The organism is Flavobacterium aestuarii, assembly GCF_040049115.1.
Lineage (GTDB): Bacteria > Bacteroidota > Bacteroidia > Flavobacteriales > Flavobacteriaceae > Flavobacterium > Flavobacterium aestuarii.
This window is the reverse complement of the sequence record NZ_JBDLZZ010000002.1, coordinates 1-57,671: the sequence shown is the minus strand read 5'-3', so window position 1 is coordinate 57,671 and position 57,671 is coordinate 1. Positions and strand designations below refer to the sequence as shown.

Here is a 57,671-nt window from a genome sequence, read left to right as displayed (position 1 = left end):
GCATTGTTCGTAGTAGATATCAAAGCTGAACACATCGCAATAAAAGAAGCTCAAAAATTAAACATTCCAGTTTTCGCAATGGTTGATACCAATTCTGACCCACGTGAGGTAGATTATGTTATCCCTGCAAATGATGATGCTTCAAAATCTATTGAGAAAATCTTATCATTAGTAACTGCTTCTATCGTTGATGGTCTTGCAAACAGAACATCTGACAAAGAAGCTGATACTGCTGAGGTTGCCGCTGAAGCAGAAACTCCAGCAGCAGAAGCTCAAGAAGCTCCAGCAACTGAAGAATAAATCAAAATAATTACGAATTATGAATTTAGAATTATGTAAATATTGCGTAATTCATAATTTGTAATTCGTAATTTCTTTTAAAAGAATTTTTAATCTTTAAAATAAAAAAAATATGGCAACAATTACTGCTGCAGACGTTAATAAATTAAGACAAATTACAGGTGCCGGAATGATGGACTGTAAAAAAGCTTTAGTTGAAGCTGATGGAGATTTCGATAAAGCGATACAAAACCTTAGAGAAAAAGGACAAAAAGTTGCAGCTAACCGTTCTGACCGTGAGTCTTCTGAAGGAGCTGCTGTTTCCTTTATTAATGCCGACAAAACTAAAGGAGCTATCCTGACTTTAAACTGTGAGACAGATTTCGTAGGCAAGAACGAAGCTTTCGTAACTCTAGCTAAAGAATTAGTTGAAAAAGCAATCAACTTCTCTTCTAAAGAAGATTTTTTAGCTTCCGATTTTAACGGACTTACTGTTGCTGAAAAATTAATCGAGCAAACTGGTGTTATCGGTGAAAAAATCGAAATCGGCGGTTTTGAAATTTTAGAAGGTGCTTTCGTTGGATCTTATGTTCACGTTAACAAAATTGCTGCATTAACTGCAATTTCTGCGCCAATTGCTAATGGTGATGTTTTAACTAAAGACATCTCTATGCAAGTTGCTTCTATGGGAGCTGACACATTATCTTACAAAGATTTTGATCCTGCTTTCGTTGCATCTGAACTTGCTGCTCGTATTGCTATAATCGAAAAAGAAAATGAAGAGGCAAAACGTTTAGGAAAAACTTTAAAAAATGTTCCTAAATACATTTCTTTCTCTCAATTAACTGAAGAAGTAATCAAACAAGCTGAAGAAGATGCTAAAGCTGAATTAAAAGCTGAAGGCAAACCAGAACAAATCTGGGACAAAATTATTCCTGGAAAAATTCAGCGTTTTATCTCTGATAATACTACTTTGGATCAAGAAAAAGCTTTATTAGACCAAAACTTCATCAAAGATGACAGTAAAAAGGTAGGCGATTATGTTAAAGGATTCAATGTTGAAATTACTGGTTTCAAAAGAGTTACCTTAGGATAATATAACCTATTGGTTTAAACAAACGAAATTTTAATTAAAGGATTTCATAGTTTACATATAGAATCCCATCTTGTTCTTCAAGATGGGATTTTTTATTTCTTTTTTAGAACAAAAAAACTAATTAGAAAAGTCAGCAAAGAGAATCAACATAAGGTTTTCAACACATTACAGAATCACTTTTTACAAATCAATAAAATTCTCTATCAAAAAAAATAATCGGCCTTACTCAAATACTATTGGCAACATTAACATTCTATTAAAAAAAAACAGCAGTAAACCAACTAAGGTCACTGCTGTTTTAAAATTATATCTTTACTATTTACGTAATCAGTTTTTTATTAAATCATTCAAAGAATGAACACGGATCAACTTAATCATTTACTTCTACAGGAACCATAGCTGCATTTTTTACTTCTTCCTTCTCAACCATTTTTGAAAGCCTAAAAACAAGCAATGTACCAACAACTCCCAGAACAGTCATAAAAATCCAATTAGATTCGTAACCTGAATTCTGAATAATTTCCATACCTGTTTTAGCACTTAATATATGAGCAAAACTATAACTCATTGTAAAAGCCGCCATATATTTCCCTTCCTGTCTATGCGATCTATCCATAGCAAATGAATTAGCAAACGGGAACGTAAGCATCACTCCGCAAGTCATAAAGAACATCATAGGAACTAAAACAGCTTCAAACGGCATCAATAACAATAAGAAACTAGTCGCCATCAGCAATAACCCTAAAGAAATAACTTTATGATTATTAATTTTATTTCTGCTTACATAATTCACTATAGGAAGCTCAAAAAGCAAAATCAGAAGACCATTTAAACTTAACAGCAGGCCACTATCAAATTCAGTCATATTAAACCTCTCTTTATGATACAAAGGCAAAGTAGTAAATATTTGGAAGAAAAGCATTCCTGTGATCAAACAAATAGCCAAATGCAGCATAAAAGGCTTATCTTTCATTACAGAAACTTTAACTTTAGGTTTGTCGTGGTGTTTATGCAGCTTAACAGGTATCTTTTTCTCTTGCACAAAAACCATGAAAACTATTATCGCCAATATACAAGTCAAACCATCAACATAAAATATATATTCATATCCCAATTGCATAATAATCAAACCACCTAATACTGGTCCGAAAAGAAAACCTAAATTAATAGCTGCACGTGTAAGAGAATAAGCACGGGCTCTGTCTTCTTTTTCAGTAAATGTCTTCAAGCAGACTAGCATTGCAGGCCTAAACATGTCAGCAATACTGGTCAGAATCAGAATACCAACGCAAAGCTCTTCGAAAGTAGTCGCATAATGCAATAGTATAAAAACTACACCACTGGCAAACAAACTAAATACCATGACTTTATAAAAGCCGATTTTATCCGATAGTTTACCACTTAACCAAGTTCCAATAATAGAACCCATCCCAAAGAAAACCATTACCCAGCCAATCTGGCTATACGTAAACTCCAGATTTTCTTTCATGTATTTTGACAGAAAGGGAATAACCATCGTCCCAGCTCTGTTAATAAATGTTATTAATGTTAGAATCCAAATCTCTTTTGGAAAACCTTTAAAATTGTCTAAGTATTTTTTTATCATAATAATATTTTTTTTGGGGCAAAAAATTTGTTCATCGAGGCAAAAATAGATTTTTTTTTGAATCAACCAACAAGTAAACCGTTAAAAAACAAAACATTTTCTAAACATTGGCAAAACAATTTAAAAACAATTAGAAAAATTTTACAAAAATATTTTTTTTAAAAAAAAACGCAAAATTAGTGGATTATTCAATTTTTAATATAGATTTGCATTTCTAAGAAACCCCAAAAAAATTACAATATGAAAGAAAAAATCTACTATCTAATAGTTTGCCTTGTGCTTTCCTATTCAACACAAGCGCAGCTCTACGGCGGAATAGAAATAGGAAGTAAAGGAATAAAAATGACAGTTCTTGATGTAGAGAACCTAAAAAGAAACACTTATGATGTTAAGGAGTTTTGGACAGAAAATGTTGGTATCGCAGCAGGTATTGGAATAGAAGGAGCTCTATTAGCCGAGGATATCGAAAAAGCAGGTGCTGTAGTTTACAACAATTACAAAAAAATGCTTAACGAATATAAAATTGAAGACAAAAATATTTTTATTGTTGCTTCATCTGGGGTTGGTCTAGCTAATAACACTAATGATTTAGTGGTAAAAATCAAAACTCTTACTAATAAAAAAATTGAAATCATCTCATCTTCTCTTGAAGCAAAATTACTTTTAAGAGGCTGTATTCCACCTAAAAACTACCTAAGCTCAGTAATTATAGATATTGGAGGAGGAAATACAAAAGGAGGATATGCAAAAGACATTAATGGTGCTTCAGTATTTTTTCCTATCTCTTGTGATTTAGGTACAGTTACATTGACAGAAATCATTAACAAAAAATGTAAGCAAAAAACTGTTTTTGAATTCAATGAAAATCTTTTTGACTATCTGCCTACCATCAGAGAAAGTTTCAAAAAAATGTACACTAGCCGTGCCGAATCGCAAGACAAAAACAACGTTTATATCTCTGGTGGAGCTGCTTGGGCATTTTACACTTTGTTAACGGGATTAAAAGCGGAAGAAAATTTCACGCAGATTCAATACGATGATATTTTATCAATTAGAACAATTGCAGAAAACAACTATCAAAGATTTGTAACTAATGCTGAAACAAATGCTGAAATGCAAAAAGTATTGAAAACTTATCAGCAAAGATATTTAATTGCAGCATTCAACCTTCTGGAAACATCACTTGAAGTTATTCCTAACATACAGAACAAAAAGATTTTCTTTGCAAAACAAGGTCAAATTGCCTGGTTAGTAAGTTATGTATTTGATAGTGCAAAAGGTGTTAAACAAATATACTAACATAAACTTATTCTAATTTTTTTTTATAAATTTTAGAAAAATAATATAAGGCTGTCCTAAAAAGGCAGCCTTATCTATTTAGACCAAGTCTTAAAAACATTTTTTAAAAAAGCATATTATTAGATTCAAAAAATAGATTATTTTTGAATAATTGTTCCAGTATCGCCAAAAAATAAATCATGAAAAATTTAAAAATAACAGTTACTATCTTATTGCTTGCAACGCTTTTTAGCTGTGGCAAAAATGAAAAAAATGAAGAGGCTCCAATTATAAATGACAAACAGCAGCAAGTTGAACCAAAGTCAACAGCTGCCAGTGACAGCATCACTCCGCAAGAAAAAAATACAGCATTACAGAGTCCTAATGACAGCATAGAAGCCATAAAAGAATCTATTTTAGGAAATCAAAATTACAAGAGGAAAGAAGAAGAGCCTTTAGCTACGGAAAACACAACCGAACCTGCAACTGCTCCTGCTAAAACTGCACCAGCAAAAACAGCAAAACGCTCTTTTGTTTACATCAAAAAAATATTGAACGAATGTGAAACGGGTGTAACAATGACGCAGGAAGATTTAGAAAGCAAGTTCAAAATTCCTAAAGAAGCTATGAAATTAGTCAAAAGCGTTACAAAAGTTGCTCCCAATGAACTGGATATAAAATGGAAATCAACTTGGCTGGTAGAAAAAATATCCGATGCAAAATTCAAAGACGGAAGACTAAAAGTCCGATTCGAAGATAATAAGATGTACACTTCAGGAGGTGCAATCTCTATAAAATACGAAAAGAAAATGTACTCTGATTTAGTCTTAATAGGCCGTGCTGCTTATATCCCAACAGTAAAAGGATATTATTGGCAAATAGGAAAAGACAAGGATAAATAAAATGGAGCTTCAAAGATGTGGCTGGTGCTTATCCAGCGATTTATATAAAAAATATCACGACGAAGAATGGGGAGTTCCTGTTTATGAAGATACCAAATTATTCGAATTCCTCCTTTTGGAAACTTTCCAAGCCGGATTAAGCTGGATTACCATACTCAACAAAAGAGAAAATTTCCGCAAAGCCTTTGATAATTTCGATTATAAAAAAATAGCTAATTATTCCGAAGCTAAAATTCAGGATTTACTGCAAGACACAGGCATAATCCGCAATCAGTTAAAAGTTCGTTCAGCTGTTTCAAACGCCATTGCCTTTATTAAAGTTCAAGAGGAATTCGGAAGCTTCTCCAAATACATTTGGGGTTTTGTCGATGGAAAGTCCATTATAAACAACCGAAAAAACTTAAGCGAAGTTCAAGCGACTACTCCCCTTTCCGACACCATCAGCAAAGATTTAAAAAAGCGCGGATTCAAGTTCGTAGGTTCCACCGTAGTGTATGCTCACATGCAGGCAACAGGCATGGTCAATGACCACGTAGCCGACTGTTGGAAGAGAAACTAACTCAAAACAACCGTTTTAACCCATAAAACACAAGTTACAACTGTAACAACTTTAATCAATTAATTGATTAAAGTTTCAAACTTTTTTCTCTACATTTGCTTTCACACTTTAGGGGTGTCTGCAAAAAAGCAGGCTGAGACTTTACCCTCGAACCTGATCTAGTTCATATTAGCGTAGGAAAAAGTAAGATGACTTCCATGTACCATTGCGTACACCCGTAGCCATTCCTAAAGTATAATTATGTACTAAATTCAAAAGGAATGGAACTCAAAATCAACAATCAAATCAAACAATTTGCACTTGACAGTCTCACTGTACAGGCACTTCTTGACTTGGAAATTCCCGAAAAACAAAACGGAATTGCCCTAGCCATCAACAACACCGTAATTCCAAAATCCGATTGGAATTCACACCTCATACAAGAAACCGACGATATCCTAATCATTTCAGCCACACAAGGCGGATGATTGGGGCGTGACATTAAGTTAAGGATTTCTTATTAAAATTTGTCTAAATATAATTCTCGCAGAGACGCTAAGACGCAAAGGAATCCGATTTTAACTTTGCGCCTCTGCGTCTTTGCGAGAGTGAAATAAAGCTTAACTTAATGACATTGGCTTCCATCCCTCACGCGGTTTCTGCAATACAAGAACTTTTCATTTTCAAGACAAGAAATAACGATCACAAAAAAAATTATTCAACAATGTCCACTCCAATTTCGGCTTCAAATTCGACAAAGTCTTCCTCCCCTTTGGGGAGGGTTGGGGTGGGGAAAAACACTAAGCTATGAACAACGAAGAAAAAATATCCCGACAACCTTTTCCAAATTCTACCAAAGTCTATATCGACGGAGAAATCCACCCAATCAAAGTAGCGATGCGTGAAATTTCACTTTCGGATACTAAAATTTCCAACGGTAGAATCGAAAAAAATCCACCTGTAACCGTTTACGATACTTCCGGACCATATACCGATCCAAACATCAACATTGATGTTCGTAAAGGATTGCCACGAATCCGCGAACAATGGATTCTAGACCGTAACGATGTAGAAGAACTAACTGAGATTACTTCAGAATACGGTAAATCACGTTTAAACGACGAAAAATTAAATCATTTACGTTTTGAGTATTTGCACAAACCAATGCGTGCCAAAAAAGGAGCCAACGTTTCCCAATTGTATTACGCCAAACAAGGAATCATCACTCCCGAAATGGAATACATCGCCATTCGTGAAAACCAACGCATCGAGCAATTAAATGAACAAACCAAAGCCATGCAATGCCAACACGCAGGTCATAGTTTTGGAGCTAATACTCCAAAATCGAAAATCACTGCCGAATTTGTTCGTAGTGAGGTAGCCAGAGGTCGTGCCATTATTCCAAACAACATCAACCACCCTGAAAGCGAACCAATGATTGTTGGGCGCAATTTCTTGGTAAAAATAAATGCCAACATCGGAAACAGTGCGGTTACTTCCAGCATTGAAGAAGAAGTTGAAAAAGCGGTTTGGGCTTGCCGTTGGGGAGCTGACACCATTATGGACTTATCAACCGGAAAAAACATTCACGAAACCAGAGAATGGATTATCCGTAACTCTCCAGTGCCAATCGGAACAGTGCCAATTTACCAAGCCTTGGAAAAAGTAAACGGAATCGCCGAAGATCTGACTTGGGAAATTTTCCGTGACACCTTAATCGAACAAGCCGAACAAGGGGTGTCGTATTTCACGATTCACGCCGGAGTTTTATTACGTTACATCCATTTAACAGCTAATCGTGTTACCGGAATCGTTTCTCGTGGAGGTTCGATTATGGCAAAATGGTGTTTGTTTCACCATAAAGAAAACTTCTTATACACCCATTTCGAAGAAATTTGCGAAATCATGAAACAATACGACGTAGCCTTTTCACTTGGAGATGGTTTGCGTCCAGGTTCTATCGCTGATGCCAATGACGCCGCACAATTCGCCGAATTGGAAACTCTTGGGGAATTAACCAAAATCGCTTGGAAACACGATGTACAGACATTTATCGAAGGTCCAGGTCACGTTCCAATGCACATGATCAAGGAAAACATGGACAAACAATTGGAACATTGCGATGAAGCTCCATTCTATACTTTAGGTCCATTAACTACAGATATTGCACCAGGTTACGACCATATTACTTCGGCTATTGGTGCCGCAATGATTGGCTGGTATGGCTGTGCAATGCTTTGTTATGTAACACCAAAGGAACACCTTGGTTTACCAAACAAAAAAGATGTAAAAGACGGTGTTATCACTTATAAAATTGCCGCTCACGCCGCCGATTTGGCCAAAGGTCATCCGGGAGCGCAATACCGTGACAATGCATTGAGTAAAGCACGTTTTGAATTCCGTTGGGAAGACCAATTCAATTTAGCGTTGGATCCGGATACTGCTCGTGAATTCCACGACGAGACTTTGCCTGCTGATGGCGCCAAAGTGGCTCACTTCTGCTCAATGTGCGGACCAAAATTCTGCTCAATGAAAATCTCACAGGAAATCCGTGATGTTGCCGAAGCTGAGAAAGGAATGGCAGCCAAATCGGAAGAGTTTATTGAACAAGGAAAAGAAATCTATATTTAGAATTAAGAATTTAGTATTAAGTATTAAGACTATCAGCACATCTTAATACTTAATACTCCCATCTTGATACACCGCATAATGATTGTAATAACAAATCCAATTCCGATAGCCAATGAAATCAGCACTATTCATTCTCTTTTTGAGAACGGATTGGAGTTGCTTCATGTTCGGAAGCCAAATTTTTCGGAAGAAGATATGATAACTTTCATAACGGAAATAAAATCGGATTTGAGAAAACGATTGGTTTTGCACAATCATCATCAATTGGCTTCAGTATTTGGCATCAATCGAATTCACTTTAGCGAAAGCGAAAGAAAAAAGATAGACAGATCAGCTTTGGAAACCTGCAGAACAAAAGGATTTCATTTATCAGCCTCGGTCCATTCGATAGAGGATTTCAATGCTTTGGAAAACGTTTTTGAATATGCTTTTTTGAGTCCTGTTTTTCCAAGTATTTCGAAGACAAATTATTCTTCAAAAACTGATTTATTCGAAGCCGTTAAAAACAGAACTAACTACGCCACAAAACTCATCGCTTTGGGCGGAATAGAATCCAAAAACATCAAACAAACATTAGAAAATGAGTTTGATGATGCAGTCCTATTAGGAGCCATTTGGAATCAGAATAATCCAATCGGAAATTTTAAATCATGTCAGAAAATCGTCCATTCGTTTTAACCATTGCAGGATTCGATCCATCAGGCGGTGCAGGAGTTTTGGCAGACATCAAAACCTTTGAGCAGCACAAAGTGTATGGTTTTGCAATCAATATAGGAAACACCATTCAGACCGAAAATGCTTTTTATGAAATACAATGGACAGACTTGTCTTTTGTTTTGAATTCATTGGACAAACTTTTCGGGAGCTACACTATTGAGGCAGTTAAAATAGGAATTGTGCCTTCATTGGAGTATTTGAAAGAAATTGTTTTTGCCATCAAAAGACTTTCGCCAAAAACAAAAATTGTCTGGGATACCGTTTTAAAATCCTCTACTAATTTTGATTTTACAACTATTGGGAATCGTCAGGATTTGAATGAAATTCTAAATCAGGTTGATTTAATTACACCAAATTACGATGAGATTAAAATCATTTTCCCAAACTTCTCGCCTCTCTCCTGTTTCATCAATTCATTGTCTCCCATAGGAAGAGAGTCAAATGAAGACATCATCTGCTCGGTTTTATTAAAGGGAGGGCACAATCCAAATGAAATGGGCGTTGACTACCTCTACACTGACAATGAAGTTCGTCAGCTTTTACCCAAAACTATTGAATGTTATGAAAAACATGGATCGGGCTGTGTATTATCTTCAGCAATAACCGCCAGCATTGCATTGGAACAAAACTTAGAAACAGCATGTCAAAATGCCAAAATATATACCGAAAACTATTTATTATCAACCCCAGCTAAACTAGGATTTCATTATGTATAACAAACTGCAATATATCTCTCAAGGAGACACCGTCGAAGAACAATTGTACAATATTCATCAGGCACTGGACAACGGATGCGATTGGATTCAAATGCGATTTAAAAATCAGAAGCCCAAAAAAGCTTTTGCCTTGGCCGAATCTGTAAAATTTTTATGCGAAGAATACCTCGCTAATTTCATCATCAACGACGATGTTCATCTGGCCAAACAATTCAATGCTGACGGCATACATTTGGGACTTTCCGATATGGGAGTTGAAGAAGCCAGAGCCATATTGGGCAAAACCAAAATTATTGGTGCCACGGCAAACACTTTTGAAGACATTGTAAAACAAGTAAATAATGATTGTGACTATATTGGTCTGGGACCATTTCAATTTACCAAAACCAAAAGTAATTTGAGTCCGATACTCGGTCTTGAAGGTTACCGCTCCATCATTGACAAAATGAAAGATACAGGAATTGAAATACCGATTTATGCCATTGGAGGCATTACACTTGAAAATGTGGAAGAACTAGTACAGACTGGAATTCACGGTATCGCTATTTCGGGCATTATCACCAAAAGCGATCAAAAAAGCAAACTCATTACAGAACTTAACGAAAAATTATATGGCAACGTCATTATTTAAAATAGGAGATAAAACATTGCAATCCAGACTGTTTTTGGGAACCGGAAAATTTGGTTCCAATCAGCAAATGGAAGAAGCCATTTTGGCATCAGAAAGCGAATTGGTTACTGTGGCTTTGAAACGTATCGATTTAGAAACCGAAACAGATGCAATTCTTGCACATCTACAGCATCCGCAGATTAATTTACTGCCGAATACTTCTGGTGCTAGAAATGCCAAAGAAGCCATTTTTGCGGCTCAATTGGCGAGAGAAGCATTAGAGACCAATTGGCTGAAACTCGAAATTCATCCTGATCCAAAATACCTGATGCCCGACCCAATCGAAACCCTTAAAGCGACTGAAGAATTGGCAAAATTGGGATTCATCGTTCTGCCCTACATTCACGCCGATCCGGTTTTATGCAAACGCTTGGAAGATGCCGGAACATCAGCTGTAATGCCTTTGGGTTCGCCAATTGGAAGCAACAAAGGATTAAAAACCATCGATTTTTTAGAAATTATTATCGAACAAAGTAATGTTCCTGTAATCATTGATGCTGGAATTGGCGCTCCATCTGATGCTGCTAAAGCAATGGAAATGGGTGCGGATGCAGTTTTGGTAAATACTGCGATTGCGGTTGCAGGAAATCCAAAACTAATGGCAGAAGCTTTTAAGGAAGCGGTTATTGCAGGAAGAAAAGCTTTTGAAGCAAAACTGGGGCAACAATATAAACATGCGATAGCTTCGAGTCCTTTGACGGCTTTTTTATATGAGTGATTTTTTTATTGGCACGCAAATTTTGCAGATTTACGCAGATAAAAATTAAAAAATCTACGTGTCTATCTTTAATTATTTTAAATTTAATATTTTGTAATAAAAAATTTACTTTTATTTGATTCAAATTTTAAATCTATACAAAATGACTGAAAATGATTTATCGTTCAAAATAAGAGGGGCTATTTTCAAAGTATATAACACACTAGGTCCAGGTCTATTTGAATCTGTCTATGAAAGTGCTTTATATTATGAACTGACAAAGATTGATTTAAAAGTAGAAAGACAAGTTGAAATTACAATTCCATATGATGAAATCATATTAGATGTTGGGTTCAAAATTGATTTATTAGTAGAAGACAAAGTAATTATTGAATTAAAATCTGTCGAAAATTTAGCATCAATTCATTATAAACAAACGGTAAACTATTTAAAACTAACAAATAAAAAACTAGGAATATTAGTCAATTTCAACACAGTTAACATTTTAAACGACATTAAAAGAATTGCAAATAAGATTTAACTGAATAAAGATAAAATTAATCGATAGGCACATATAGAAATCAATAAAAAAATCTGCGTAAATCTGCAAAATCTGCGTGCAAAAAAACCATGATCTATTTAGCGAATAAACGACACAAAAATGAACACATTCAAATCGGTTTTTGAACAGTATAATTGGGATACCATTCAAACCAAAATATACCAAACCACTGCCAAACAAGTGGAACAGGCCATTGCAAAAAGCAGAAGAAATCTAGACGACTTCTTAGCTTTGATTTCGCCTGCGGCAACAACTTATTTGGAACAAATGGCACAGGAATGCCATGAATTGACCAAAAAACGTTTTGGAAAAACCATCCAGATGTATGCGCCTTTGTATTTGAGCAATGAATGCCAAAACATCTGCACCTATTGCGGTTTCAGCTTAGACAATAAAATCAAACGCAAAACATTAACCGATTCGGAGATAAAACTGGAAGTGGAAGCACTGAAATCAACGGGTTTTGACCACGTATTATTGGTTACCGGCGAAGCCAATTACACTGTAAATATCAATTATTTTCTCAATGCAATTGATCAGATAAAAGAACAGTTCTCCACCATTTCAGTCGAAGTACAGCCTCTTTCGGCCGAAGAATATCAAAAACTGCACGAAGCTGGAGTATATTCGGTTTTGATCTATCAGGAAACCTACCATCAGGAAGTCTATAAAAAATACCATACCAAAGGCAAAAAATCCAATTTTGACTTTCGTTTGGACACACCCGACCGAATCGGGAAAGCCGGCATTCATAAAATAGGCTTAGGTGTTTTATTGGGGCTGGAAGATTGGCGGACGGATAGTTTTTTCAATGCCCTGCATTTAGATTATCTGCAGAAAACCTATTGGCAGACCAAATATTCGGTTTCGTTTCCGCGACTGCGTCCTGCTGAAGGCATCATCGAACCCAATTTTATTATGACAGATAAAGATTTGACCCAGTTAATCTGTGCTTACCGCTTGTGGAATGAAGATTTGGAGATATCAATTTCGACACGAGAAAACGAAATTTTCAGAAACAATATTATTCCGCTTGGCACAACAAGTATGAGTGCAGGATCAAAAACCAATCCGGGTGGCTATGTCGTTGATCCGCAGTCATTGGAACAGTTTGAAATTAGTGATGAGCGCTCAGCTCAAGAAATTGCCCAAATAATCAGTAATAAAGGATACGAACCGGTTTGGAAAGACTGGGACAGAACTTTTAGATTTCAGAATGCAGATTCTAGATTTTAGATTTCTGATTTGACGCAAAAAATCTACAATTCTATTTATTATCAAATAAAATCGAACAATAACAGGCAAATGAAGCAAAAATTTCTTCAATCTAAAATCGTTAATCAGAAATCTAAAACCCTATGAGTGTCGTTCAAGAATATTTAAGATACAACCGCCAGATGATGCTGCCTGAAATAGGTGACGAAGGTCAGGAAAAACTCAAAAATGCCAAGGTTTTGGTCATTGGTGCCGGCGGTTTGGGCTGTCCCATTCTGCAATATCTTGTACCTGCAGGAGTAGGAACCATCGGTATTGTTGATTTTGACAAAATCGAAATCCATAACCTGCACCGACAAATTTTATATACCGAAAATCAAGTGGGACTAAACAAAGCCAAAACGGCAAAAGAAACACTGGAAGTTATAAATCCATTGGTTACTATTATATCTTTTGAAGAAAAACTAACTGCTGAAAATGCTGCTCAAATTATTCAGAATTTTGATGTAGTTGTAGATGGTTGCGATAATTTTGCTACTCGCTATTTAGTAAATGATACCTGCGTTACTTTAGGAAAAACATTGGTTTACGGAAGCATTTTAGGTTTTGAGGGACAATTCGCCGTTTTTAACCATAAAGGCAGCAAAAATCTTCGGGATTTATTTCCAGAACCGCCCAATCCGAAAGACGTACCCAACTGCAGTTTGAATGGTGTATTAGGCACATTACCCGGAATCATTGGAACTATGATGGCTCACGAAACTTTGAAACTGATAATGGATCTGCCTGCATTAAAAAATGAATTGGTATTGTTCAGTACTTTGAATTGGGGTTTTAGGAAACTTAAGTTTTAGTTTTCAGTCACAGTAAGAGTGATTCTCATCAAGATAAACTTTAATTTTCCCTCGCAAAGATGCCAAGACGCAAAGCCTGTAATCTATTTCTTCGCGTCTTAGCGCCTTTGCGAGATTTATTTATTCAGTATCTCCATAAAATCTTCCCGCTCAATTTCCCTGCAGCCCAAACTCTCGAGATGTTCATTGTAAACCTGGCAATCCAACAGACTGTAATTGTCTTTTTTAAGTTGATTTACCAAAGCGATAAACGCCACTTTGGACGCATTGGAAACCAGCGAAAACATACTTTCTCCACAGAAAACATGTCCCAAATCGATTCCGTACAATCCACCCACTAGCTGATTGTCTTGCCAGACTTCGACAGATTTTGCCAATCCTAATTCATTGAGTCTGCAATAGGCTTCGATCATTTCATTAGTAATCCAGGTTCCTGTCTGTCCATCGCGTTTTACTTGCTGGCAGTTGGAAATAACCTCCCTGAAATTCTGATTAAAAGTCACCTTGAAGATATTTCGATTGAGAACATTTCGCATGCTTTTGGAGACAATCAAATCATCCAGAAACAATACCATCCGGGGATTGGGCGACCACCAAATAATAGGCTCGCCTTCATTGAACCAAGGAAAAATCCCGCTTTGATAAGCCAACTGCAAACGCTCAGGAGACAAATCACCCCCAATGGCGAGAATCCCATCATGATTGGCGTGGGACACTGGCGGAAAAAATAAATCGGACGATAGGTAATACATTTCAATTTCAAAAATCAATGGCACTGGCAATTTCAAAAAATAAAAAAGAATTTAAAAAATAAGATTTATTGCTAAACTCATTTTCTAAATTCTTTATTCTGATCTCTTTGCTCTATTTTTAGAATGGCAAATCGTCTGCTTCTTCTTCGTTTAAGTTAACAGCTGGCGCAAAAGCTTGAGCGGCTGGCATTGGAGGTGCTTGCTGCGCTGGTGCTTCGGCAGCTAATCTTTCAATTCTCCAGCCTTGAATACTATTAAAATATCTTGTTTCTCCTTGTGGATTAACCCATTCTCTTCCTCTTAAATTAATAGAAACTTTTACGGCTTCCCCAATATTATAATTGCTTAGCAAATCGCACTTGTCTTGAGTAAATTCAATCAAAATATGCTGTGGATATTGCTCATCTGTAGTAACAACCAATTCTCTTTTTTTGAACGACGCACTAACTTGCTGTTCTGGATTTACAACTTTAATTTTTCCTATTACTTCCATCTTCTTTTTATTTAATTATTGTTACTTTGATTTTATTTTTTTGGCTAAAAGCACTTTCCAAGCTGCAACTACATCATTCCTTAAAAGATATTTTTTGGCTTCCAAGTGCTGTTTTTCAAGGTCATCAGAGCTTAAAACTGCTTTTATAGCAAAATTTTGCTTTACAAATATACTAACTTCTTCAGTAGCAGGCAAGGCTTCAATATTACCGAGCATTCCTAAATCATTTCCGTCAAAAACGGGGCTGTTTTTTACAAAATCGGGGATTGCATCTACTCCAACACCCAAGGTCGTGAGAGGTTTGGGCACTTCAAACAGTCCTTGATTGGAACGGGAATACCAATTAGCTCCCAATCGGGAAACCAGATCAATTTTATGCTGATCGATTGTTCCGTCCTCATTAAGAACCGTTTCGCTGATATGAATACGAAGCACCTCGCAAAGGACTAAGTTTCCTGCTCCGCCCTCCGAGCCTAAGGGAATTATCTGTGTCACTTTGCATTCAAACTGAACTGGCGATTCTTTTACCCGAAAAGGTTTTACTGCCTCAGATGGAACTGGGGTAAACCCCGCTTTTATAAACTCATCAACACCTTCGGCATATTCTGTACTAGCAAGAGAAGTCTGCTGTACCATGTCATAATTCACTACGTTGATTACAACTTCACCATTTGATTCGGCATTGATTAAAGTATGCTTAATTGTGTTGTCCCGGACACGTCTTGCCGGCGAAAAAATAAGTATTGGAGGATTAGCGCTAAATACATTGAAAAAACTGAAAGGCGATAAATTTGGAATTCCGCTTGCTCCAATTGTACTAGCAAAAGCAATAGGCCTTGGCCCTACAGAGCTTTGCAAATATCCTTGCAATTTTACAGTATCAATGCTTTTGGGGTCAATGCTTATCATAATTTTTTATTTAGACAAAAATAACAAAATAGCAACAGGATTATAGATTATTCTGTAATTAATGCTGAGACAATTGCCTTATCATATCAATTTTAAAAAAAATCATTACACAAATCAACATAAAAACTCTCAAAAAATCATTTTTGCCAACACAATCCCAGATGTAATATTTCGTTATATTTATACCACAAATTTACTTTTATGAATTTTTCTGAAAACAGAAATCCAATCCGCTGGATTATTATTTTTATTTCTTTTTTGATAATTACAATTATCCTGTGGAATACTTATACTTTTTTTCAAATTTTTAAACATGAGGAAAGAATAAAAATGAATCTTTGGGCAACTGCCGAAAAAACATTAATCAATGCCCAAGCCAATACCGAAGTCGATTTGCCTTTGCAGATTTTCAATAACAACACCACCATTCCAACAATACTGACCGAAAATAATGTTATAATCAATTCAGTTAATGTTGACGAAGATATTTTAAAAGATAAAGAAAAAGCTCTGGCATATCTTGAAAAACTGAAAAACGAAAATGAACCCATTCAGATTGTTTATGCTCCAGGAAAATTTCAGCAATTATATTATGGGGATTCCTCTCTGATAGGCAAACTAAAATATTATCCAATAGCTTTATGCTTAATTATTGTACTCTGTGGCATCCTGATTTATAACTTTTACCTTAATCACAAAGTAGCTACTCAAAATAAATTATGGGCAGGAATGGCCAAAGAAACAGCTCATCAGATAGGAACTCCGCTTTCCTCACTGATAGGCTGGCTGGAGATTCTGAAACTCGATAATATTGATGAATCTGTAACAACTGAAATTGAAAAAGACATTGAGCGTTTACAGACCATTACAGATCGTTTTTCGAAAATTGGCTCCGAACCAAAATTGGAGTTAAAAGATGTTGTCGAAGAAACCAAGCAATCTTACAATTACTTAATTTCCCGATTTTCTAACCAAATCGAATTTACATTCAAAGGTCCTGCAAAGCCTGTAAACATCATGCTTAATCCAACTTTGCATAGCTGGACCATCGAAAATCTGGTTAAAAATGCGATTGATGCCATGAAAGGAAGAGGAAAATTATCGCTGGTAATCGAGGAAGATAATAAACATATAAAAATAAACGTAACCGATACAGGCAGCGGTATTCCAAAAAAGGAGTTTCAGCTTATTTTTGAAACAGGTTTTACTACCAAAAAAAGAGGCTGGGGATTAGGACTGTCTTTAACCCGCAGAATTGTGGAAGAATATCACAAAGGCACCGTGAAAGTGCTCCACTCCGAAATAGGCAAAGGGACTACCATGCAAGTTGTATTTTTAAAAAACAACTCTTAAGATTCATTTTCGAATACCTAATTTAAAGGAACACCATGCCATGTTACTTTAGTGAACATTCCTTTTCGGGCTGATTTACTTTTACCCAAATAATCATTCACAAATTTTTCCTGTTCTTCTATCTTTTTTAAAATATCGATTATTGATTTTTTTAATGATTTTACATACACCAGATTATTATCATCAAACTTCCCAATTTTATAAATCCGATTTTGGCAATCTAAGATTTTTTGCTTCGGTGTTTCTATCATTTCCTTAATTGCTTCATCAGGCAAAAGCGGTTTGAATTTATTGTTTCTGTACATTATAAAATCATTAAACTGTGCTACCGCCTGATTATAATCTTCACTGATAACCTGCATTTTTGCCATTGCATCATTATTTTGCAGGGCTTCCACTTCACTCTTTTTAAATTGAACCATTTCCTGAATCAATTTGTTTTTGACGCCGTTATTCTGAATTCGGATTAAAGCAGTTCTTGCCTTATCAGCTTCTGACATTCGATCATATTCTTCAATTTGGTCTGCGAAATTAAATTTCGGCCTGGTCTTATTTATTTCAGTTTTTCCATCTATAAATTCCTGATTTGTCACGGTATAGTTCAGAAACTGCCATAAATAATCGAAGGGCATATGTGTTGTAATAAATTGGCTTGGAGCCACCTTATAATGGAGGTTATTTATTCTTTTAAAGAATTTCATATTCTGGACATAACCCGCGCCCCAAGTAGGATCAAAAAGCCACCATACATTGTCAATTTTTGCAGCACACCAAGCGTGCGAGAGTATGTCTACATTGCCGTTTTGTTTTGTATAACCTTGTATAATATAAGTTTTTATACCAGCTTTTCTGGCAATATCATTAAAGACTTCGGCATAATGAATACAAACACCTTTCTTTGTTAATAACGTGTTTTTAATTTTATCGGGAGGAATTTCCTTGAAGTCAACAGAGGCAATATTCTCAATATCATAACTGATATTGGATGCTGTCCAATAAAAAACGGCTCGGATTTTGTCCGTTTCCGATTTAAAATTTTCATTGATATAACCAGCAATTCCATCAGTAGATGTACTTAAATCTGCCGGAATTTTATCCATTTTGGCATCTATCAGAGCGTAAGGGCTTTTGGCTTGGCCTGAACAAATACATGTAAAGATTAAAAACAAAAATATACGTCTCATTGTCATTATTTTTTAAGCATAAAAAAACACAAACCTTTTAAAATTATACTTAAAAGATTTGTGTTTTCAGCTTTTATATTTATTACAAATTTGCTTGAATACTAATCGCTAAAGCCTCAAACTCTTCTTTTGTCATAGTTACTTTATGCCTGAAAGTCATCTCACCCATTTCATTTAATGGTATCAAATGAACATGTGCATGTGGTACCTCCAGACCTATAACAGCCATTCCTACTCGTAAACATGGTACAGTTTTCTCTAATGCAACTGCAACTTTTTTTGAAAAAGCCATCAAGCCAAGATAAAGTTCATCTTCAATATCAAAAAACTTGTCTATTTCCAGCTTCGGAATACAAAGTGTATGTCCTTTAGCATTTGGATTTACATCCAAAAAAGCCAAAAATTTTTCGTCCTCGGCAACTTTGTAGCAAGGTATTTCGCCGTTTACTATTTTAGTGAATATAGAACTCATCGTTTATTTCCTTAGTTATTATTTCTTCAATCAATTAAACAGATAAACAGTCAACCGGCTTAACGTTTAAAAAACTACTCTCTTGAAATTTCCAGAATTTCAAACTTCAAAACACCATTAGGTACGGTAATTTCGGCAACTTCGCCTACTTTTTTGCCAAGAAGCCCTCTCCCGATAGGAGATGTTACTGAAATTTTTCCGGTTTTCAAATCAGCTTCGCTTTCTGCTACCAATGTGTATTTCATTTCCATACCATTGGTTTGGTTTTTTATTTTTACATTAGATAGTACTAAAACCTTTGACAAATCTAGATTAGACTCGTCAATCAGTCTTGCATTGGCGTGAATTTCTTCCAATTTTGCGATTCTCATTTCAAGCATTCCTTGTGCTTCTTTAGCTGCATCATATTCTGCATTTTCAGACAAATCTCCTTTATCCCTTGCATCGGCTATATCTTGAGATGCCTTTGGACGCATCACACTTTTTAAATAATCTAATTCTTCTCTTAATTTTTTTAATCCTTCCGCTGTGTAATACGATATTGCGCTCATAATTTCATCATTTATATAAAATAGAAAAAATCCCATCAGGACGGGATTTCTTTCCACAAAGATAGTATATTTTTATTTTTAGATTACAATAATTTGTTAATCATAACAGATTCAAAGTTAAATAAATTAAATTTGTTTCACTAATTCTTTGGACTTAATTTTAAATAATGAAAAAATACATTCTATTACTTATTACATCTCTATTTTTCATCGGATGCAGTGACAATGAAAACTCCAATAAAAACCCTTATATCCCTAATTACACTTTCTCAGTAGACCTCAACCTGAATTTACCGCTTTATTTAAATCTTAAAAGCCCTGGCAATGGTATTTATTATTCGGACGCAGGCGTAAGAGGCATAATCGTTTTTAATACAGGTTCGGGTTACAACGCTTTTGATGCTGCCTGTCCTAATCAGGAGCTCAGCAGCTGTTCTACTATGACCCTCAAAGGAATTAATGCGCTTTGTGCGTGTGACAGCAAAGAATATAATCTATTTACAGGGCAGGGAACTACAGCCGTAACTTACCCAATGAAACAATACCGCGTCCAGGTAATAAACGAAACACAAATTCGTATTTATAACTAAAACTACTGGCGTGCCACCATAAAATAAAGGGAGCAAATCATCGCACTGGTGATTCGCTCCCTTTTAATGTTGGGCTTGAAAATTCCTGAAGATTATTAAATTTTCCTGTTTAAAACTTCAAAGTTAATCCTGCCAGGAAATTAGCCCCTGCCTGCGGAAAATAATAAACATAACCTCCTCCATAATCAGCTCCATTAGAAACATAATCAACATTAAATATATTATTAGCCAAAACATTAATTCCTATAGATTTGAAAACTGAATTCATTTTTATTTCATAAGAAGCATTTAAATCATTTACAAAATAATCTTTCAATTTACCGCTTTTATCATCAATATTATTAAGGTATTGTTCACTTACAAATTTAGACAGCCAGCTTATTCTTAATGCAGTTATTGGCACAAAAGTCAAAATATTTCCTGCAATAAAATCAGGAGAATAAGCAATATTAGTATTCCCTAAATCAACTAAACTTCCGCTGGCATCAGAAACAAAATCAACATTTTTATTACTGCTTAATGTAAAGTTTGGCGCGATAGACCACTTTTCTGCAAATTTAATAACCGCGTCAACTTCCAATCCTAATCTATAACTATCGCCACTGTTCTTGCGTATTGGCGAACCAACTTCATCCAGTTCTCCTGTCAAAACCAGCTGATCTTTATATTTCATATAATATACATTAGAATTAATCTGAATCCCTTTTGATTTCAATCTCCAGCCCAGTTCATAATCATTTAGCTTTTCAGGCTTTACACCAGTCCCTCCTTCATAATCCGTTCTGTTAGGTTCGCGATTTGCTCTGGCATATGAAAAATACAAAGCATTTTTTTCATTAACATTAAATGTAAGTCCAGCCTTTGGATTAAAGAAATTAAAATTATCATCAACCAAACCTGTTTCTGCAGCATTCGCTTTGTATCGCACATTACGATACTGTAAATCTCCATAAACACTTAAATTTTCCAGCAATTGATAATTGGCTTTTGCAAAAACATTCCCGTCAGTTTTGGTGGCAAAATCATCGTAATAATGATCTCCGAGTTCGCTTTTAGAAGCATATCTCGACCAGATTACTTTTCCAAAATGATCTCCTTCGTATTTATTCCATCCGCCGCCAAGAATCACATCTAGTTTATCTGCTGTATAATTTGCTGAAAAAGTAGTTCCATAAAAATCATTATCCAGCCATTTTTGACGAATTAAATCAGTACCTGGGACTAAATCTCCATCACTATTTTCAACCATTTTAGTAGGCTCAATTGCACCATATCCTTCTACTGGTTCATTATATTTATAATTTTCATAATAGCCTTTGCCTTTAGTGTAATGAAAAGCTAAATTTGTGCTCCAGTTATCGGATACTTTTTCGTTCCAATGCAATTGATAATGATCTTGCTGGTAGTTGTCAGTTTCGTTATCATAGTAACGAGTTTTTCCAAATTCATCAGTAAATTCTCCAGCAGAATTGTAGGTTCTGTCATCTGCCAATTTATCTGCATCAATTCCGTTCCATGACTGATACGTTTTTTCGGTACCGCCAAAAGTCAAAGCTTTAATTAAAGTAGTTTTCCCTACATAAGTTCCCTGCAGAAAATACGATTTCAAATCACTGCTGGCTCTGTCTACATAACCATCCGATTTTAAAGCCGATAAACGTCCTGCAATTTCAAAATGATCATTCATCAGACCAGTGCTGAATTTTACAGTATTTTTAAAAGCATTAAAACTTCCAAAAGAACTAGCAATCTCCCCCGAAGCTTTTTGCGAATACGAATCTGTCAGCATATTCAAACTCGCTCCAAAAGCACCAGCTCCGTTTGTAGAAGTTCCAACACCGCGCTGCAGCTGTAAACTCTGTACCGAAGAAGCAAAATCAGGCATATTTACCCAATAAGTCCCATGGCTTTCAGAATCATTATAAGGAATTCCGTTTATCGTTACATTGACACGAGTCGCATCACTGCCGCGAACACGAATCCCTGTATAACCTAAGCCATTACCAGCATCTGAAGTAGTTACCACAGAAGGCAGGTAATTCATTAACACCGGAATATCCTGACCAAGATTTCGCGCGGCCAATTCTTCCTTACTCATATTAGAAAAACTTACTGGTGTTTTTGTAGTAACCCTTAGTGCTGAAACCAGCACTTCATCCAATTGATTAACCTTTGTTGTGTCTTTTACTTGTGAAAAAGAGAAAAAAGAAAAAAGAGAAAAGAGAAAAGAAAAGGAGATTCTCGATACTCTAAAATTGAAATTACTTGAATTCTTTTGTAATTTACAATTCGTAATTTGTAATTGATTAAAATTATTCATCCGTAAATGATTTACGAATAAAAGGGGGAATTATTCTTTTGTTTAAATTAATAAATGGCTGTTCTACGGCAAATAGATAGTGTAAACGCTATTTTTCTGTCGTTTTTTCCCTTGGCAGCATTACCCGCCCAGGTTCTTTGGGTATGATCTCAGCTCGTTATTTAGAGCACCCCTTTGAGACAATGCAAAATTAATTATAAATTATGAGTTATGAATTATGAAATGGTGATAAATTTAAAAATCCGGTTTTCTTCGTGATTTCTTAATCTCAGAAATATTCTTTTTGTCTTTAATTCTTTTTCGTATGACAGATTTTGGAATTTTAGTAGGTTTTCGCTCTTTTGGAACATGCAGCCCTTTCTTTAAAATATCCAAAAAACGTTTAGTGACAATCTCCTTGTTTTTAAGCTGGCTTCGGTCTTCATCACAATTTAAAATCAGAATTAAATCTGAAGTCAGGCGATGCTGCAAATTTGTTTCCAAAACTAATTTTTCTTCTTCAGAAAGTGCCAATGAATTGCGCAAGTCAAAAGTAAGCACCACTTTAGACGAAACTTTATTAACGTTCTGTCCTCCAGCGCCACTGCTTCGGACTGCTTTATACTTCACTTCTGAAAGAATACCTTGAATTTCCATTTTTACAAAGGCTGATGCGCTGGTTTTAATAAATCATTCACAGTTTTTACAGGATTAAAAGTAAATAAGGGGATCTCAACAAAAACAGTCAGCCAATTAGCCATTGCCCCATTCCACAACCCTGGAAGCTCATAAGATTTTAAATCAACTCCTGCATGATTCTTGTGTACAATAAAACCGCTTTCGGGATCTACATACTCTTTTAAATCAATCTTTTTGCCTTGATAATTTTTTAAACCACAGACTAAATCCACTGGATTAAAATGTGTTGCATTTTCCAGCATTTTCAATTGTTCGCTATTCTTTAAATCAATTTGCGAAGTTTCTACAATTTGCAAAGTAAGCCTGCCATCATTTCCTCTTACCCAAAATGGTCCTCCACCAGGTTCCCCTTCGTTTTTAACCATTCCGCAGACACGGATAGGCCTATCGAGCAATTCCTTCAATTTGACAACTTGGTTTTTAAGTCTGAATTTATAAAAGTCATCATTCAATTCAATATTTAATCGTTCTTTGAGGAAAAACAAAATTTCATTTATTTTTTCAGATGTGATTTCATGTTCGTCCAATTCTTTCAAATATTCAAAAGTCTGACCCTGAAGCTCCAACAAAATGCCAGCAAGACTTTTTTTATAGAAGGAAATTTTATGAACATTATTTTGAATCACATTATCGATATTCTTTACAAAGACAATATCGGCATCTATTCCATTTAGATTTTCTATCAAAGCTCCATGTCCTCCAGGCCGAAAAACCAACATGCCTTTTTCATCACGAAACGGTTTGTTCTTTAAATCTACCGCAATAGTATCAGTTTCCTTTTTTTGAAAAGAATAACTAACATCTATATTTGAATTAGATTTTGCTTCAACTTTGTATTTGACTTCTTTAATAATTGCCTCAAACAGTTCTTTATGATTTTCAGAAACTGTTAAATGCAAATTAGATTGATTACAAGAAGTTGCATAAAAAGCACACTCATGCAAATGTTCCTCTACAGGAGCAGCAATTGAAGTAGCATATTTGTGAAAAGGCAAAACTCCTTTTGGTTTATTTGCGAAGTCAAAATGTTCCGGTGATAAAAGCGTTTTTATAAAGTAATAATTCTTGTAATCACGTGTTAATGAATTAAAATCTGGATAAATCTCATGAAGCTTTTTGTCTACTGCTTCAAAAAAAGGAAATTTTTCCATGCCTACAATAAAAAGCGATAATTCAATACATTTTTTTCTATTAATGTATGCGTTAATGGTTTCATTCCCTAAATCAAATTCGTTAAGAAAAGCATTTAAAAACTTAAACATTCTTGTAGCAGCACCTGACGCAGGAACAAATTTCAGCAATTTCAGGCTTGATTTATTGGCATCAAAAAAACTGGCTTTCTGTTCAAAGTCGTTATCTGATAATTTTAGTATTCCATGATTTAAAGTTGCTGGATTGACTAAAACAATTTTCTGAACACCTTCATTAAAAATATGGAGCTGTCTTTTTATATTTTCTAATGGAATGCCATGCTGGTGAATCTGTAAAAAATCAAACGAAGAAAATCCTAATTGCAAAGCCATAGCCAAATCTTCAATTATAGCAACTGCTTTTTTCAAACGCGTATCTTTGTCTCCAGAAATGGTTATAAAAGGTTTTTTATTGTCAATCAAAGATTGCTTAAAAACTTCAAAAACAGTTTCTCTTCCATCTGGGCTGTCTCTCAAACCATCATCTTCCCAAGGGACATCAATATCTGTCAGAAAAAACAAATCATATTGATGCGCACGCGCAGCCTTATCCAATAATGAATCACAGAAATTATAATACAGTTCAGAGAAAACCTTTGTTACTAACAGATTAGTATCGCAAAAAAGATATTTATTAGCAGCTAATGCACTGTCATTTTCCAGCTTAGTCTGTCCATAGGCAATGGGCAGCATATCATTGATATCGCAGATACCACGACCGCTATCGAGTTTTTCCTGTAAATAATCACGTGCAAACTCGGGAACCCATACCGTTTTATAATATTCGGCGAGCTGTGCTGCCAGAGTAGTTTTCCCGGTAGACTCTGGTCCAAAAATGGCAATTTTTATTATTGGTGAAGCTCCAGACTTTGCGAGCTGTTTAAGATTTTCTTCCATTCTAAATAACCGTATACGGCAATAATTGTAAATATTATATATTGAAAGCTGGTAAAGGTATATCCTTTTGCGAAATAAAGTGGTATAGAAAGTAAATCTCCTACAATCCAAAAAATCCAGTTTTCAATTTTTCTTTTGGCCATTAGCCACATTCCAACAAAAAACACAGCAGTCAGCAAGGTATCCAAGTACGAAAACCAGCTCGTAAATTTATTAAAATATAGATACACAACAACCACAAAAACAATAGTTAACACAAAAATAAGCATAGCCATTACTTTCTCTTTGCCTGTCATCTGCGATACGGGAAACTCAACAACATTGTCTTTTTTACGAGTCCAATGGTACCAGCCATAAATACTCATTATAAAATAATAAACGTTTATCATAGAATCCCCCAACAGACTCCATTGCCAAAGCAAGTAAGCATATATAGAGGTGCTGATTAAACCTGTAGGAAAGACTAAAATGTTATCTTTCTTGGCATACCACACACTGCACAGCCCAAAAAAAACTGCAATGAGTTCTAAATATACTTCGTGAACTGGGTAGCCATTATATTGTGCAAATAAGTAATCGAACATAATAGCCTATTTTTTTACTGTATTAAAGAATTCGGCATTATTTTCAAAAGCTGTGCCAATAACAACCAAATCAGCTCCAGCTGCATACGCATTTTGAATACCTTGTAAATCTATGATTCCGCCGCCAACAATAAGTGGAATTTCAATATTTTGAGCCACTCTTTCAATCATTTCCAAAGGAACAGCTTGCTTGGCACCGCTTCCTGCTTCTAAATAAATTAACTTATTACCCAGCATTTCGCCAGCTTGTGCTGTAGCAAGAGCTAAATCGAGATTGGTTCTATCCATTGGTTTTGTTTTACTGATCCGTTCTACGGCTGTTTCTCCCCCGCTTTCTATAAGCATATATCCTGTTGAAATAATTTCCAGCTGCGTCTTCCTAATAATAGGAGCCGCGTCAACTTGATGATCAATCAGATAATCCGGATTTCGTCCTGATATTAAGGATAAAAATAAAATTGCATCGGCTTTATCCGAAATCTGAGATGGATTTCCTGGAAAAAGAACAATAGGCAGATCTATTTTTTGTTTTAAAGCAATAACCAGATCATCCAGAATATTATTCTGAACATGGCTTCCGCCAATAAAAATATGTGTGGCTGGCGACTGATTTATTTTTTCAATTAAATACCCTAAATCGTCCCAATGAATTTTGTCAGGATCAAGAAGAATGGCTAATAATTTTTGCTTTTCTAGTTTGGATTGCAGAATTCGGCTATAGATTGATATCATAAATTATTTCACAGGGATGCACTTAGTAAACGCAAAGATGCATAAAAAAATTTTCTTCCAAAAATTCAAAATTTCAGACCCTGACTATTTTTCGAAAGCATACACCAAAGTAAAGTCTTCAATTTCCAGATAATTAACTTCGAACATCAGCCTTAAATTATCAAAAAGAAGACACGCCTGTGTCTGATTTTCGGTTAAAGAAAAAGGTTCCACCTGAATGTGATCTTTGAAACTGATGCCTTTTTCATTACGGATTTTGAAAATAGCTTCTTTGGCTCCCCATTTCACTGTCAATTTTTTAATATATTCTTGATTATCAAAATTTTGCAAACGCTTCAATTCTTTTTCGCTTACAAATTTATCTGCGATACGGATAATTTTTTCGCGCTGTAATTCCATATCGATTCCTACGGTTTTATCGCTTATAATTATTGAAGCAAAATTGTGGGAATGCGTAATTGAAATATAACGCTGACCATCCAGATACGGTTTCCCAAATTCGTCATAATGCAGATCAAAATCATTCATTCCAATTTGCAGCAGCAGCATACGGACGCTCAAAAAAGCACGCTGATGCATTTCGGATTTCATTCCGTTTAACCTTTTTTGGGTTTTGGGCTTTAAAGTTACCTGCGAACGCAATTCGTCAAAAGATTCGGTTACTTTCCAAATCAGGATTTGTGTTGCCGGGCTTACGCTTATGGTTTTATAAAGTGGCATAAAGATTTTAGATTTCTGACTTTAGATTTTAGATTTCTGATATGGATTACAAATAAATTTCAGAATTCCATATTACCTGGCTTTTCTTAAATCAAAAATCCTAAATCGTTAATCTGCAATCTAAAATACTTTCGATTAGGAACTTAAACAATTCATAAATATTCTCGAATGCTTTTTAAATAATAAGTTATTATGTAAATTTGCAAAAATTTTTACATATACAAATATACTATAAATGAGTACAACGACTACGCCTTATGTGGCTTTCAAAGTAAAAGACATTTCTCTAGCGGCTTGGGGAAGAAAAGAAATTGAATTGGCTGAGGCTGAAATGCCAGGTTTAATGGCGCTTCGTGCTGAATATAAAGATGAGCAGCCTCTTAAAGGTGCTCGTATCGCTGGATGTCTGCACATGACAATCCAGACTGCAGTTTTGATCGAAACTTTGATTGCTCTTGGAGCTGAAGTTACCTGGTCTTCCTGCAACATTTTCTCCACTCAGGATCAGGCTGCTGCTGCTATTGCTGCTGCCGGAATTTCAGTTTACGCATGGAAAGGCCTGAATGAAGAAGAATTTGACTGGTGTATTGAGCAGACTTTATTTTTTGGCGAAGACAGAAAACCATTGAATATGATTCTTGATGACGGTGGAGATTTGACTAACATGGTTATTGACCGTTACCCAGAATTGGTTGCTGGAATCAAAGGTCTTTCTGAAGAAACTACTACTGGTGTTCACAGATTGTACGAAAGAGTAAAAGCGGGAACATTGCCAATGCCTGCAATCAACATTAACGACTCGGTTACCAAATCTAAATTTGATAATAAATATGGATGTAAAGAATCTGCAGTTGATGCTATTCGTCGTGCAACTGACTTAATGCTTGCTGGAAAAAGAGTAATTGTTTGCGGATACGGTGACGTTGGAAAAGGAACTGCAGCTTCTTTCAGAGGTGCCGGTTCTATCGTAACAGTTACTGAAATTGACCCAATTTGTGCTTTACAGGCTGCAATGGACGGTTACGAAGTTAAAAAATTAGACACTGTAATTGCTAATGCTGACATTATCATTACAACTACAGGAAATAAAGATATCGTTGTGGGAAGCCACTTCGAAAAAATGAAAGACAAAACTGTTGTTTGTAACATCGGACATTTTGATAACGAAATTGATATGGCTTGGTTAAACAAAAACCACGGTGCTTCAAAAATCGAAATCAAACCTCAGGTTGACAAATACAACATCGACGGAAAAGATATCATCATCTTGGCTGAAGGTCGTTTGGTAAACCTTGGCTGTGCTACAGGTCATCCAAGTTTTGTAATGAGTAATTCATTTACGAACCAGACTTTGGCTCAGATTGAATTATGGAACAACAGCGCAGCTTACAAAAACGAAGTTTATATGCTGCCAAAACATTTGGATGAGAAAGTTGCCGCCTTGCACTTAGCTAAATTAGGAGTTGAATTGGAAGTTTTACGTGACGACCAAGCAGCTTATATCGGTGTTGAAGTTAAAGGTCCATTCAAACCAGAATATTATAGATACTAAAAGATTTTAGATTGCTGATTGGCGATTTATGATTTCATATTTAGAACCCTTACAGTGATGTGAGGGTTTTTTATTGGGGCGTGATCTTACGTAAAAAACTTTAAGATGAGGCTTATTCGCTATATCTTTTGTTTAGCTATATTTGGAAGAATTAAACACCTTAATCAAAAAGATTAAATTATCATATCTATGAGCATAATTTCGTCAACTTCATTTTTTAGATTTAGAACTTATAGTCCAATATCTCTCAAAGAACTCCAATATGGTGAAATTTTCTTTGTAGATAAAGATCAACTCAATGATCCTTATGATACTAAAAATTCGTCTTTTTTCAAAGGTGATTTTGAAAGGTATAAAAACCTAACAAAACGTCTAATAAGTCAAAGTTTCGGTTTTTTAAATTTAAGCGATTTAAATGTTGATTTAATAGCAAGATTTTTAGCTTCCGAAGATTTGTTTTATGACCAGTTAATAGAAAAAATAGATTCAAAATATTTTAAAGACATCGTATTAGATACATTTCGTGTTCCTGAATCGATTGCTATTTCTGAAAGTTTTATAAAAAAATTAAAGTATTTCATTATTAGTTGCGCTGGAGGATATTGCTATCTTGCTTCATTTTCCAAAGAATGTGATGATCCTATTATGTGATCCCATTATGCATATTATCACACAGGATTTTGCTTAATTTTTGATTTTGAAAATAATAAAATTCAAAGTAATAATCTGCTAAAAAAACATCTAGAAAGTGATTATGAATTAAAAGAAGTGAAATATAAAAATAAATGCATCAAAACTAACGGCTTCTATACAATGCCAAGTTTATTAGGCGAAACAATAACAGAAGAAAAAAGATTAAAACATTGGAAAGAAAAATACAATTCATTTCTTATAAAGTATAAAAGCTGGAAATACGAAAAGGAATATAGAATTATTCAATATGATTGGTGGACAGATTCAGATCTACAAAAAAGACTCATTGGAAACAGAACTTTTTATTACGATCAAAAACAATTAACGGGAATAATTTTTGGTTCCAAAATGAAACCTGAAAACAAAAAAGAACTAGAACATTGTATTATATCAGTCAGGGAGAAACTATTAAAAACAGAATCTTATTTACCTCTATTTATTTTTCACGAATCCAATGAAAAAAAGACAGCAGAATATATGATGGACATTGTTCCATTATATGGTTTTGATATGTTCAACAGGTATTTTGAAATTAGCGAATTAGAAGCTAAAAAAACTGAATTAAAAAAAATTAAAAATTAAGCACTTATTAAAGGCTAAAATATTTTATACCTTTGTATTATAATTACTTATAAAAATGACTACACTTACTGTAAACATAAAAGACATTTCTCAAATTACAATCATCAAAAAAATTTTGAAGGCTTTTGATGTAGAAGTAATTGAGCAAAACAATGAAATTACAAATCCCGAAATTATTGATAGACTTGAAAAACACCACGAAAATTTTCAAGATTCTGCCTACAGAGAAAAAAACTACACCAAAGTAGATACCAAAAATATATGGGCAGATATTCAATAGAAATAAGCAAAGAAGCACTTGCTGATTTATCTAAAATTAAAAAGTCTGGCAAGAAAACAGACATTTCAAAAATCGAAAAAATATTTTTAGAACTAGAAATACACCCAACAACTGGAATTGGCAAACCTGAAAAACTAAAATATAAAGAAGACAATATCTGGTCTAGACAAATTAACAAAAAGGACCGATTAATATATGAGATTATTGACCATGAAATAGTGGTAATTATCATTTCCGCTTTAGGACACTATAACGACAAATAACTTATACAGAAACCCTCACATTGGCGTGAGGGCTTTGTTTTTTTTACACTTTATAACTTCTTAACATTTTCAAGAAAAAAATTGTCCGTTTCCAAATAACTAACTAATTTTAAAATCACAAAAACAAACCACTATTGCTCAACCTATTCAAAACTGACAGCCTTGAAAAAATCCCTCACTCTCTCCTTTTTATTTGTTTTTATTATTAGCCAAATCCTTTTCTCTCAAGAAAAGAAACCCAAAGTTGTACTGGTATTAAGTGGTGGCGGTGCCAAAGGAGTTGCACACATTCCGCTTTTGCAAAAACTGGATTCTTTGCACATTGTTCCAGATCTTATCGTCGGGAATAGTATGGGCAGCATTATAGGCGGATTATATGCAATGGGCTATTCGGGGGACAGCATCGAAAAAATCACCAAAAGCATCGATTGGGACAAAGTACTGGGCGGTGGTCTTGCCCTAAACGATGTAAGCAACGAAGAAAAAAGTGAGTATCAGCGATATTTGGCAGGTATTGGAATCAAGGACGGAAAACCCAACAGCGTAAGTTCGATATTGAATGACCAAAATTTAAGAGAATATCTTTCAGAATTAACCTTTCCTGTTTACAATGTTAAGGATTTTGACAGCCTCCCTATTCCGTTTAGAGCTATGGCTACCGATCTTGTTGAAGGAAAAGAGGTTATTTTAAGCAAAGGAAGTTTGGCTTTTGCAATGCGATCCAGCATGTCATTGCCTGCTGTTTTCAAACCAATGAATTATGAAAAAACCGTTCTGGTTGATGGCGGAGTGATGAATAATTTCCCAACAGATATTGCAAAGCAGCTGGGTGCCGACATTATAATTGGAAGCGATGTTGGCGGTGGTATGGAACCTATAGAAAAACTGGATAGTTTTACGACGGTATTGATGCAAACCAGTATGTTTCCCAGCAATATTAAAAATCCAGCTAACCGTGCGCTCTGTGACATCTTGGTAGATCATTTGCCTAACTTGCGTTTCTCTACGGCTGATTTTGCCGAAAGCGACGAAATTTACAAGGATGGGAAAATTGCTACAGCTCAAAATTTACCTGCTTTGACTGCTTTGGCTGCAAAATTAAAAAGTTATCCGCAACGCACCCATGAAATTCCAAAAATGGCTAATGAGTTTATCCTTGACTCCATTGTCTACAAAAACATAAGCAAGGAAAACATTCCTCTGGTAGCAGCCAGGACAAATCTAAAAACCAATACAAAATACACCACGAGAGATTTAATAAAAGGACTCAATAGAGCCATGGGAACGAATCTTTTTAGTCAAATCACATATAGTTATTTCATAACAGATAAAAATAAATTAGGTATTGAATTAAATGGTTTTGAACAAGCCAAAAATCAAGTCAATGCCTCTTTACATTATGACACTTACAGAGGAGTTGGATTAATCCTGAATTATACCGCCCGAAATGTGCTTGCTACATCTTCCCGTTTACTTGTTACAGCTGATATTGCAGAACAGCCAAAAGCGAGAATTGATTTTCAGAAAAATTTTGGAAAAAACAAAGACTGGTGGTGGGGATCAGAGCTTTATGGCGCCTTTTTAAGACAGGAAATCTTTATAGATGGTGAGTCGGCAGACAATATGCTTTATAATGCATTTGAATTCAATAATGAAATAAACAGGAATTTAAGCTCTCTGAAAAGCTACATCGGTTTTGGTTTAAATTACCACTATACTAATTTAAAACCCAAATACGACACTGACTACAACCCAAATGTTTTTAACATCCGCCACTACAATTTTGACGATTCAGAAATAAATCTGCATTATTCCTATAATGATATGGACAAGGTTTTCTTTGCCACAAATGGAACTATTTTAAAAGCCAATATAAGCCGTTCCCTGTTTACAAACGCCGACATCTCATTTTCTGATCCAAACTTGAGCAATGTTTCTGGTTCAACTAATGGTTATACAAAGTTTGGATTCAGTTTTGAAAAAAGAGCAGTCCTGAAAAGAAAAATTACAGGAATGATTGGATTTGATTCGTATTTTATTTTTCAAGATAAACTCAAGGACAGTCAAGCCTCTTTTTCGGATTATGGCTATGCAGCCAAATATTTTTTAGGAGGCATCATACCAAGTTCCGGCAGTAACCGTTTTTCTTTTCCTGGCCTTAATGAAGACGAGCTGAACGTTACTCAATTCATAGGAGCCAGACTTGGTGCACAAATGAATGTAAAAGGAAAACTATATGTAACTCCGCATTTTAATATCGCATCGGTAGGTTTTGATAATTTTAATGATTACATCGGCAAAGTATTTTCTCCAAAAGGAAATTGGGATCAAAATATAGAGACAAGCCTGTTATTGTCTGGAGGAGCAGCCATTTCGTATCAATCCATTTTGGGACCTATTCATTTTGACACTTCATGGATAAACAATATCGACAAAACAAGACTGTTTTTTAGTATTGGGTTCACATTTAATCCGTAGTAAAAACACATTCAATATAAAATACAAAACCCGCTTCTTTCGAGGCGGGTTTTGTTACTATAAAGGTATGCATAATTACTCTTGCAGCGTAAACTTTATAGCAGTACCGCCACCAGAAGCTAAATTTAAATCTAATACCGTTTTACTATCGACAATTTTAGATTCAATAGTTACTGGATAAGGATTCGTTTTATAATCTGCTCCTGGACCATCAGCATATATTTCGGCCTGATACTTTTTCCCTTCTTCTAAAAAAGATAAAGAAACTGATAATTTTCGGGCATCTCTATTGGTGATAGAACCCAGATACCAATTTTTCCCCTCCCAATCCTTGCGGACTATAGTGGTGTATTCTCCAATTTTGGTATCCAGCACTTTAGTTTCAGACCAGATACACGGCACTTCCTTAACAAATTTAAATTCTGGTTTCCCTTCATAATTCTCAGGGAGATCAGCGGCCATTTGCAAAGGGCTGAATAAAATAACATATAAAGCCAATTGATTTGCTAATGTGGATTGTACTTTAGCATTATTTGGTGTTTTATAATCAAAATTAAAAATACCCGGAGTATAATCCATTGCGCCTGAAAGCATTCTTGTGAATGGTAAAATAGTAGTATGCTCTGGAGAGTTACCGCCATCTGCAGACCATGCGTTGTACTCCTGCCCTCTTCCGCCTTCGGCTGACATAAGATTTGGATATGTTCTCTGCAGACCTGTTCCTTTTACAGGTTCATGATTATCAATCATAATATGGTATTTTGCTGCAGTTTCAACTACTTTTCGGTAATGCCGAACACCATATTGGCTGTCGTGCCATTCTTTTTTGTCCAGATATTTATTTACGTAACCCGTTTTTACAGTATTCATTCCTAACTTATTATAAAGCTTAAAGGCATCATCCAATTCGCTTTCATAATGCTGAGAGGCACCGGCAGTTTCATTATGTCCTATTAACCGAACTTTCTTCTGCGCAGCATAATTGGTTATTTCATCCAAATCAAAATCTGGATATGGTTTTGTAAAACTAAAAGCATTGCCATCGGCAGTCCAGTCTCCGTCCCAGCCTACATTCCAGCCTTCGACTAAAACACCATCTAAATTATTTTTGGCAGCAAAATCAATATATTCTTTAGTGATTTTAGTGGTCGCTCCATGTTTTGGACCTTGTCCCCAAGTGTATTTTTCGAGATGCATTCCCCACCAGATACCAATGTATTTTGAAGTTTCAATCCAGGACACATCAGTAATTTTTGAAGGTTCATTCAGATTCAGCATTAAAGTTGACGTTACCAGATCTCCTGGGTTTTCACCCACAATAATAGTTCTCCAAGGCGTCACAAATGGTGTCTGCGCATATACTTTGACTCCATCAGCCCACGGCACAAGATCACTTTTGTATTGATTGCCTTTTAATTTTAATAATGTCATCGAGGCAAAATCAGTAAGATTGGCTTCGTGAATTGCTACAAACAGTTTGTCTTTGGTCTCAAACGTGGCTGGAGTATTAATAGTATCTGTTTTACTCATAAGTGTTTTTTTATACTCACTTTCGTAATAACTATTATCTCTATGAACTGGAATTGACCATACATCGTTATCAAAAGGGAATGAAAACTGCGTAATTTCATTCGAAATTTTTACCTTATCCAAATGAGGCTGTTTTGGAAAAGAATATCTAAATCCTAAGCCGTCATCAAAAACCCTAAAGATAATATCTACTAATCTTTGCTCGCCTTTTGACTCTTTCAAGTGAATGATTAGTTCATTATGATGATCCCTGACTTTTTTAAATTCGCCCCAAGGCTGTTCCCAGGACGTATCTACTTTGTTTTCATCCACTTTTATTACTTCAAATCCTTCGGTCATTTTTTGAATTCCTTCAAATTCAAAACCTAGCAATGAAGGCTCTATGACCGATTTCCCATTAGCGGAAAAACTATATTGAGGCTGTCCTGTCTTTGTCAAATAAAACTGCAATTCATTCTTTTTACTTGGGGAGGTAATCGAATATGTTTTTTTTGCATTACAAGACAATGACAATGCAAACACAAAGCCAATCAGGTAAAATCTATATATTGTTTTTTTCATTATTTATAACTTTTATTTTATCTCGCTTAATAATTGTTTGGCTTTATCGGGCTGCATGGGCACAAAATAGCCAAATACTTTATCCAGTTTTTGCTGCGCATCTGTATTGCCTTTCTTTTCTTTTCTCAAATTATAAAGCTTGCTAATTTCAGAAAACGAACTGCTGGTGTTTTTTACTCCGGCAAAAGCTTTAATTTTTTCGACATACGAATACCCGAATTCTTTGGTTGGTTCAATCATGGTTCCTTCTCCAAAATCATTCCATGTAATTAATTGAAGATAATTAACCTTGGCAGATTTCGCCATTGCTAATGTCTCGTCCAAAGTTGCGCCATTGTTATGATCAATAGTCCAGCCTATGGCATCTCCCGCTCCACCCTCTTTATAAAAATCATGAAATCCGGGATAAGCGCCACCCATGCCAACTGAAAGTTTAGGAAGTGTATTAGTGTAAAAATTACTTAAATAGGTATTGTCTTTGTATACCCATGCGTATTCTCCAGACGCATTAGCTCCCGCTTTGGAGGAGTGATCCCATAAGGTTAAAAATACTGGCTTTGTACTCAGGCCGCTAAAAGCATTTGTCCATTCATCTGCAGTGGTTAAAACAATTGGTCCAAAATTCATTAATAATGGCTTACTGTTGATTTTTATATAATTAGAATCTCCAAAGTAATGGCTCTGCATATAACTTAAATCTGTTTTTGCAGCACTGGTAACTGTCGGCGCTAAACCTGCGTCTACAATATTTTTTAGAAACCGGTCTTCATACACGATGGCGTACTCTAAACCTGCATCATCGAGCATGGCAATAAGCTGTTCGGTATTTTCTTTGACCATTTTATAATCATTAAGATCATAAGTGCCGTACCAATCAATTAAAACTCCGTCAATTCCTGCATATTTCATCATTAACAAATGATTTTCGATCACCTCTTTATCTCCCGAATGATACGGACCAATAAGCGGATAATAGTACGATGCAATTTCTCTGCGTCCATTGGCATCTGCATTATTCGGATTTTTGTTTGCCATAGTCCAATGATAGCCCCATTTGTGGTCGGCACTGCTTTCATTGGTTTCAAACCAAGCCATATAATGCATGTAGATTTTGGTACTGTTTGTTTTTTCGATGGGAACAGGCTTAAAAGTCTCGGTAACCGGAGGTGCAGTAGTATCTGATTTTTTATCATCGCTGCTGCAGCCTGATGCAACTGCAAAATTGATTATGGTTATGCAGAACAAGGTGATGTATCTATTCATTGATTCAAATTATTTATTGGTAAAAAAATCAGCCTCCCACGACTAACCAACATGGGAGACTGACAAGAAAACAACCTAATATCCAGGGTTTTGTTTCAGGTTTTTATTGGTAGTAAGAACTGTACTTGGAATTGGGAAAATAGCTCTGTATTGTTCCGTTGCACCTTTTTCCCACCATGGCAAAAAGAATGTTCCAAAACGAATGTTGTCTGTTCTTCTTCTTCCTTCAAAAGTGAATTCCTTTAGCAGTTCCTGATCTATAAAAGCAAGATCGACAGTTGCCGGCATTTCTTCCCCAGCACGTGCTGTAACCTGCTGTACAAATGGTTTTGCAAGATCTGGTGAACCCAAACGCACATAACATTCGGCCTGCATCATCAAAATTTCGGCATAACGGATTAATACGAAATCATGGTCACGCTCCCACTGTTCTCCTGCTTTCATTTCATATTTACCTATACGCACACCTTGGTTTTCTTTGGCATCGGCTACACTGTTTACTTCCTCGGTGTATGTTAATGGCTCTCCATTATCCATAATAATTACAGATCCAGTTGCCAGATTGATCTGATCACCGGCAACCATACATTTTTTTCTTTTATCTGTATCTGCAAAAGCGGAATAAACTCCAGGCTGTGCACACATTCCATTTGCGCTCCAAGGATAATCTCCTGTTGCAGAAAGCGTCAGTTTATGCAGATAATGACAGGACATGGAACTCATATAGTTACCAACAGTTCCTGCTTTTGAATCATAAGGAATTGCAAAAATTATTTCAGGTGACTTTTGATTTTCTGTTGCAAAATTGGCAAAGAAATCTGGTGCCAAAATATAGCCCGAAATTTTTTGGCACATATCAATACAATCCTGCCAGCGCGGTGTACCGATAAAAGCTTCTGAATTTAAATACAATCTTGCCAGTATAGCATAAGCAACATTTTTTGTCAATTTAGAATAGACCACATTTGAATTTAAATGAGGAATAGCATCCAGCAATTCTTTTTCGACAAAATCATAAACTTGTTTTCTGGTAGAATTTGACGGCAGGCCTACGTCTTCAAAATTGGTTACAATTGGCACATTGCCAAATAAATCCAAAAGATTGTAGTAATAGTAAGCTCTCAATCCTTTTAATTCGGCATAAATAGGGGCTTTTGCATCTGGAGCCAAAGATGATTTATCTACCTGATAGATTATCGAATTAATTTTGGCAATTCCTGTATAATTATAACGCCAGGCCGAAAGTATCATACGATTGTCTGCATTCCAGGTATGACGCTGTGCATCCTGATATTGTCCGCCGTCGTACCAGTTTGTTCCCCGGGTAGGAATTGTAGCTTCATCCGAAACGGTCTCGTTTAAGAAAAAAACATATTCGCAAGTTGGATATGAATTTGAAATCGCATCACCAAACCCTCTTAAGGACGAATAAGCACCACCAACTAAAGCATCAACTTCTTTTGGGGTTTTTCCAAAATCTGTATCTTCTACTTTATCAAATAGCTCTTCATCCAGATTAGTGCATGAAACAGTAAAAAGCATGCTTATGATTAATATTGCTGTTATTTTGATTTTCATTTTTATCTATTTTATAGTTAGCAAATCGTTTAATTATTTATCGAAAAATTCACACCAAACGAAATGGTCATTGGTCTCGGATAATTATTAAACCTATCAATCCCAGGATTATCTAAACCTGACAAATTAACTTCGGGATCTACACCGCTATAGTTTGTAAACACAGCTAAATTTTCTCCCATCATGTACACTCTTAACTTTGAAATTTTAGATTTTAATGGTATTACATAACCAACCGTTAGAGATTGTATCCTGAAAAAAGATGCGTCTTCGATCCAATAACTAGAGAAAGCAGGAGGTGATTTTATTCCCGAACCCACAAAATCATCGGGAACATTGTAAGCTGCCATTCTGTTTGGATCATACAGCATCATATTAGTAGCATTTAATACTTTTTGCCCAAATAAGCCATATCCTGAAATACCTAAATCAAAATTGCCATACGTAAAATCCATTCCAAGCCCCATCGAAAAATCAGGCTGTACATTTCCTAAATCTTTTTTCTCGGCACTTAGGATAAATTTGCCATCAGCATCTAAACCAGAAGCTTCGTACCCCCAAAAAGTTCCAACCGGATACCCTTCGGCAATGATTTGCGAATACTGATTGGACATTCCCGAAAGACCATGAAGAGACCCGCTGTAAATCACATCTGTTTTATACGATGGATTTGATAGTTTTTCAATTTTTTGAATGTTATGTGCTAAAGTCAAGTTTGCATTCCATGTGAATTTTTCGCGTTCCATAATTTTAGCGTTCAATGAAAATTCAACCCCTTTGTTTGATAATTCACCAACATTTGCAAGCATTGTTCCAACTAAATAAGGAGGCTGTGGCACTTCATAAGTATATAGCAGATCTTTAGTTTTTTTAGAATACCATTCGAATGAACCTGTAATTCCTTTAAAAAGGCCAAAATCAACACCAATATTCAGCTGTTCTGTAGTTTCCCATTTCAAATCAGGATTTGGATTTTGCGTAGGCGAATAGGCTAAGCTCCAGCTGTCAGTCGCTGGATCATAATAACTGTCACGGCCTACTCCCAAAATTGACAGTGACTTGTACTCTCCAATTCCGTCTTGATTTCCTGTAACTCCATACCCGGCTCTTAATTTCAAATTTGTAAGCCAGTTTTCTGTAGACTTCATGAAATCTTCATTGGATATTTTCCATGCAGCTGAAGCCGATGGGAAAACACCCCACTTATTATTTTCTCCAAAACGGCTTGAACCATCTTTTCTAATTGTGGCCGTAAGCATGTACTTGCTGTCATACGAATAATTGGCACGAGCAAAAAGCGAAACTAAATTTGATTTTCCTTTATATGAATAAACATCTCCCAAACGGTAATTATAACCTGCTCCCAAATTATTATACGAAAAAAGATCTGTCACAAAACCGCTTCTCTGAGCACCAAATCCTTCATATATGTTTTCAAAATAAGAATACCCCGCCATTGCATTGATGTTACTTTTTCCTAATGTTTTAGAATAATTCAAATAGGTTTCTATCTGACTGGTAATATATTGACCATAAGTTTTTTGTGCATATCCATCTTCTGTCTGTCCTTCCATAACAGCATACGTAGGCTTGTATGTATTGCCTTTGTTAGCGTTATATTCCATAGAGAGATTCACTACAGCTTTGAAATCATTAAAAAATTTAGCTTCCGATTTAAAGTAACCTAACAATCGGTTTCTGTCATTATCCGCGGTTCTATTGGTTAGAATTTCAACTGGGTTTTCATAAAGAGTTCCTCCTACTGATGTGAAATTTCCATTAGCATCATAAACAGGAATAGTAGGATTCAAGTTAAAAGCACGTTCAAAAATTCTATAATCCAATGGATGAAATTTATCTATAGAGGCAAATAAACCAGTGTCAAACTTTACTGCTTTGTTTAAAATATACTGATAGGCATTTAAATTGGCACTCAAGCGTTTTAAATCCGTGGATTTGATAACCCCTTGATTATCCAAATATGATAATGAAGTACGAAAACCGCTATCGCCGTTGCCTGACGAAATGCTTAAAGTATGAGAATGCGAAATCGCTGTCTGTTCCAATTCTTTCTGCCAATTGGTATTAGCGCCATAATCAATTGCATCTTTCATATTGTTATCACGCACATATCCTCTCCATTGATTGGCAGAAAGCATATCGATGTGATTTGAAGCAGTACCTACTCCTGAATACCCGTTATAAGTTACAGAAACTCCCCGAACTCCAGATTTTGTAGTAATAATAATAACTCCATTAGCACCTCTTGATCCGTAAATTGCCGTTGCGGAAGCGTCTTTCAAAACATCAATTGACTTCACATCTGAAGGCTGAACAATATTAATGTCTACACCCGCAATTCCATCTACTACAATAAGCGGATTATTGCTGGCTGTCAGCGAAGTTCCTCCTCTTAAACGTATTGAAGAACCGTAACTTGGGTCACCACTGTCTTTTACCAATGTTAAGCCCGCAACTTTTCCCTGCAGTACTTGTTCTGTAGAAGAAATAGTTCCTTTTGCCAGATTTTCTGAAGATACTGTTGAAATAGCTCCGGTAAGATCTGATTTCCTCATAGTACCATATCCTACAGATACTATTTTTATATCATCAAGCATATTGACACTGCTCTCTAAGCGGACATCTATATTACTTGTTTTAGTATCTACATACACTTTTTTTGTGGTAAAACCCATAAAAATAATTTCAAGTGAATTTCCAGCAGATACCTCGATCGCAAACTTTCCAACAAAATCAGTCGATACAGCATTCTTAGTTCCAGCTTCTTTAACTGTTGCACCCGCTAGCGGAACTCCTGAGTTGTCATAAACGATACCTGTAACTAACTTTTTTCCCTGCGCATATATTCCTGCAGAAAGGAAAAGCATCAGGATCATCAGTACCAATGATTTATTTGTCCATACATGATGCAGGACTGTTTTTTTATTTTTATTATTCATTAGAATTTATATTTTTAGTTGATAATGAATTGTTTAGTCTAATGTTTTCAGAGGTATTGTGGTATCCGAAATAACTTTACCCTTGTTGTCTTTTATCAAGACATGAATTTGAGTCAAGTTTGGTATTCCTGCCAATCCCGAAACTAGATCTATGAATCCTTTAATCTCTGCAGTGTTTCCAGCAAACTCTCCACTTAACACTTTGCTGCCAGCTGTAACTCTATAAAGAAGCTTATTCACCCCGGATTCGTTGTTCTTTCTAACAACCCCAAGAAAGTCTTTCTGGCTAATCTGCAATGGGAAGAAACTAAATACTGGCGGCGGTGGCGGGGTATAATCTGCAGCAATAAGAACCTGATCAGGAGTTGTGGATGCCCAATCATCTTTGACCATCAAAAAGACCAGATTTGTCATAATGTATCCCTCTGGCGTATTATAATACTGAGAAGGAATCAAATCCATTTTATAAATTCCGCCTCCTAAATCTTTCAATTTTGTTTTCTCAACTATTTCTGGAAGCCAAGATTGATATTCCTGTTTTACATCCCAGTCATTAAGTCCGCTGTGCATATGAACACTTGTCGCATTCTCAAAACTAGGCTGCAGATTTGCATTGAATAAAATACTTAAACCCTCATTTAGGCTAGGTTTAGCCGGGTATGACCTAATTAATTCATTAGCAGTGCTAAAGGAAGAAAAATCGGTATAAGGAACATTTGCAACCTCAGACTGTTTTGACCCGTTAAAATTTTTCAATCGAAACCAGAAACCAGCACTTGCTGCAATCTCGGCTGGCGTTTTAGAAAAATAGATTGTTGGAGTCAATGTAAAACTCCATATTCCATCGCCGACATGCGTTAATTTTGCAAAATCAGAAGAATGCTCCCAATTTCCTGCATCCGGCTCAGAAGGTGACCAGATCCAAATATAAATATCCTCTTCAGCCGTAAAAGTGGTTGCTGAAAGATCAAAATACCAGGTAACCTGCTCATCATATTTGTAAACTACAGGATAAGAACTGATTTTCCCCACGGAACCTGCTTGTTCTTGCGACTGAACGAAATTTGGAATCAGAAAAAGCGCAAGTAAAATTGTATATATAATTTTTTTCATATCAAATTATTAATTAATTGCTTTTAATTTAAAAACATACGACACAAAAGCAGTACCGCCTGAAGTTCGAACCAATTGAATTTCCATCTGATCATTGCTTCCAGGAACAGACGTTAATCGCAATTCATCCGTTTTGTGTGTTTTTTGAGCATCACTATACAAATAGATTTTTGATGCGGTTCCATTTGTCTGCTGAAAATTGGAACTTAATTCCCAATATCCTTTTAGAGCAAATAACGGAGGTACATTCCCTGTAACTTCATAAGTTGTAGGCTGATTTTTGTCGTCTACACTAAAATTAATTTTGAAATCAGGGTAGTTAAACAGAGTGCTTAAATTCTGTTCACTTGGCTCAATGGCATTAGACTTTGCAAATTCGTCTACCATTTTTAAGTTCATTAAACTCCAGTCTCCATTTACTTTTTCATAAACTGTGATTGGTTCTACAGAGTTTCCATCATCAAATTCATTACACCCTAAGGCTAATAGACACAATAAAATGGCAAACCCATACATAATTTTACATTTCATAAATTTGGTTTTGTTAGTTATTATTGGTCGAAATTAGAAGTATACTAACAGCCAAAAAAAGAATTTATGAAAAATCAAGATATATAAAACACAATAAATGTTTTAATACATTGATAAACAAATGAATAGAATTTTTGTAAATTAAAAAAAATCAAGATGAAATTTAGATTAAAAAAAAGGTGCAAATCACAAAATAATATCAATATCTAATCTAAAAGAAGAAATAATTTCACATAGCACAGAAATAAACCATTATTTTTATTAAATAAAGATTTTTTAAAGTATATTTAATATTCAAACAGAAAAACAAAAAATCAAGACATATTAATCTTACAATTTAAAAGTCATAATTTATAAGTGCCTGAATTTCAATTTCATTTTATAAATACGAAAAACACACCTGAACAAATGCACAGATTCGCAATTTTATTGTTTTTTATATCTAGTATTACAACTGCAGCCCAAGATATACCTCCAACATTAGAAAATCTAGACAAAGTATTACTAAAAAAAGATTTCTACATCAAACAAAAGTATTCTAAGATAAAAAAGCTTAGAACAAATGTTCACAAATTCATTTTAAGCCAAGACAGCAAAAATCTTTATAATTCCTACATGCAATTATTTGATGAATACAAATCATTCAAATACGATTCGGCTTATTATTATCTTGAAGAAGCCAAATCAAAAGCAATCAAGCTAAAAGATCCAGCCTTATTATCGAAAACAAAAATAAAAGAAGGCTTCATACTATTATCCTCTGGTCTTTTCAAAGAAGCAATTGATACACTCAACAGCATCCATCCCGAAGAATTAGACATTCAGAACAGATATGAATATTACTCAATAAAAGCCCGGGTTTACTATGATTTAACAGATTATAACAAAGACCAGAGATATAGCATTCATTATATTCAGATGGGGAACGATTTTCTCAAAAAAGCTTTGGCTTTAACAAAACCGAATACAAACGATTATTGGGCCGCCGAAAGCCTGGAGCGGCTAAAACAGCAAGATTGGGAAGGAGCCAAAAAGGCATTCAGCTACTGGATAGACCACTATGATTTACCGCCAAAATATTACGGAATTGCCACATCAAGCCTGGGCTACATATATTCCGAAGGCGGTAATAAAAAGAAAGCAATAGAATATCTTATCCTGGCAGCAATTGCCGATGTTAAAAATGCCACCAAAGAAACTGTTGCATTGCGCAATCTTGCTAATGAGCTTTTTAAAATGGGGCAGATCGAAACAGCAAACAGATATGTTAACCTTGCCATGGATGACGCTACCTTTTATGATGCAAAGCACCGGAAAATCGAAATTTCATTTATATTGCCTATTATCGAAAAAGCACAATTCAGCAAAGTAAAAAGCAAAAACGATTTGCTCGAAAATATCATAATACTATTAACTCTTTTTGCGCTGATAATTATTGTTTTCCTGATTATTATCGTAAAACAATTAAAGGAAAAAAATGCATCCAAAAAAGTAATGGCTGAGGCACTAAGCAAATTACAGGAAATGAATATCAGCCTGAGTGAAACCAATACGATTAAGGAAGAATACATTGCGTATTTTATAAAAGCCTCATCCGATCTTATTAATAAGATTGATCACATACAAAAAAGCACAATTCAAAAAATTATTTCCAAGAAAACCGACGAAGTGATTTCCAGCCTAAAAAGGTATAATGTTAAGGATGAACGCGAACATTTATTTCACCAATTTGATGAAATTTTCTTGAAATTATTCCCAACATTCATCACCGAATTCAACGAATTATTTTCTAATGATCACAAATCAATCCTTAAAAAAGGAGAACTTTTAAATACGGAACTCAGGATTTTTGCGCTTTACAGGCTAGGCATTCAAGATGCAAGCCAAATGGCTGATTTCCTGGAATTGTCTGTAGCAACAATTTATACATACAAAACCAGAATAAAAAGCAAATCAAAATCCAAAGATAAATTCGAAGAAAAAATCATGGCCATTAGAGCAATTTAAAGACTTCCCTGATTACAAAAAACTCAGCTTAAACCCGACATCAAATTGCCACTTAGACAAACTGGTTATTTAAAATTGTAAAAATCAAAACCACATAGACCAAAAAAACAAAACCCGTTTCGAAAGAAACGGGTTTAATATTATAAGAAAATTTTATGATTATGCTTCGAATGGAAGTATAGAAACATAAGATTTATTATCTCTTTTCTTTTGGAATAAAACAACTCCATCAACTTTTGCATGTAAAGTATGATCTTTACTAATGTAAACGTTTTCACCTGGATTATGCTTTGAACCTCTTTGTCTTACGATGATGTTCCCAGCAATAGCAGCTTGACCACCAAAAATCTTAACGCCTAAACGTTTTGATTCTGATTCTCTACCATTCTTCGAACTACCGACACCTTTCTTGTGAGCCATGACGTATTAGTTTATTTTGTTATTATTCTTGAGTATCTTCTTTTTTAGCTTTAGGAGCTTTTTTTACTTTAGGAGCTGCTGTTTCAGCTTCTTCTGCTGAAGCTTCAACTGCTGCTTTTTTTGGAGCTGCTGCTTTTTTAGCTGTTCCTCCTGCAGTAATTCCTTCAATTACAATTTGAGTAAGATATTGTCTGTGACCGTTTCTTTTTTTGTATCCTTTTCTTCTTTTCTTTTTGAAAACGATAACTTTATCACCTTTTAAGTGCTGTAACACTTTAGCTTCTACTGAAGCACCTTCTATAGCTGGGGCGCCTATTGTGATTGATCCGTTATCATCTACCAAATAAACTTTATCAAAAGAAACTTTTGATCCTTCTTCATTTGCTAAACGGTGAACGTAAACCTTTAGGTCTTTGCTAACTTTAAACTGCTGCCCTGCTATCTCTACGATTGCATACATACTGAATTGTTTTTAATATTTTTAAGGATGCAAATATACAATTAAATATTTACCCTGCAATTCTTTCTGCAAAAATATTCATCAGCTCATTTTTCAATCGATCAGCACTGTATTTTAAACAGTTACCTAAGCATCCGCAAACATGGTTAATATATTGTTAATACCGAATTTACTTACTAATGTAATATAAAAAAAAGTATTTTTGCTGTAACAACAACTACACTATTATGACTAACAATAAATAAATTATTAATCCTTATGAAAAAATCAATAATGATGTTAAGTGCAGCATTAATGCTAGGAGGAGTTGCTTCTGCTCAAAAAGTAGCTTTCGAAGAATACGATCTAGACAATGGCTTACATGTTATTTTGCACCATGATGCATCGGCTCCTGTTGTAATAACATCTGTAATGTACCATGTAGGTGCCAAAGATGAAAGCCCAGACCGCACAGGTTTTGCCCACTTTTTTGAACATCTTTTATTTGAAGGCACCCAGAACATCAAAAGAGGTGAATGGTTTAAGATTGTTACATCAAATGGAGGAACCAATAATGCAAATACTACTGATGACAGAACCTATTATTATGAAATTTTCCCTTCAAATAATTTAGAATTAGGCCTTTGGATGGAATCTGAAAGATTAATGCACCCGATAATTAATAAAATCGGGGTTGACACTCAGAACGAAGTCGTAAAAGAAGAAAAAAGAACCAGTTATGACAATCGCCCTTATGGAAACATTCTTGCTGCAGTAAAAGAGAATATGTTCAAAAACCATCCATATCGATGGACAACAATTGGATCTATGAAAGACTTAGATGCAGCAACTCTTGAAGAATTCCAAGCCTTTAATAAAAAGTTTTATCTGCCAAATAATGCAGTTCTGGTTGTTGCAGGAGATTTTGAAAAAAAACAAGCCAAAGAATGGATTCAAAAATATTTTGGCCCAATTGCTAAAGGTGAGGTAACACCAAAAAAAACATATACTGAAGAGCCTATAACTCAAACTATCAAAGCAACTTACGAAGACCCTAACATCCAAATCCCAATGCTGGTTGCCAGTTACCGCACTCCTTCTATGAAAAGCAGAGACGCAAGGGTATTGGATTTAATATCAACATACCTTAGCGATGGCAAGAGCTCTAAGCTGTACAAAAAAGTAGTTGACGACAAAAAAATGGCACTGCAGATTGGTGCAGTAGGTTTCAGCCAAGAGGATTACGGCATGTATATATTGTATGGATTACCAATGGCCAATTATACAACGGACGACCTTTTAAAAGAAATTGACGAAGAAATTGTAAAAATTCAAACCGAACTAATTTCCGAAAATGACTATCAAAAACTCCAGAACAAATTTGATAACAATTTCGTGAATACCAATTCTACTATCGAAGGAATTGCCAACAACCTTGCCTCTTATTACTTATTATATAAAGACGTAAATCTTATCAATACAGAAATTGAAATGTATCATTCCATTACACGTGAGGAAATAAGAGAAGTTGCTAAAAAATACCTAAATCCAAATCAGCGTTTACTTTTAGATTATATACCAGCCAAAGCTAAACCTCTTAACTAAAGAAACCGATATCATGAAAAAAATAAGTATAATATTCATCCTTTTGTTAGTAACAGGAATTATGCAAGCACAAGACCGTACGCAGCCAAAGCCCGGAAAATCACCAACCATCAATATCAAGAAACCCCAGATATTTGTATTAGCCAATGGATTGAAAGTCATGGTGGTAGAAAACCATAAATTACCAAGGGTTTCGTTTAACCTAACGCTGGACAATGCACCATTTGCCGAAGGAAATAAAAAAGGGGTAGACGAATTAACCAGTAATCTGATTGGAAACGGCAGTAAAAAAATCACCAAAACTGCTTTCAATGAAGAAATTGACTTTCTGGGTGCCGATATTAATTTCAGCTCACAAGGTGCTACAGCAAATTCCCTTTCCAAATACAGCGGAAGAGTTTTAGAATTAATGGCAGAAGGTGCTTTATATCCAAATTTTACCCAAGAGGAATTTGACAAAGAAAAAGCCAAATTAATAGAAGGAATGAAAGCTGAGGAAAAAAGCGTGCCTGCAATAGCCAATCGCGTTGTTGATGTTTTAGCTTATGGCAAAAACCATCCATCAGGAGAGTTTATTACCGAAGCAACATTGAACAATATTACGTTAGCTGATGTTGAAAGCAACTATCATAATTATTTCGTTCCAGAAAATGCTTATCTAGTAATTATAGGCGATATAAAATACAACAGCGTAAAAGCCGCAGTTGAAAAATTATTTGGCACCTGGCCAAAAAGAAGCGCTCCAAAAGCAACATACGATGCACCAGCAAACGTAAATAATCTGCAAATCAATTTAGTTGATGTTCCAAATGCGGTTCAATCCGAAATCACATTGGTCAACACCGTTAACTTAAAAATGAGCGATCCAGACTTTTTCCCATCTGTAATTGCCAATCAAATCCTGGGCGGGGATTTCAACAGTTATTTAAATATGAACCTGCGCGAAAAACACGCCTGGACGTATGGAGCAAGATCAAATGTCGGGGCAGGAAAATATACCAGCAAATTCTTCGCAAAATCTGCAGTAAGAAATGCAGTAACCGATAGTGCCGTAGTAGAATTCATTAAAGAAATAAAAAAAATCAGAACCGAAAAAGTAACTGACGAAGTCCTTAAAACAGTTAAAGCAGGTTATATTGGCAGATTTGTAATGCAAGTAGAAAAGCCACAGACAGTAGCCCGATATGCATTAAACATAGAAACAGAAAAACTTCCTGCCGATTTTTATGAAAAGTACATTCAAACAGTAAATGCTGTCACTGCCGATGATGTACTGCGAGCAGCCAACAAATATTTCCTGATTGACAACATCCGAATTGTAATTGCAGGAAAAGCATCGGAAATTGGACCTGGATTGGAAAAACTAAAAATACCAATGTTTTATTTTGACAAATACGGCACTCCATTAGAAAAACCAGTTTTGAAAAAAGAAATCCCTGCAGGAATCACTGCCAAAAATGTATTAGAAAACTACATTAAGGCAATTGGCGGAGAAAAAGCTGTTGCAGCCGTAAAATCAATCGCCATGACAGGATCAGCTAATATCCCGCAGGCTCCTGCTCCATTAACATATACTTCAAAAACGGATACCAAAGGAAATTCATTGGTAGAAATTGCAATGGGCCCTATGAGCATGATGAAACAAGTAATCACTGCAAAAGGAGCTTATGCCATTCAACAAGGACAACGCAAAGATTTTGAAGGCACTGAATTGACCGAAATGAAAGCCTCAGCAGTTCCTTTTGAAGAAGTAGTATTGCTTAAAAACCCAGCCCTCACTATTGATCGCATTGAAACCATCAATGGAAATGATGCATATGCTATCAAAAATGGCAAAAACACCTTTTTCTATGATACAAAAACCGGTTTAAAACTAGCCGAATCTAAGAGCATAGAACAAGGCGGACAGACAATGAATTTTACAACAAATTTTGAAGATTATAAAGAAGTGAAAAACGTAAAAGTCCCTTTTACAGTTATTCAAAATGTAGGTATCGAATTGAATATCAAAATGTCAGACATTACAATCAACGAAGGTGTAAAAGACACAGATTTTCAATAAGCAAACTCATTAAGCTTAAAAAAAATAGACTGCCATTTTTACTGCAGTCTATTTTTTTTAAGCTTATTTATGGATTCATTCTGAAAAGACTATTTTTTTGCCGATAAATAAACCCCGATTAATATTATAAAAGCACCAATGCATTGAACAAATGTTAGTGTTTCATTATCTAGCAATCCCCAAAAAATAGCTACTATAGGAATTAAATAGGTAACAGAAGTTGCAAAAACGGGAGATGAAATCTGAATTAATTTGAAGAAGATTACATTTGCAATTCCAGTGCCTACGATCCCTAAAATCAATATATACCAAAGAGAATCTTGTACTTTCTCAACATGTAACTGTTCAAAAAAATCAGTAAAAAACAAAATCCCTAATGCTGGAAAAAGTAATATTAGAAAGTTTCCCGCCGTGATACTCAAAGAAGTCAGATCTGACAAATACTTTTTAATCAGATTTACATTTGCTGCATAACAGATAGATGCAATCAAAACTAAAACTGCATAGTAATAATTCTGTTCCGGATGATTAACAGCACCATTAAAAACCAAAAGCAGACAGCCTACAAGTCCAATCACAACACCCCATATTTGACTTCGCCTGAACGAAATACCAAAAAACACCGCCCCTAGTATCAAAGTATTCAATGGTGTCAATGAATTCAAGATAGCTGTTATCGAACTATCTATCTGAGTTTCGGCAATAGCAAACAGATAGGCAGGTATAAATGTCCCAAACAAAGATGTCAATGCTATAAATTTCCATTGATGACCTGGGATTTTAAGCAGGCTCTTAAATCCAATTACAAGCAGAAATAAAGCCGCAAAAATAATGCGCAAAGAACCCAGCTGAAAAGCTGTCAGTCCTATCAGCCCTTTTTTTATCAATATAAATGAACTCCCCCAAACTAAGGAAAGGATGAACAAATAAACCCACTTTAATTGCTTGGTCATCATAAAATAAAGTTTTGATGCAAAATTGTAATAATTTTAGCAATCACTGCTTTCTTTTTTAATTAATTTTGCATTAAATCACAAAAATCATAATCATTTAAAAATCTCATCATAATGAACTTTACAAAATCAATCGCCGCTGTAGCGCTTTTCAGCCTGCTTTTTGCAAGCTGCAAAGACAGCAAAACAGAAGTTAAAACAGAAACTGCTTCAACTGAAGCGACAACGCCAAAAGTTAAAAAAGAAATTGCTGCCGAAAATTTACAAACAGCAAGTTTTACAATCGAAGGAATGACTTGTGCGATAGGCTGTGCAAAAACAATCCAGGAAGAATTAACAGAACTGGATGGTGTACAGACTGCCAAAGTAGATTTTGACAAAAAACTAGCTACTGTAACATTTGACAAAACGGTTCAAACTCCAGAAACCTTAACCAAAGTCGTTCAAGATACAGGTGATGGAAAAACGTATAAAGTTTCTAATATGAAATCGTAAGACGGCTGAACAAATTATAACGACAAAACCCAAGGCTTAAACCTTGGGTTTTGTCGTTATAAGCCTCTTTATGAAATTGTTTTGTTTCTCACAAAAAAAGATTTTGATTGTATTTTTAGCTAAAGACTGCTGACTGCAATCTGAACACTTCCTCCTAAAATCTATTTCCACTTCAAAGTTTCCATCAGTCGCTGCATATCGTTTTTAATATAACTGGCAGCAGGCATAATGGAATCAAAATTAGGTTTGGCATAAAAATAAACTGACCCCGTAATAAAATGCTTAATGCTATCGGTAACATAAAACTGCGAATTGGTAGCTGCATTCCCATCCACCTGATAAAACATTCCGTACACTTTTTTATCTGGATTTATAAATGGCTGTTCTAATATATCATCTGCCTTTATAACATGCTCATAAGTCAATTTTTGAGCATCCCTGAGCAGCTTATTAATATTGTTACTTACCGGCTTATACGTTAAATAGATAGTTGCTTTCATTTTTGGATACATGACTGAATAGCCACAGCCCTTATCTTCCTTGACAACTGCTTTGGAATTTACATCAAACTCAAAAGGGCAATTTCCTTTGAAAACAATATATTCGGCTTCGGGATAATCTAGTCGCAAATAACTTGAAGGTTTGGGCAAAACATCATTTTTACATCCTGCTATAGATAAGAAGAATGCAAAAAACACAACTAGAACGGTAATTTTTTTAAGCATTTTGTATGTATTCAATCGTTACTTTAATTTGTTTGACACGTTTTTGATCTACAGCTTCAATGACAAACGTACAGTTTTCAAAAACTATTTTCTGGCCTTTTTTGGGAAAATTACCCAGCAGCTCTAAAATAAATCCAGCCAGCGTTTCTGCTTCTCCTTTCTGTTCTTCGAACAAACCTTCATCAACATCAATGATCCTGTAAAAATCTTTAAGATTTATTTTGCCCTCAAAAATATAATTTCTATCATCAATTTTAGAAAAATTAACAGGAGCATCATCAAATTCATCACTTATATCACCAACTATCTCTTCTATAACGTCTTCTAATGACACCAATCCGGATGTCCCTCCATATTCATCTACAACAATTGCCAAGTGGCTTTTCATGTTTTGAAAATCCTGCAGCAGATTGTCTAATTTTTTATTTTCTGGAACGAAAAAAGGTTCACGCAATAAAGCTGTCCAATCAAAAATCTCATCATTGATGTAAGGAAGCAGATCTTTGACAAACAAAACACCTTCAATCTGGTCAATATTGTCACGATATACTGGAATTCTCGAAAATCCTTTTTCAATAATCTTAGGGTAGATTGAAGCAAATGACTCGGTAATTTCTAAAGCAAAAACATCAATTCTAGGACTCATTACTTGTTTGGTATCGGTATTTCCAAAAGATACGATTCCTTCTAAAATTTTTTTCTCTTCGGTTGAAGTTTCGTCATTTGATGTTAATTCCAGCGCTTGCGAAAGCTGATCTACTGAAAAATTTGTTTTTTGCCTTCCTAATTTATTTTGCAAAAACAACGTAACCGAACGCATGGGAATGCTTATAGGGGATAAAATTTTATCTAATGCGGAGATGGGATATGCAATTAATTGAGCAAATTTTATATTATTGCGGCTTGCATAAACTTTAGGCAACACTTCGCCAAATAGCAATAATAAAAAAGTTACTAGAATTACTTCTATCGTGAATTTTAAAACTGGAGAATCAATCGATGCAAAAATATTTTTCCCAACAAAAGAAAACAAGATTACAACTCCAATATTAATGAAATTATTAGCTACAAGCAGTGTTGCTAAAAGTTTTTTTGGCTTTTCTAAAAGTCGGGCAATAACTTTACCTTTAGAATTATTTTCCTGGATGGAATCTTCTAAATCTTTTTGCGACAAGGAAAACAAAGCTACTTCGGCACCTGAAACTATTGCGGAACAAAACAGCAGAATAATAATCCCTATAAAACCAAACAATAAAGCAATATCGATTTGAGAAACAATCTCTAAACTGGGCTCTGGGTCCAAATTTTTGTGAATTAGTTAAACATTAAAACGGCAAGTCATTGATTGGCAAACCATTATTTTGATTTTCAAAGTTAGTGTTTTTTGAGGAATCGGCAGAATTTAGTGTTTTATTGTTTTCCGTATCTTTCTTGGTGTTCAGAAAAGTAAACTCAACCACTTGAATTTCCATAGTATGTTTAGTTGAGCCATCTTCAGCTTGCCATTGTCTGGACTTGATGCGGCCTTCAACATATATCCTGTCACCTTTCGAAAGGTATTTTTCAAATATTTCGGCGACTTTATTCCGAACAACTAAATTATGCCATTCTGTAGAAGTAATTTTTTCGTTGGTTGTCTTATTGACATAAACTTCGTTAGTTGCCAATTGAAGCCTTCCGATGCAATTTCCTCCTTCAAAATAATGCATTTTGACATCGTCGCCAAGGTGGCCTATAAGCATCACTTTATTTAATGATCCGTTCATGATTTGGTGGTATTTCTATCAAAGGTACATTATTTTTTGAAATCTTTTTTTATCAAGATTTAGCAAATACATTTTTGGACTGCCATATTAATAGGTTATATTTTTTTTCCTGGATGCAAATTACTGCCAAAACTAAGATATTCTTTTGAAGCGCAAGTATCTTTATTTATAATATGGGTGAGGAATAGACCCCTAAAATGATTTAAAACTTATCCTCGATAAAATTATGAATAACGATTGGAAACGGAAACGTCTTGACAGTTTTGAAATCTATTCCCTTTTTGAGTATTCCATTTAAACGCACTTTCCAGAATTTAATATACAAATGCTGATGCGAAAGCTTATGAATAATGCTTTCAGGATTATATTCCAGCACGCTCTCCACTTCATTCTCATCAGTAAAGAAATTCTGGATCAGCGGCACAATGGCATCGAAATCTTCGGCTTGGCCGGTTTCAATCAATGGAAATTCATATAAATTATGCCAGATTCCTTTGGCAGTACGTTTCTGAATGATCGTGTTTTCAACTTCATCAACAGCGACTATATAATTAAAGTAACGATTTCGTACTTTTAGCTTCTTAGATTTTACCGGTAACTGATTTACGGTTCCTTTCTGCAGAGCGGTACAGCTATTATTAAATACACATTCGGCACAATCAGGATTTTTCGGCACACACTGCAGGGCACCAAATTCCATTATCGCCTGATTAAAAAGTGCAGGATTATCTTTTGGCATTAATTCAAAAGCCAAAGCGGCGAATTCTTTTTTGGCGGAAGCCTGAGCAATATCAGTTTCAATCCCGAAATAACGCGAAAGCACCCGGAAAACATTTCCGTCTACCACTGGAACACATTCATTATAGGAGAAAGATGCAATTGCGGCAGCAGTGTATTCGCCAATACCTTTTAATTTCAGTAAATCATTATAATTATCTGGAAAAACACCATTCCTATCATACGCCACAATTTGTGCCGTTTTATGCAGATTCCGAGCACGGGAATAATATCCTAGCCCCTGCCAAAGTTTCAAAACTTGCTCCTCATGAGCATTTGCCAGATCAAAAACTGTTGGAAAATTTGCCATAAAAGATAAAAAATAAGGCATTCCTTGCGCTACTCTTGTCTGTTGCAGCATAATTTCGGAGAGCCAAATAGGGTATGGATTGGCTGTTTTTCGCCAAGGTAAATCACGTTTGTTTTGTAAATACCAATTAATTAGCGTGTTAGAGAATTTCATCTTAATATTTTAGAAAACAAAAGTAAATGTTTATGTAATTAAATTTTAACGATTTAGGTTGATTAATTGTTTTTTTAATTCATATATTTGCACACTCAAAAAAATTATTACAACATAATAAATAAGGAAAGAAAATGACGAAAGCAGATATCGTAGCGAAGATTTCAGAAAAATTAGGTCTTGAAAAAGGGGATGTGCAAGCAACCGTAGAGACTTTTATGAACGAAGTAAAAAACTCACTAGAGACTGGTGACAATGTTTACCTAAGAGGTTTCGGTAGTTTTATCGTTAAAACAAGAGCTGAAAAAACTGGAAGAAATATTTCCAAAAATACCACTATCAAAATTCCTGCACACAATATTCCTGCATTCAAACCTGCAAAAGTTTTTGTTGAAGGCGTAAAAGTGAACAACGAAGCAAAATAACACTATTAATTAATTATAAAATCTATTAGATATGCCAAGTGGTAAAAAAAGAAAGAGACATAAGGTAGCAACGCACAAACGCAAAAAAAGAGCGAGAGCTAACCGTCACAAAAAGAAAAAGTAGTTTTAAACTACTTTTTCTTTTTTAAACGTTCATTGAAATCGATTTTCAGTAAAACAGTATTCAGTTTGCAGTATTCAGTTACTGTTAACTTAAATCTGGACACTGCATACTAAAAATCACCGGGTAAACAAACCTGTTCAAATATTGTTTAATCCATCCTTGCTTGAAAAGTTGATGGTTGGCAGTTGAGAGTTGATGGATTTTCCAACAACCGACAACAAACAACAGACAACCAATAAGTTTGGATAAAAATTTACAAATGAATAAAGAATTAATCATTCGATCTAGTTCTGATTTCGTAGATTTTGCCTTATTAAAAGATGGAAAACTAATTGAATTACACAAGGAAGAAGAGAAAAGCAACTTTCAGGTAGGCGATATTTTTATTGCCAAAATAAGAAAACCCGTTGCTGGACTTAACGCTGCTTTTGTAAATGTAGGCTTCGAGAAAGATGCCTTTTTGCATTATCACGATTTAGGACCAAACTTAGCTTCCCAGCTGAAATTCATAAAACTTGTAAGCGCAGGTAAAATAAAAGATTTCTCCCTGAAAAACTTTCAGTTTGAAAAAGAAATAGACAAAAATGGTACAATTACAGATGTAATCAGCGCCAATCAGTCTGTTTTGGTACAAGTCGTCAAAGAACCAATATCGACCAAAGGCCCAAGATTAAGCGCAGAGCTTTCTTTGGCCGGAAGATTTATTGTTTTGGTTCCGTTTTCTGACCGCGTTTCTATATCGCAAAAAATAGAAGACAAAAAAGAAAAGGAACGCTTGAAACGCCTTGTACAATCAGTCAAACCAAAAGGATTCGGTGTTATTGTCCGCACAGTAGCCGAAGGCAAAAGTACAGTAGAATTAGAAAAAGATTTGCAGAACCTGCTTAGCAGATGGAATGCAATGTGTAAAAAATTACCAACTGCTCATCATCCATCCAAAATACTGGGAGAACTCAACAGAGCTTCTTCAATATTAAGAGATGTATTTAACGATACCTTTAGCGGTATCCAGATTGATGATGAAGAGTTGTACCACCAGACAAAGGATTATGTGCAGGAAATTGCACCATCCAAACAATCAATTGTTAAGTTCTATCAGTCTAAAGACACTCCAATTTTTGAGAAATACAATATAGAGAGACAAATCAAGACTTCATTTGGAAAAACAGTTTCGATGAGTAAAGGAGCTTACCTTATTATTGAACACACCGAAGCCCTGCACGTTATAGACGTGAACAGTGGTAACCGTTCTAATAAAGCTACCAATCAGGAAGACACTGCCATGGAGGTCAATATGATAGCTGCTGCCGAAATCGCCAGACAATTACGTCTTCGTGATATGGGCGGAATCATCGTAGTTGATTTTATCGATATGGCTAATCCTGAAAATCGTAAAGTGTTATTCGACTTCCTGAGGGAAGAAATGAGTGATGATAAAGCGAAACACAAAATCTTGCCACCGAGTAAATTTGGGTTAGTCCAGATTACCAGACAACGCGTAAGACCAGAAGTAAATATAAAAACAAGAGAAGAAGATCCAAACAAGGAAAATGGTGAAATTGAAGCACCAATATTAATCATTGACAAAATCGCTTCCGATCTGGAAAGAGTTTTAAAAACCCACAATAAAGTTGTCCTAAATGTACATCCGTTTGTGGCTGCTTACCTCAGCAAAGGGTTTCCATCATTGCGTTCAAAATGGTTTTTTGAACACAAAAAATGGGTGAAAATCATACCACGTGACGCTTACACGTATTTAGAATATCATTTCTATGACAAAAAAGGAAATGTTATTGAATAAAACAAAACCGCCTTTCGCAAGAAATTGGCGGTTTTTTTGTGTCTTTTTAAAAAATATTCATCCAAAGAACAGTTATTAATGAAGCATTTTTTATTATTTTCACTTCATAATAAAAGCAACCGTTTTCTTAAATTTTGCGGTACTATTTAAGATGAAATACGAAGTCCAACTATTACAAAGTCAAAAGAAAAGAACTCAACTTTTTACATTTATCTGTTTATTTCTCTTTTTCGATTCCTTTGCCCAAAAAGACACCATCTACTTTGATTACTGTTGGAAAAACTGCCCAAAAGAGCAGGCAATATATTACCGCATTCCTTCTGAAAAAATCGAAACCAAAAAAGCAGTTGGCTATCATATCAGGAATATTGATTCGGTCTATTGTATAAAAGACTATTATTTAAAAAACCATAAATTACAGTTTCAAGGTTATTCCCAAGACAAAGAAGGACAGGAATTAATCGGTATTTCGACATGGTATGACGAAAACGAAACACTCCTATCGACCCAAAACTTTAATTACAAAGAGAACCATACACCAAAGCTCCCGGATTGGAAACCCATTTTTTACGTTAATTATGCAATAACGGTCAAAAACCAATTTACCGGAGGTTTGGAATTTTGTCTGGACTGCGAAAACAAAACCAAGCTTTTTATGGGGTTAGGTTATGGAATAAGCAGTTTTGACGGAAAATATTTTGGCATCCCCGACGCTTATTTCTCTTTGAACGCCAAAAGCGGTCTATTTATCAAAGCCGGAGGTTCGAACCGCAATCTGTATTCACTTGCCGGACTGTCATTTTTAAATTTTATCGATCTTGGTTTTGGTTATTCCCATCCTTTAACACAAGATGAAAAACCGGAATTAAAAGGTTTTACTTTTGGACTGACCTTCAGAATCACAAATAACAATAAAGCCTATATTCCACTCCGGATTGGTTTTTAAAAACGATATTTCTTAATTAATTCAAGTTGCTAGTTAATTGATTTGTTTAATTGTAATCCAAATACAAACAATGTAAGCTTTATTAGAAACCCT

The 57,671-nt window shown here is 35.2% G+C and carries 54 protein-coding genes, 1 pseudogene and 1 riboswitch (1 of these 56 running past the window's edge); of the genes and pseudogenes, 29 read left to right on the top strand and 26 right to left on the bottom strand.

The genetic code is table 11. The annotated features are described in order from the left end of the window. Together rpsB and tsf are read left to right on the top strand one after the other, a co-directional pair. Positions 1–300: the final stretch of a 30S ribosomal protein S2 gene (gene rpsB / locus ABEG11_RS02205; protein ID WP_348822570.1), read on the top strand. Its footprint begins 480 nt before the window's first position; only the last 300 of its 780 coding nucleotides appear in the window; its start codon lies off the left edge, out of view; its stop codon occupies positions 298–300. 112 nt (positions 301–412) lie between these two features. After that, positions 413–1,375 (top strand): translation elongation factor Ts, encoded by a 963-nt coding sequence (tsf, locus tag ABEG11_RS02200; protein WP_348822569.1) that lies wholly within the window; start codon positions 413–415, stop codon positions 1,373–1,375. A gap of 370 nt (positions 1,376–1,745) precedes the next feature. Here the strand turns inward: tsf and ABEG11_RS02195 are convergent, their stop codons facing one another. Then, positions 1,746–2,981 (bottom strand): MFS transporter, encoded by a 1,236-nt coding sequence (locus ABEG11_RS02195; RefSeq protein ID WP_348822568.1) that lies wholly within the window; start codon positions 2,979–2,981, stop codon positions 1,746–1,748. A gap of 240 nt (positions 2,982–3,221) precedes the next feature. Between ABEG11_RS02195 and ABEG11_RS02190 the strand changes: the two genes are divergently transcribed. The 12 genes from ABEG11_RS02190 (at position 3,222) to ABEG11_RS02135 (ending at position 13,761) form a co-directional block, all read left to right on the top strand. Then, positions 3,222–4,280: a Ppx/GppA phosphatase family protein gene (locus tag ABEG11_RS02190; protein WP_348822567.1), complete on the top strand. Its 1,059-nt coding sequence runs from the start codon at positions 3,222–3,224 to the stop codon at positions 4,278–4,280. A 179-nt stretch (positions 4,281–4,459) separates the two neighbouring features. Then, positions 4,460–5,161, top strand: a complete 702-nt coding sequence (locus ABEG11_RS02185) for a hypothetical protein (RefSeq protein ID WP_348822566.1) — start codon at positions 4,460–4,462, stop codon at positions 5,159–5,161. A 1-nt stretch (position 5,162) separates the two neighbouring features. Further along, positions 5,163–5,720, top strand: coding sequence for a DNA-3-methyladenine glycosylase I (locus tag ABEG11_RS02180; RefSeq protein ID WP_348822565.1), 558 nt, complete (start codon positions 5,163–5,165; stop codon positions 5,718–5,720). 100 nt (positions 5,721–5,820) lie between these two features. After that, positions 5,821–5,917: riboswitch (TPP riboswitch) on the top strand. Between the two features lie 63 nt (positions 5,918–5,980). Continuing rightward, positions 5,981–6,187: a sulfur carrier protein ThiS gene (gene thiS / locus ABEG11_RS02175; protein WP_194644001.1), complete on the top strand. Its 207-nt coding sequence runs from the start codon at positions 5,981–5,983 to the stop codon at positions 6,185–6,187. A 319-nt stretch (positions 6,188–6,506) separates the two neighbouring features. After that, positions 6,507–8,330, top strand: a complete 1,824-nt coding sequence (gene thiC / locus ABEG11_RS02170) for a phosphomethylpyrimidine synthase ThiC (protein WP_348822564.1) — start codon at positions 6,507–6,509, stop codon at positions 8,328–8,330. 78 nt (positions 8,331–8,408) lie between these two features. Beyond that, a complete protein-coding gene (locus ABEG11_RS02165; protein WP_348822563.1) occupies positions 8,409–9,008 on the top strand; it encodes a thiamine phosphate synthase in 600 nt (199 codons plus the stop codon). After that, entirely contained in the window at positions 8,981–9,763 is a 783-nt protein-coding gene (locus ABEG11_RS02160; protein ID WP_348822562.1) for a hydroxymethylpyrimidine/phosphomethylpyrimidine kinase, read from the top strand. Before ABEG11_RS02165 ends, ABEG11_RS02160 begins: the two co-directional genes overlap by 28 nt. Then, positions 9,756–10,394 (top strand): thiamine phosphate synthase, encoded by a 639-nt coding sequence (locus tag ABEG11_RS02155; protein WP_348822561.1) that lies wholly within the window; start codon positions 9,756–9,758, stop codon positions 10,392–10,394. The genes ABEG11_RS02160 and ABEG11_RS02155 overlap by 8 nt, the downstream gene beginning before the upstream one ends. Further along, entirely contained in the window at positions 10,375–11,151 is a 777-nt protein-coding gene (locus tag ABEG11_RS02150) for a thiazole synthase (protein ID WP_348822560.1), read from the top strand. Before ABEG11_RS02155 ends, ABEG11_RS02150 begins: the two co-directional genes overlap by 20 nt. Positions 11,152–11,293: 142 nt before the next feature. Beyond that, positions 11,294–11,671 (top strand): GxxExxY protein, encoded by a 378-nt coding sequence (locus ABEG11_RS02145; RefSeq protein WP_348822559.1) that lies wholly within the window; start codon positions 11,294–11,296, stop codon positions 11,669–11,671. Positions 11,672–11,791: 120 nt separating this feature from the next. Continuing rightward, positions 11,792–12,928, top strand: a complete 1,137-nt coding sequence (gene thiH / locus ABEG11_RS02140) for a 2-iminoacetate synthase ThiH (protein ID WP_348822558.1) — start codon at positions 11,792–11,794, stop codon at positions 12,926–12,928. A 122-nt stretch (positions 12,929–13,050) separates the two neighbouring features. Beyond that, positions 13,051–13,761 (top strand): HesA/MoeB/ThiF family protein, encoded by a 711-nt coding sequence (locus ABEG11_RS02135; protein WP_348822557.1) that lies wholly within the window; start codon positions 13,051–13,053, stop codon positions 13,759–13,761. Between the two features lie 116 nt (positions 13,762–13,877). Here ABEG11_RS02135 and aat read toward each other — a convergent pair whose 3' ends face one another. From aat to ABEG11_RS02120, 3 genes are all read right to left on the bottom strand, one after another. Continuing rightward, a complete protein-coding gene (gene aat, locus ABEG11_RS02130) occupies positions 13,878–14,513 on the bottom strand; it encodes a leucyl/phenylalanyl-tRNA--protein transferase (protein ID WP_348822556.1) in 636 nt (211 codons plus the stop codon). 118 nt (positions 14,514–14,631) lie between these two features. Further along, positions 14,632–15,006, bottom strand: a complete 375-nt coding sequence (locus ABEG11_RS02125; RefSeq protein ID WP_348822555.1) for a DUF3127 domain-containing protein — start codon at positions 15,004–15,006, stop codon at positions 14,632–14,634. Positions 15,007–15,027: 21 nt separating this feature from the next. Then, positions 15,028–15,915, bottom strand: coding sequence for a flavin reductase family protein (locus ABEG11_RS02120; RefSeq protein ID WP_348822554.1), 888 nt, complete (start codon positions 15,913–15,915; stop codon positions 15,028–15,030). Between the two features lie 201 nt (positions 15,916–16,116). Between ABEG11_RS02120 and ABEG11_RS02115 the strand changes: the two genes are divergently transcribed. Further along, positions 16,117–17,268 (top strand): sensor histidine kinase, encoded by a 1,152-nt coding sequence (locus ABEG11_RS02115; protein ID WP_348822553.1) that lies wholly within the window; start codon positions 16,117–16,119, stop codon positions 17,266–17,268. A 17-nt stretch (positions 17,269–17,285) separates the two neighbouring features. On the opposite strand, the gene ABEG11_RS02110 is transcribed toward ABEG11_RS02115, so the two are convergent. The 3 genes from ABEG11_RS02110 to greA all read right to left on the bottom strand — a co-directional run bounded on the left by ABEG11_RS02110 (position 17,286) and on the right by greA (position 19,475). After that, positions 17,286–18,452 (bottom strand): transglutaminase domain-containing protein, encoded by a 1,167-nt coding sequence (locus tag ABEG11_RS02110; RefSeq protein ID WP_348822552.1) that lies wholly within the window; start codon positions 18,450–18,452, stop codon positions 17,286–17,288. Positions 18,453–18,534: 82 nt separating this feature from the next. Further along, the gene (locus ABEG11_RS02105; protein WP_348822551.1) at positions 18,535–18,924 is read right to left on the bottom strand and encodes an HIT family protein; all 390 of its coding nucleotides are present in this window, start codon (positions 18,922–18,924) and stop codon (positions 18,535–18,537) included. A 74-nt stretch (positions 18,925–18,998) separates the two neighbouring features. After that, entirely contained in the window at positions 18,999–19,475 is a 477-nt protein-coding gene (gene greA, locus ABEG11_RS02100) for a transcription elongation factor GreA (RefSeq protein WP_194643974.1), read from the bottom strand. 167 nt (positions 19,476–19,642) lie between these two features. Between greA and ABEG11_RS02095 the strand changes: the two genes are divergently transcribed. Then, positions 19,643–20,065 (top strand): hypothetical protein, encoded by a 423-nt coding sequence (locus ABEG11_RS02095; RefSeq protein ID WP_348822550.1) that lies wholly within the window; start codon positions 19,643–19,645, stop codon positions 20,063–20,065. Positions 20,066–20,174: 109 nt separating this feature from the next. Here the strand turns inward: ABEG11_RS02095 and ABEG11_RS02090 are convergent, their stop codons facing one another. The 6 genes from ABEG11_RS02090 to ABEG11_RS02065 all read right to left on the bottom strand — a co-directional run bounded on the left by ABEG11_RS02090 (position 20,175) and on the right by ABEG11_RS02065 (position 27,186). Beyond that, positions 20,175–22,385, bottom strand: coding sequence for a TonB-dependent receptor (locus ABEG11_RS02090; RefSeq protein WP_348822549.1), 2,211 nt, complete (start codon positions 22,383–22,385; stop codon positions 20,175–20,177). 234 nt (positions 22,386–22,619) lie between these two features. After that, positions 22,620–23,021 carry an alternative ribosome rescue aminoacyl-tRNA hydrolase ArfB gene (gene arfB, locus ABEG11_RS02085; protein ID WP_348822548.1) on the bottom strand — a complete coding sequence of 134 codons (402 nt, stop codon included), beginning with the start codon at positions 23,019–23,021 and terminating at the stop codon, positions 22,620–22,622. Between the two features lie 2 nt (positions 23,022–23,023). Continuing rightward, positions 23,024–25,150: a DUF4301 family protein gene (locus ABEG11_RS02080; protein ID WP_348822547.1), complete on the bottom strand. Its 2,127-nt coding sequence runs from the start codon at positions 25,148–25,150 to the stop codon at positions 23,024–23,026. After that, complete coding sequence (gene pnuC, locus ABEG11_RS02075) at positions 25,102–25,734, bottom strand: nicotinamide riboside transporter PnuC (RefSeq protein ID WP_348822546.1); 633 nt, start codon at positions 25,732–25,734, stop codon at positions 25,102–25,104. Before pnuC ends, ABEG11_RS02080 begins: the two co-directional genes overlap by 49 nt. 6 nt (positions 25,735–25,740) lie before the next feature. Next, entirely contained in the window at positions 25,741–26,466 is a 726-nt protein-coding gene (locus tag ABEG11_RS02070) for a phosphoglycerol geranylgeranyltransferase (RefSeq protein WP_348822545.1), read from the bottom strand. Between the two features lie 84 nt (positions 26,467–26,550). Beyond that, entirely contained in the window at positions 26,551–27,186 is a 636-nt protein-coding gene (locus ABEG11_RS02065; protein WP_348822544.1) for a 4'-phosphopantetheinyl transferase family protein, read from the bottom strand. Between the two features lie 235 nt (positions 27,187–27,421). On the opposite strand from ABEG11_RS02065, the gene ahcY reads away from it, so the two are divergent. From ahcY to ABEG11_RS02035, 6 genes and pseudogenes are all read left to right on the top strand, one after another. After that, the gene (ahcY, locus tag ABEG11_RS02060; RefSeq protein ID WP_348822543.1) at positions 27,422–28,738 is read left to right on the top strand and encodes an adenosylhomocysteinase; all 1,317 of its coding nucleotides are present in this window, start codon (positions 27,422–27,424) and stop codon (positions 28,736–28,738) included. 189 nt (positions 28,739–28,927) lie between these two features. Continuing rightward, entirely contained in the window at positions 28,928–29,389 is a 462-nt protein-coding gene (locus ABEG11_RS02055; protein ID WP_348822542.1) for a hypothetical protein, read from the top strand. 12 nt (positions 29,390–29,401) lie between these two features. Further along, positions 29,402–30,013 (top strand): annotated as a pseudogene (locus tag ABEG11_RS02050) (DUF2971 domain-containing protein); the annotation flags it as partial. A gap of 55 nt (positions 30,014–30,068) precedes the next feature. Beyond that, positions 30,069–30,293, top strand: a complete 225-nt coding sequence (locus ABEG11_RS02045) for a hypothetical protein (protein WP_348822541.1) — start codon at positions 30,069–30,071, stop codon at positions 30,291–30,293. Beyond that, entirely contained in the window at positions 30,275–30,556 is a 282-nt protein-coding gene (locus tag ABEG11_RS02040; RefSeq protein WP_348822540.1) for a Txe/YoeB family addiction module toxin, read from the top strand. The genes ABEG11_RS02045 and ABEG11_RS02040 overlap by 19 nt, the downstream gene beginning before the upstream one ends. A gap of 162 nt (positions 30,557–30,718) precedes the next feature. Then, positions 30,719–33,034, top strand: coding sequence for a patatin-like phospholipase family protein (locus tag ABEG11_RS02035; protein ID WP_348822539.1), 2,316 nt, complete (start codon positions 30,719–30,721; stop codon positions 33,032–33,034). Between the two features lie 75 nt (positions 33,035–33,109). Here the strand turns inward: ABEG11_RS02035 and ABEG11_RS02030 are convergent, their stop codons facing one another. The 6 genes from ABEG11_RS02030 to ABEG11_RS02005 form a co-directional block, all read right to left on the bottom strand. Continuing rightward, positions 33,110–35,125 (bottom strand): glycoside hydrolase family 97 protein, encoded by a 2,016-nt coding sequence (locus tag ABEG11_RS02030; protein ID WP_348822538.1) that lies wholly within the window; start codon positions 35,123–35,125, stop codon positions 33,110–33,112. A gap of 12 nt (positions 35,126–35,137) precedes the next feature. Beyond that, the gene (locus ABEG11_RS02025) at positions 35,138–36,388 is read right to left on the bottom strand and encodes a glycoside hydrolase family 99 protein (RefSeq protein WP_348822537.1); all 1,251 of its coding nucleotides are present in this window, start codon (positions 36,386–36,388) and stop codon (positions 35,138–35,140) included. A gap of 75 nt (positions 36,389–36,463) precedes the next feature. Next, positions 36,464–37,966, bottom strand: a complete 1,503-nt coding sequence (locus ABEG11_RS02020; protein ID WP_348822536.1) for a RagB/SusD family nutrient uptake outer membrane protein — start codon at positions 37,964–37,966, stop codon at positions 36,464–36,466. A 29-nt stretch (positions 37,967–37,995) separates the two neighbouring features. Continuing rightward, positions 37,996–40,926: a SusC/RagA family TonB-linked outer membrane protein gene (locus ABEG11_RS02015; protein ID WP_348822535.1), complete on the bottom strand. Its 2,931-nt coding sequence runs from the start codon at positions 40,924–40,926 to the stop codon at positions 37,996–37,998. A 33-nt stretch (positions 40,927–40,959) separates the two neighbouring features. Beyond that, positions 40,960–42,039, bottom strand: coding sequence for a hypothetical protein (locus ABEG11_RS02010; RefSeq protein ID WP_348822534.1), 1,080 nt, complete (start codon positions 42,037–42,039; stop codon positions 40,960–40,962). A 9-nt stretch (positions 42,040–42,048) separates the two neighbouring features. Then, positions 42,049–42,570, bottom strand: a complete 522-nt coding sequence (locus ABEG11_RS02005; RefSeq protein ID WP_348822533.1) for a DUF5004 domain-containing protein — start codon at positions 42,568–42,570, stop codon at positions 42,049–42,051. Between the two features lie 408 nt (positions 42,571–42,978). Here ABEG11_RS02005 and susR point away from each other — a divergent pair, with 408 nt between their 5' ends. Beyond that, positions 42,979–44,577, top strand: a complete 1,599-nt coding sequence (gene susR, locus ABEG11_RS02000) for a SusR family glycan utilization regulator (RefSeq protein ID WP_348822532.1) — start codon at positions 42,979–42,981, stop codon at positions 44,575–44,577. A 159-nt stretch (positions 44,578–44,736) separates the two neighbouring features. On the opposite strand, the gene rpmA is transcribed toward susR, so the two are convergent. Both rpmA and rplU read right to left on the bottom strand, forming a co-directional pair. Further along, a complete protein-coding gene (rpmA, locus tag ABEG11_RS01995) occupies positions 44,737–44,997 on the bottom strand; it encodes a 50S ribosomal protein L27 (RefSeq protein WP_348822531.1) in 261 nt (86 codons plus the stop codon). A gap of 22 nt (positions 44,998–45,019) precedes the next feature. After that, positions 45,020–45,457, bottom strand: a complete 438-nt coding sequence (rplU, locus tag ABEG11_RS01990; RefSeq protein WP_348822530.1) for a 50S ribosomal protein L21 — start codon at positions 45,455–45,457, stop codon at positions 45,020–45,022. A 258-nt stretch (positions 45,458–45,715) separates the two neighbouring features. Between rplU and ABEG11_RS01985 the strand changes: the two genes are divergently transcribed. Together ABEG11_RS01985 and ABEG11_RS01980 are read left to right on the top strand one after the other, a co-directional pair. Next, the gene (locus tag ABEG11_RS01985) at positions 45,716–47,041 is read left to right on the top strand and encodes a M16 family metallopeptidase (protein ID WP_348822529.1); all 1,326 of its coding nucleotides are present in this window, start codon (positions 45,716–45,718) and stop codon (positions 47,039–47,041) included. A gap of 13 nt (positions 47,042–47,054) precedes the next feature. Continuing rightward, positions 47,055–49,103, top strand: a complete 2,049-nt coding sequence (locus tag ABEG11_RS01980; RefSeq protein ID WP_348822528.1) for a M16 family metallopeptidase — start codon at positions 47,055–47,057, stop codon at positions 49,101–49,103. A gap of 89 nt (positions 49,104–49,192) precedes the next feature. Here the strand turns inward: ABEG11_RS01980 and ABEG11_RS01975 are convergent, their stop codons facing one another. Next, entirely contained in the window at positions 49,193–50,059 is an 867-nt protein-coding gene (locus ABEG11_RS01975) for a DMT family transporter (RefSeq protein WP_348822527.1), read from the bottom strand. 111 nt (positions 50,060–50,170) lie between these two features. On the opposite strand from ABEG11_RS01975, the gene ABEG11_RS01970 reads away from it, so the two are divergent. After that, positions 50,171–50,551: a heavy-metal-associated domain-containing protein gene (locus ABEG11_RS01970; RefSeq protein ID WP_348822526.1), complete on the top strand. Its 381-nt coding sequence runs from the start codon at positions 50,171–50,173 to the stop codon at positions 50,549–50,551. A 161-nt stretch (positions 50,552–50,712) separates the two neighbouring features. On the opposite strand, the gene gldD is transcribed toward ABEG11_RS01970, so the two are convergent. The 4 genes from gldD to mutY all read right to left on the bottom strand — a co-directional run bounded on the left by gldD (position 50,713) and on the right by mutY (position 54,282). Next, complete coding sequence (gene gldD, locus ABEG11_RS01965; RefSeq protein WP_348822525.1) at positions 50,713–51,276, bottom strand: gliding motility lipoprotein GldD; 564 nt, start codon at positions 51,274–51,276, stop codon at positions 50,713–50,715. Beyond that, positions 51,269–52,579 (bottom strand): gliding motility-associated protein GldE, encoded by a 1,311-nt coding sequence (locus ABEG11_RS01960; RefSeq protein ID WP_348822524.1) that lies wholly within the window; start codon positions 52,577–52,579, stop codon positions 51,269–51,271. Before ABEG11_RS01960 ends, gldD begins: the two co-directional genes overlap by 8 nt. Positions 52,580–52,601: 22 nt before the next feature. Next, entirely contained in the window at positions 52,602–53,042 is a 441-nt protein-coding gene (locus tag ABEG11_RS01955; RefSeq protein WP_348822523.1) for a single-stranded DNA-binding protein, read from the bottom strand. A gap of 202 nt (positions 53,043–53,244) precedes the next feature. After that, positions 53,245–54,282 carry an A/G-specific adenine glycosylase gene (gene mutY / locus ABEG11_RS01950; RefSeq protein WP_348822522.1) on the bottom strand — a complete coding sequence of 346 codons (1,038 nt, stop codon included), beginning with the start codon at positions 54,280–54,282 and terminating at the stop codon, positions 53,245–53,247. A 134-nt stretch (positions 54,283–54,416) separates the two neighbouring features. On the opposite strand from mutY, the gene ABEG11_RS01945 reads away from it, so the two are divergent. The 3 genes from ABEG11_RS01945 (at position 54,417) to ABEG11_RS01935 (ending at position 57,578) form a co-directional block, all read left to right on the top strand. Next, positions 54,417–54,707, top strand: coding sequence for an HU family DNA-binding protein (locus tag ABEG11_RS01945; protein ID WP_035634379.1), 291 nt, complete (start codon positions 54,417–54,419; stop codon positions 54,705–54,707). A gap of 383 nt (positions 54,708–55,090) precedes the next feature. Further along, positions 55,091–56,632 (top strand): Rne/Rng family ribonuclease, encoded by a 1,542-nt coding sequence (locus ABEG11_RS01940; protein WP_348822521.1) that lies wholly within the window; start codon positions 55,091–55,093, stop codon positions 56,630–56,632. A 151-nt stretch (positions 56,633–56,783) separates the two neighbouring features. After that, complete coding sequence (locus ABEG11_RS01935) at positions 56,784–57,578, top strand: hypothetical protein (RefSeq protein WP_348822520.1); 795 nt, start codon at positions 56,784–56,786, stop codon at positions 57,576–57,578. Positions 57,579–57,671: the final 93 nt, after the last annotated feature.

Coding starts and splice junctions, on each gene's coding strand:
- tsf (WP_348822569.1), top strand. CDS start 413: ATGGCAACAATTACTGCTGCAGACGTTAATAAATTAAGACAAATTACA.
- ABEG11_RS02195 (WP_348822568.1), bottom strand. CDS start 2,981: ATGATAAAAAAATACTTAGACAATTTTAAAGGTTTTCCAAAAGAGATT.
- ABEG11_RS02190 (WP_348822567.1), top strand. CDS start 3,222: ATGAAAGAAAAAATCTACTATCTAATAGTTTGCCTTGTGCTTTCCTAT.
- ABEG11_RS02185 (WP_348822566.1), top strand. CDS start 4,460: ATGAAAAATTTAAAAATAACAGTTACTATCTTATTGCTTGCAACGCTT.
- ABEG11_RS02180 (WP_348822565.1), top strand. CDS start 5,163: ATGGAGCTTCAAAGATGTGGCTGGTGCTTATCCAGCGATTTATATAAA.
- thiS (WP_194644001.1), top strand. CDS start 5,981: ATGGAACTCAAAATCAACAATCAAATCAAACAATTTGCACTTGACAGT.
- thiC (WP_348822564.1), top strand. CDS start 6,507: ATGAACAACGAAGAAAAAATATCCCGACAACCTTTTCCAAATTCTACC.
- ABEG11_RS02165 (WP_348822563.1), top strand. CDS start 8,409: ATGATTGTAATAACAAATCCAATTCCGATAGCCAATGAAATCAGCACT.
- ABEG11_RS02160 (WP_348822562.1), top strand. CDS start 8,981: ATGTCAGAAAATCGTCCATTCGTTTTAACCATTGCAGGATTCGATCCA.
- ABEG11_RS02155 (WP_348822561.1), top strand. CDS start 9,756: ATGTATAACAAACTGCAATATATCTCTCAAGGAGACACCGTCGAAGAA.
- ABEG11_RS02150 (WP_348822560.1), top strand. CDS start 10,375: ATGGCAACGTCATTATTTAAAATAGGAGATAAAACATTGCAATCCAGA.
- ABEG11_RS02145 (WP_348822559.1), top strand. CDS start 11,294: ATGACTGAAAATGATTTATCGTTCAAAATAAGAGGGGCTATTTTCAAA.
- thiH (WP_348822558.1), top strand. CDS start 11,792: ATGAACACATTCAAATCGGTTTTTGAACAGTATAATTGGGATACCATT.
- ABEG11_RS02135 (WP_348822557.1), top strand. CDS start 13,051: ATGAGTGTCGTTCAAGAATATTTAAGATACAACCGCCAGATGATGCTG.
- aat (WP_348822556.1), bottom strand. CDS start 14,513: ATGTATTACCTATCGTCCGATTTATTTTTTCCGCCAGTGTCCCACGCC.
- ABEG11_RS02125 (WP_348822555.1), bottom strand. CDS start 15,006: ATGGAAGTAATAGGAAAAATTAAAGTTGTAAATCCAGAACAGCAAGTT.
- ABEG11_RS02120 (WP_348822554.1), bottom strand. CDS start 15,915: ATGATAAGCATTGACCCCAAAAGCATTGATACTGTAAAATTGCAAGGA.
- ABEG11_RS02115 (WP_348822553.1), top strand. CDS start 16,117: ATGAATTTTTCTGAAAACAGAAATCCAATCCGCTGGATTATTATTTTT.
- ABEG11_RS02110 (WP_348822552.1), bottom strand. CDS start 18,452: ATGAGACGTATATTTTTGTTTTTAATCTTTACATGTATTTGTTCAGGC.
- ABEG11_RS02105 (WP_348822551.1), bottom strand. CDS start 18,924: ATGAGTTCTATATTCACTAAAATAGTAAACGGCGAAATACCTTGCTAC.
- greA (WP_194643974.1), bottom strand. CDS start 19,475: ATGAGCGCAATATCGTATTACACAGCGGAAGGATTAAAAAAATTAAGA.
- ABEG11_RS02095 (WP_348822550.1), top strand. CDS start 19,643: ATGAAAAAATACATTCTATTACTTATTACATCTCTATTTTTCATCGGA.
- ABEG11_RS02090 (WP_348822549.1), bottom strand. CDS start 22,385: ATGAATAATTTTAATCAATTACAAATTACGAATTGTAAATTACAAAAG.
- arfB (WP_348822548.1), bottom strand. CDS start 23,021: ATGGAAATTCAAGGTATTCTTTCAGAAGTGAAGTATAAAGCAGTCCGA.
- ABEG11_RS02080 (WP_348822547.1), bottom strand. CDS start 25,150: ATGGAAGAAAATCTTAAACAGCTCGCAAAGTCTGGAGCTTCACCAATA.
- pnuC (WP_348822546.1), bottom strand. CDS start 25,734: ATGTTCGATTACTTATTTGCACAATATAATGGCTACCCAGTTCACGAA.
- ABEG11_RS02070 (WP_348822545.1), bottom strand. CDS start 26,466: ATGATATCAATCTATAGCCGAATTCTGCAATCCAAACTAGAAAAGCAA.
- ABEG11_RS02065 (WP_348822544.1), bottom strand. CDS start 27,186: ATGCCACTTTATAAAACCATAAGCGTAAGCCCGGCAACACAAATCCTG.
- ahcY (WP_348822543.1), top strand. CDS start 27,422: ATGAGTACAACGACTACGCCTTATGTGGCTTTCAAAGTAAAAGACATT.
- ABEG11_RS02055 (WP_348822542.1), top strand. CDS start 28,928: ATGAGCATAATTTCGTCAACTTCATTTTTTAGATTTAGAACTTATAGT.
- ABEG11_RS02045 (WP_348822541.1), top strand. CDS start 30,069: ATGACTACACTTACTGTAAACATAAAAGACATTTCTCAAATTACAATC.
- ABEG11_RS02040 (WP_348822540.1), top strand. CDS start 30,275: ATGGGCAGATATTCAATAGAAATAAGCAAAGAAGCACTTGCTGATTTA.
- ABEG11_RS02030 (WP_348822538.1), bottom strand. CDS start 35,125: ATGAAAAAAACAATATATAGATTTTACCTGATTGGCTTTGTGTTTGCA.
- ABEG11_RS02025 (WP_348822537.1), bottom strand. CDS start 36,388: ATGAATAGATACATCACCTTGTTCTGCATAACCATAATCAATTTTGCA.
- ABEG11_RS02020 (WP_348822536.1), bottom strand. CDS start 37,966: ATGAAAATCAAAATAACAGCAATATTAATCATAAGCATGCTTTTTACT.
- ABEG11_RS02015 (WP_348822535.1), bottom strand. CDS start 40,926: ATGAATAATAAAAATAAAAAAACAGTCCTGCATCATGTATGGACAAAT.
- ABEG11_RS02010 (WP_348822534.1), bottom strand. CDS start 42,039: ATGAAAAAAATTATATATACAATTTTACTTGCGCTTTTTCTGATTCCA.
- ABEG11_RS02005 (WP_348822533.1), bottom strand. CDS start 42,570: ATGAAATGTAAAATTATGTATGGGTTTGCCATTTTATTGTGTCTATTA.
- susR (WP_348822532.1), top strand. CDS start 42,979: ATGCACAGATTCGCAATTTTATTGTTTTTTATATCTAGTATTACAACT.
- rpmA (WP_348822531.1), bottom strand. CDS start 44,997: ATGGCTCACAAGAAAGGTGTCGGTAGTTCGAAGAATGGTAGAGAATCA.
- rplU (WP_348822530.1), bottom strand. CDS start 45,457: ATGTATGCAATCGTAGAGATAGCAGGGCAGCAGTTTAAAGTTAGCAAA.
- ABEG11_RS01985 (WP_348822529.1), top strand. CDS start 45,716: ATGAAAAAATCAATAATGATGTTAAGTGCAGCATTAATGCTAGGAGGA.
- ABEG11_RS01980 (WP_348822528.1), top strand. CDS start 47,055: ATGAAAAAAATAAGTATAATATTCATCCTTTTGTTAGTAACAGGAATT.
- ABEG11_RS01975 (WP_348822527.1), bottom strand. CDS start 50,059: ATGATGACCAAGCAATTAAAGTGGGTTTATTTGTTCATCCTTTCCTTA.
- ABEG11_RS01970 (WP_348822526.1), top strand. CDS start 50,171: ATGAACTTTACAAAATCAATCGCCGCTGTAGCGCTTTTCAGCCTGCTT.
- gldD (WP_348822525.1), bottom strand. CDS start 51,276: ATGCTTAAAAAAATTACCGTTCTAGTTGTGTTTTTTGCATTCTTCTTA.
- ABEG11_RS01955 (WP_348822523.1), bottom strand. CDS start 53,042: ATGAACGGATCATTAAATAAAGTGATGCTTATAGGCCACCTTGGCGAC.
- mutY (WP_348822522.1), bottom strand. CDS start 54,282: ATGAAATTCTCTAACACGCTAATTAATTGGTATTTACAAAACAAACGT.
- ABEG11_RS01945 (WP_035634379.1), top strand. CDS start 54,417: ATGACGAAAGCAGATATCGTAGCGAAGATTTCAGAAAAATTAGGTCTT.
- ABEG11_RS01940 (WP_348822521.1), top strand. CDS start 55,091: ATGAATAAAGAATTAATCATTCGATCTAGTTCTGATTTCGTAGATTTT.
- ABEG11_RS01935 (WP_348822520.1), top strand. CDS start 56,784: ATGAAATACGAAGTCCAACTATTACAAAGTCAAAAGAAAAGAACTCAA.